The organism is Nesterenkonia aerolata, assembly GCF_031470965.1.
Classification (GTDB): Bacteria; Actinomycetota; Actinomycetes; order Actinomycetales; family Micrococcaceae; genus Nesterenkonia; species Nesterenkonia aerolata.
Genome location: NZ_JAVKGR010000017.1, coordinates 1,149 through 55,167 on the forward strand (window position 1 = coordinate 1,149; position 54,019 = coordinate 55,167).

The 54,019-nt window shown below is 67.7% G+C and carries 41 protein-coding genes, 1 tRNA gene and 2 pseudogenes; 21 read left to right on the forward strand and 23 right to left on the reverse strand.

The features are described from left to right. A pseudogene (locus RIL96_RS11230) lies at positions 1 to 467 on the forward strand (PT domain-containing protein); the annotation flags it as partial. Between the two features lie 234 nt (positions 468 to 701). On the opposite strand, the gene RIL96_RS11235 reads toward RIL96_RS11230, so the two are convergent. Then, on the reverse strand, positions 702 to 1,346 hold the full coding sequence (locus RIL96_RS11235) for a VOC family protein (RefSeq protein WP_310549116.1): 645 nt from the start codon (positions 1,344 to 1,346) through the stop codon (positions 702 to 704). A 189-nt stretch (positions 1,347 to 1,535) separates the two neighbouring features. Here RIL96_RS11235 and RIL96_RS11240 point away from each other — a divergent pair, with 189 nt between their 5' ends. Then, a complete protein-coding gene (locus RIL96_RS11240; RefSeq protein WP_310549117.1) occupies positions 1,536 to 2,423 on the forward strand; it encodes an SURF1 family protein in 888 nt (295 codons plus the stop codon). Further along, complete coding sequence (locus RIL96_RS11245) at positions 2,420 to 2,974, forward strand: DUF3817 domain-containing protein (protein ID WP_310549118.1); 555 nt, start codon at positions 2,420 to 2,422, stop codon at positions 2,972 to 2,974. Before RIL96_RS11240 ends, RIL96_RS11245 begins: the two co-directional genes overlap by 4 nt. Positions 2,975 to 3,288: 314 nt before the next feature. Here the strand turns inward: RIL96_RS11245 and RIL96_RS11250 are convergent, their stop codons facing one another. Beyond that, positions 3,289 to 4,290 (reverse strand): type IV toxin-antitoxin system AbiEi family antitoxin, encoded by a 1,002-nt coding sequence (locus RIL96_RS11250; protein WP_310549119.1) that lies wholly within the window; start codon positions 4,288 to 4,290, stop codon positions 3,289 to 3,291. Positions 4,291 to 4,810: 520 nt separating this feature from the next. Here RIL96_RS11250 and guaA point away from each other — a divergent pair. The 3 genes from guaA to RIL96_RS11265 are packed head-to-tail and all read left to right on the forward strand — an operon-like array spanning position 4,811 to position 10,850. Next, positions 4,811 to 6,403 (forward strand): glutamine-hydrolyzing GMP synthase, encoded by a 1,593-nt coding sequence (guaA, locus tag RIL96_RS11255; protein ID WP_310549120.1) that lies wholly within the window; start codon positions 4,811 to 4,813, stop codon positions 6,401 to 6,403. A 45-nt stretch (positions 6,404 to 6,448) separates the two neighbouring features. After that, a complete protein-coding gene (locus RIL96_RS11260; RefSeq protein ID WP_310549121.1) occupies positions 6,449 to 10,582 on the forward strand; it encodes a DUF4011 domain-containing protein in 4,134 nt (1,377 codons plus the stop codon). Positions 10,583 to 10,607: 25 nt separating this feature from the next. Then, positions 10,608 to 10,850 (forward strand): hypothetical protein, encoded by a 243-nt coding sequence (locus tag RIL96_RS11265; protein WP_310549122.1) that lies wholly within the window; start codon positions 10,608 to 10,610, stop codon positions 10,848 to 10,850. Positions 10,851 to 10,881: 31 nt separating this feature from the next. Here the strand turns inward: RIL96_RS11265 and RIL96_RS11270 are convergent, their stop codons facing one another. After that, positions 10,882 to 11,814: an SDR family oxidoreductase gene (locus RIL96_RS11270; RefSeq protein ID WP_310549123.1), complete on the reverse strand. Its 933-nt coding sequence runs from the start codon at positions 11,812 to 11,814 to the stop codon at positions 10,882 to 10,884. 353 nt (positions 11,815 to 12,167) lie between these two features. Between RIL96_RS11270 and cpaB the strand changes: the two genes are divergently transcribed. Together cpaB and RIL96_RS11280 are read left to right on the forward strand one after the other, a co-directional pair. Beyond that, the gene (gene cpaB, locus RIL96_RS11275; RefSeq protein ID WP_310549124.1) at positions 12,168 to 12,875 is read left to right on the forward strand and encodes a Flp pilus assembly protein CpaB; all 708 of its coding nucleotides are present in this window, start codon (positions 12,168 to 12,170) and stop codon (positions 12,873 to 12,875) included. Positions 12,876 to 12,914: 39 nt separating this feature from the next. Further along, positions 12,915 to 13,115 (forward strand): hypothetical protein, encoded by a 201-nt coding sequence (locus RIL96_RS11280; RefSeq protein WP_310549156.1) that lies wholly within the window; start codon positions 12,915 to 12,917, stop codon positions 13,113 to 13,115. 14 nt (positions 13,116 to 13,129) lie between these two features. Here RIL96_RS11280 and RIL96_RS11285 read toward each other — a convergent pair. The 7 genes and pseudogenes from RIL96_RS11285 to RIL96_RS11315 form a co-directional block, all read right to left on the reverse strand. Next, positions 13,130 to 13,270 (reverse strand): annotated as a pseudogene (locus tag RIL96_RS11285) (FmdB family zinc ribbon protein); the annotation flags it as partial. A gap of 45 nt (positions 13,271 to 13,315) precedes the next feature. Then, positions 13,316 to 14,020, reverse strand: a complete 705-nt coding sequence (locus RIL96_RS11290; RefSeq protein WP_310549125.1) for a 5-formyltetrahydrofolate cyclo-ligase — start codon at positions 14,018 to 14,020, stop codon at positions 13,316 to 13,318. A 33-nt stretch (positions 14,021 to 14,053) separates the two neighbouring features. Continuing rightward, a complete protein-coding gene (locus RIL96_RS11295) occupies positions 14,054 to 16,393 on the reverse strand; it encodes a phosphotransferase (RefSeq protein WP_310549126.1) in 2,340 nt (779 codons plus the stop codon). Next, on the reverse strand, positions 16,390 to 18,444 hold the full coding sequence (locus tag RIL96_RS11300; protein WP_310549127.1) for an ABC transporter ATP-binding protein: 2,055 nt from the start codon (positions 18,442 to 18,444) through the stop codon (positions 16,390 to 16,392). The genes RIL96_RS11295 and RIL96_RS11300 overlap by 4 nt, the downstream gene beginning before the upstream one ends. Further along, positions 18,441 to 19,691: a glycosyltransferase family 4 protein gene (locus RIL96_RS11305; protein ID WP_310549128.1), complete on the reverse strand. Its 1,251-nt coding sequence runs from the start codon at positions 19,689 to 19,691 to the stop codon at positions 18,441 to 18,443. The genes RIL96_RS11300 and RIL96_RS11305 overlap by 4 nt, the downstream gene beginning before the upstream one ends. Continuing rightward, on the reverse strand, positions 19,688 to 20,977 hold the full coding sequence (locus tag RIL96_RS11310; RefSeq protein ID WP_445482786.1) for a glycosyltransferase family 4 protein: 1,290 nt from the start codon (positions 20,975 to 20,977) through the stop codon (positions 19,688 to 19,690). The genes RIL96_RS11305 and RIL96_RS11310 overlap by 4 nt, the downstream gene beginning before the upstream one ends. A gap of 82 nt (positions 20,978 to 21,059) precedes the next feature. Next, the gene (locus RIL96_RS11315) at positions 21,060 to 22,367 is read right to left on the reverse strand and encodes a glycosyltransferase family protein (RefSeq protein WP_310549130.1); all 1,308 of its coding nucleotides are present in this window, start codon (positions 22,365 to 22,367) and stop codon (positions 21,060 to 21,062) included. 187 nt (positions 22,368 to 22,554) lie between these two features. Here RIL96_RS11315 and RIL96_RS11320 point away from each other — a divergent pair, with 187 nt between their 5' ends. Continuing rightward, positions 22,555 to 23,937 (forward strand): NAD-dependent succinate-semialdehyde dehydrogenase, encoded by a 1,383-nt coding sequence (locus RIL96_RS11320; RefSeq protein ID WP_310549131.1) that lies wholly within the window; start codon positions 22,555 to 22,557, stop codon positions 23,935 to 23,937. A gap of 322 nt (positions 23,938 to 24,259) precedes the next feature. Here RIL96_RS11320 and rsmI read toward each other — a convergent pair whose 3' ends face one another. Next, complete coding sequence (gene rsmI / locus RIL96_RS11325; RefSeq protein ID WP_310549132.1) at positions 24,260 to 25,150, reverse strand: 16S rRNA (cytidine(1402)-2'-O)-methyltransferase; 891 nt, start codon at positions 25,148 to 25,150, stop codon at positions 24,260 to 24,262. A gap of 48 nt (positions 25,151 to 25,198) precedes the next feature. Here rsmI and RIL96_RS11330 point away from each other — a divergent pair, with 48 nt between their 5' ends. From RIL96_RS11330 to rsmA, 4 genes are all read left to right on the forward strand, one after another. Further along, entirely contained in the window at positions 25,199 to 26,782 is a 1,584-nt protein-coding gene (locus RIL96_RS11330) for a dolichyl-phosphate-mannose--protein mannosyltransferase (RefSeq protein WP_310549133.1), read from the forward strand. Positions 26,783 to 26,906: 124 nt separating this feature from the next. Next, entirely contained in the window at positions 26,907 to 28,790 is a 1,884-nt protein-coding gene (locus RIL96_RS11335; RefSeq protein ID WP_310549134.1) for an AMP-dependent synthetase/ligase, read from the forward strand. 2 nt (positions 28,791 to 28,792) lie between these two features. Then, positions 28,793 to 29,791, forward strand: a complete 999-nt coding sequence (locus RIL96_RS11340; RefSeq protein ID WP_310549135.1) for a TatD family hydrolase — start codon at positions 28,793 to 28,795, stop codon at positions 29,789 to 29,791. A gap of 5 nt (positions 29,792 to 29,796) precedes the next feature. Then, the gene (gene rsmA / locus RIL96_RS11345) at positions 29,797 to 30,660 is read left to right on the forward strand and encodes a 16S rRNA (adenine(1518)-N(6)/adenine(1519)-N(6))-dimethyltransferase RsmA (protein ID WP_310549155.1); all 864 of its coding nucleotides are present in this window, start codon (positions 29,797 to 29,799) and stop codon (positions 30,658 to 30,660) included. Between the two features lies 1 nt (position 30,661). Here rsmA and RIL96_RS11350 read toward each other — a convergent pair whose 3' ends face one another. Then, complete coding sequence (locus RIL96_RS11350) at positions 30,662 to 31,291, reverse strand: Type 1 glutamine amidotransferase-like domain-containing protein (RefSeq protein WP_310549136.1); 630 nt, start codon at positions 31,289 to 31,291, stop codon at positions 30,662 to 30,664. A gap of 142 nt (positions 31,292 to 31,433) precedes the next feature. Between RIL96_RS11350 and RIL96_RS11355 the strand changes: the two genes are divergently transcribed. Together RIL96_RS11355 and RIL96_RS11360 are read left to right on the forward strand one after the other, a co-directional pair. Further along, positions 31,434 to 32,438 (forward strand): 4-(cytidine 5'-diphospho)-2-C-methyl-D-erythritol kinase, encoded by a 1,005-nt coding sequence (locus RIL96_RS11355; protein WP_310549137.1) that lies wholly within the window; start codon positions 31,434 to 31,436, stop codon positions 32,436 to 32,438. 113 nt (positions 32,439 to 32,551) lie between these two features. Next, positions 32,552 to 34,480, forward strand: coding sequence for an ABC-F family ATP-binding cassette domain-containing protein (locus RIL96_RS11360; protein WP_310549138.1), 1,929 nt, complete (start codon positions 32,552 to 32,554; stop codon positions 34,478 to 34,480). 272 nt (positions 34,481 to 34,752) lie between these two features. Here the strand turns inward: RIL96_RS11360 and RIL96_RS11365 are convergent, their stop codons facing one another. The 6 genes from RIL96_RS11365 to RIL96_RS11390 all read right to left on the reverse strand — a co-directional run bounded on the left by RIL96_RS11365 (position 34,753) and on the right by RIL96_RS11390 (position 40,627). Continuing rightward, positions 34,753 to 35,667, reverse strand: coding sequence for an endonuclease/exonuclease/phosphatase family protein (locus RIL96_RS11365; RefSeq protein WP_310549139.1), 915 nt, complete (start codon positions 35,665 to 35,667; stop codon positions 34,753 to 34,755). Between the two features lie 51 nt (positions 35,668 to 35,718). After that, positions 35,719 to 36,417 (reverse strand): HAD family hydrolase, encoded by a 699-nt coding sequence (locus RIL96_RS11370; protein ID WP_310549140.1) that lies wholly within the window; start codon positions 36,415 to 36,417, stop codon positions 35,719 to 35,721. Next, positions 36,414 to 37,493 (reverse strand): ABC transporter ATP-binding protein, encoded by a 1,080-nt coding sequence (locus RIL96_RS11375; protein WP_310549141.1) that lies wholly within the window; start codon positions 37,491 to 37,493, stop codon positions 36,414 to 36,416. The genes RIL96_RS11370 and RIL96_RS11375 overlap by 4 nt, the downstream gene beginning before the upstream one ends. A gap of 94 nt (positions 37,494 to 37,587) precedes the next feature. Then, a complete protein-coding gene (locus RIL96_RS11380; RefSeq protein WP_310549142.1) occupies positions 37,588 to 38,562 on the reverse strand; it encodes an ABC transporter permease in 975 nt (324 codons plus the stop codon). Then, positions 38,550 to 39,488: an ABC transporter permease gene (locus RIL96_RS11385; protein ID WP_310549143.1), complete on the reverse strand. Its 939-nt coding sequence runs from the start codon at positions 39,486 to 39,488 to the stop codon at positions 38,550 to 38,552. Before RIL96_RS11385 ends, RIL96_RS11380 begins: the two co-directional genes overlap by 13 nt. Then, positions 39,485 to 40,627 (reverse strand): ABC transporter substrate-binding protein, encoded by a 1,143-nt coding sequence (locus RIL96_RS11390; protein WP_310549144.1) that lies wholly within the window; start codon positions 40,625 to 40,627, stop codon positions 39,485 to 39,487. The genes RIL96_RS11385 and RIL96_RS11390 overlap by 4 nt, the downstream gene beginning before the upstream one ends. Positions 40,628 to 40,833: 206 nt before the next feature. On the opposite strand from RIL96_RS11390, the gene RIL96_RS11395 reads away from it, so the two are divergent. Then, complete coding sequence (locus tag RIL96_RS11395; RefSeq protein ID WP_310549145.1) at positions 40,834 to 41,631, forward strand: GntR family transcriptional regulator; 798 nt, start codon at positions 40,834 to 40,836, stop codon at positions 41,629 to 41,631. Positions 41,632 to 41,811: 180 nt separating this feature from the next. Then, entirely contained in the window at positions 41,812 to 43,239 is a 1,428-nt protein-coding gene (locus tag RIL96_RS11400; protein WP_310549146.1) for a serine/threonine-protein kinase, read from the forward strand. A 28-nt stretch (positions 43,240 to 43,267) separates the two neighbouring features. Here RIL96_RS11400 and RIL96_RS11405 read toward each other — a convergent pair whose 3' ends face one another. Next, positions 43,268 to 44,593: a hypothetical protein gene (locus RIL96_RS11405; protein WP_310549147.1), complete on the reverse strand. Its 1,326-nt coding sequence runs from the start codon at positions 44,591 to 44,593 to the stop codon at positions 43,268 to 43,270. Between the two features lie 259 nt (positions 44,594 to 44,852). Here RIL96_RS11405 and RIL96_RS11410 point away from each other — a divergent pair, with 259 nt between their 5' ends. Continuing rightward, on the forward strand, positions 44,853 to 45,377 hold the full coding sequence (locus RIL96_RS11410) for a DNA-binding protein (protein ID WP_310549148.1): 525 nt from the start codon (positions 44,853 to 44,855) through the stop codon (positions 45,375 to 45,377). A 230-nt stretch (positions 45,378 to 45,607) separates the two neighbouring features. Here the strand turns inward: RIL96_RS11410 and RIL96_RS11415 are convergent, their stop codons facing one another. From RIL96_RS11415 to RIL96_RS11430, 4 genes are all read right to left on the reverse strand, one after another. Beyond that, positions 45,608 to 46,633: a DUF6612 family protein gene (locus RIL96_RS11415; RefSeq protein WP_310549149.1), complete on the reverse strand. Its 1,026-nt coding sequence runs from the start codon at positions 46,631 to 46,633 to the stop codon at positions 45,608 to 45,610. Between the two features lie 100 nt (positions 46,634 to 46,733). Further along, entirely contained in the window at positions 46,734 to 47,654 is a 921-nt protein-coding gene (locus RIL96_RS11420; protein WP_310549150.1) for a hypothetical protein, read from the reverse strand. A gap of 261 nt (positions 47,655 to 47,915) precedes the next feature. Further along, a complete protein-coding gene (locus tag RIL96_RS11425; RefSeq protein ID WP_310549151.1) occupies positions 47,916 to 49,979 on the reverse strand; it encodes a vWA domain-containing protein in 2,064 nt (687 codons plus the stop codon). Positions 49,980 to 50,499: 520 nt separating this feature from the next. Then, positions 50,500 to 50,802 carry an antibiotic biosynthesis monooxygenase family protein gene (locus RIL96_RS11430; RefSeq protein ID WP_310549152.1) on the reverse strand — a complete coding sequence of 101 codons (303 nt, stop codon included), beginning with the start codon at positions 50,800 to 50,802 and terminating at the stop codon, positions 50,500 to 50,502. 205 nt (positions 50,803 to 51,007) lie between these two features. Here RIL96_RS11430 and qcrB point away from each other — a divergent pair, with 205 nt between their 5' ends. The 3 genes from qcrB (at position 51,008) to RIL96_RS11445 (ending at position 53,960) form a co-directional block, all read left to right on the forward strand. Further along, on the forward strand, positions 51,008 to 52,630 hold the full coding sequence (gene qcrB, locus RIL96_RS11435) for a cytochrome bc1 complex cytochrome b subunit (RefSeq protein ID WP_445482785.1): 1,623 nt from the start codon (positions 51,008 to 51,010) through the stop codon (positions 52,628 to 52,630). A 154-nt stretch (positions 52,631 to 52,784) separates the two neighbouring features. Further along, a complete protein-coding gene (sigJ, locus tag RIL96_RS11440) occupies positions 52,785 to 53,714 on the forward strand; it encodes an RNA polymerase sigma factor SigJ (protein ID WP_310549154.1) in 930 nt (309 codons plus the stop codon). Between the two features lie 174 nt (positions 53,715 to 53,888). Then, positions 53,889 to 53,960: transfer RNA gene (locus RIL96_RS11445), tRNA-Gln, on the forward strand. The last annotated feature ends 59 nt before the right edge of the window (positions 53,961 to 54,019 follow it).

Sequence of the window (54,019 nt, forward strand, 5' to 3'; positions counted from 1 at the left end):
AGCCGACCGATGAGCCCACGGACGAGCCGACCGATGAGCCCACGGACGAGCCGACCGATGAGCCCACGGACGAGCCGACTCCTTCTGGGGGCACTTCCCCAGGCGACCACTCCGACGACCAGACGCCCTCAGACGAGGAAACCCCCGCAGACGGTGGCTCTGAATCGCCGGACGAGGGCACGTCGACGGGCCAGACGGATTCGCCGGAACCGGGCACTGACCCTGAGACTGGCACCGACGCTCCTGCCGCCGAGCAGCCCCAGGCAGAGGGCCAGGGCGAGTCTGAGGAGCAGCAACCTCAGGACCAGGACTCCCAGGAGGCAGCCCAGCAGGATCAGGACGAGCAGGAAGGCGGGCTGGCCAGCACCGGTGCGCAGAGCGTGCTGCTGGTCCTCGGTTCCCTCCTGTTGATCGGTGCAGGTGCGGTCGCCGTCATCGTGACGCGCCGGAACCGCAGCCACGGCTGAACCTGACCGGACACGGGATCCTCACCGGCTGAGCTGAGGACCCCCTGGAAGACGAAGCAGGGGCGCAACGGAATCATCCGTTGCGCCCCTGCTGTGTCGTGTCGAGAAATCCGCGTCGCTGTTTCAGTCACCGGCGGCGCCGTCAAGGCCGAAAAACCCGTGAACCGTGACTGAAATGTGTCCCTCGATTCCTCCGACCATCGAAGCAGGTCGAAATCCAGGCCGCTCAGCCGCTCAGATCGTCACTTCGCCCCGCGGGGTCCGGAACGTCACGGACATGATGCCCGGAGTGCCCGAGGGCGCCACCCACTCGACGTCGACATCCTCGAACGGGTCAGCATCCGGACACCCCAGCCACTCAGCCACACGGTCCGGCGATCCGGCGATCGACAAGCGCATCAGCTCTGCCTCCGGTGCCATCGCCTGCGACGGGTGCAGCTCCTCAGAGCCCTCATCCCACCGCAGCAGGTACGGCACCTGCGGGTCCGCGATCAGGCCTTTGATGCCGATCTGCTGCCAGGTCAGCTCTGTGCCATCGGGGAACTTGCGATTGCCCACCACGGATTGGCGGCCCAGGCGTTTCTCGAACGGGCTGAGGTCGTCGACGGTGACGCACCAGCCCATCCACCCGCCGCCGATCAGGGACCGGTTACGCACCGCCTGACCGAACGGCGCCTTATCCGCTGAGGGGTGATCCAGCACTTCGACGATCTCCAGGTACTGACGGTTGGTCAGCGGGATGATCGCGTTGCGGGTGCCGAAGCGAGGATGGATCCCACCCTTGACGCGCTCGACCCCCAGCGCATCGACGATCCGGTCGACAGTGGCCTGCATACCGTCAGGTCCAACGGCGTAGGAGACGTGGTCCAAGCGCATCATGGCTCTATAGTGACACCGCCCACGGGGCAGACTCGAATCGAGGCTTCGCCCATGCAGACGCCCATGCAGACGCACGCGCAGATCCGCCGGTCAGCGCGTTCCCGGCGGTTTCGCGCCACCGTCTCAACGACGTCTCAACGAAGCCGTCGTCAGCAGGCGGGGCACCCCAGCGGCGCGTATCCTGGTCGGGTGCTCTCCACCGCTCTGAAGCCGAAATGGATCGCGATGCTCGGCCTCGCGCTGCTGCTGGCCACTGTGTTCGTGGTGCTCAGCGCTTGGCAGTTCGGAGAGTCCCAGACTGAGTCCGTCACCGACCACGAGGTCACCGAGAACCCGGTGCCGTTGACCGAGACCTTCCAGCCCGAGCAGGCCATGAGCGGCTTCGACGCCGATCAGATGGTCACACTCTCCGGGCAGTACGTAGAGGGCACCGAGGTCTATGTCTCTGATCGACTCCAGGACGGTGACCTCGGCTATTGGGTGCTCGGTGCCTTCGCCGTCGACGGTGCCCCCGACGACGAGGTCATCCCGATGGTCCGCGGCTGGGTGGAGGACCCTGAGGAAGCCGGCGAGCTGCCGAGCGGAGAGCTCGAGGTCGAAGGACGGCTGCTGCCCACGGAGGCGCCCGTCTCCGAGGAGCGGACGCAGCGGCTGGTGTTCCCCTCGCTTTCCGCGGCCGAGTTGATGAACTACTGGGATCTGCAGTCCTACTCGGGGTTCGTCGTCGCCTTCGAGATGACCGAGGACGGCGAGGACGTGCTGATCCCCGAAGGCACCGGTCTGCAGGAGATCGGGGTGGACCCGCAGCCTGAGACCAGCGACATCAACTGGCTGAACCTCTTCTACGGCGTGGAGTGGACGGTCTTCGCGGGGTTCGCTTTCTACCTCTGGTGGCGGCTGGTCAAGGATGCGCACGAGCGTGAGCTCGAAGACGCTGAGCTCGACCGCCAATGGGAAGAGCAGTGGAAGCGTGAGCAGGTGGAGAAGCTGCGTGCCGAGCGCGCTGCGGGTGCTGAGCATGCCGGGGGTGCTGGGAGCGCTGAGGGGCACACAGATCATGACCAGGAGGGCCGATGAGCCAGGACGCGAAGAATCCGGACGCGAAGAATCCGGACGCGAAGAACCAGGGATCCGCCGAGCCGACTGAGGAGGAGCTGGCCGCCGTCGGGCCTGCGCCGCAACGGCCCAGGAAGCGGCGTTTCCAGGGCACTGCCCAGCAGATCTCCGGCTCCCTGACGTTCTACAAGGTCTTCGCGTTCATCACCGGCATCATGCTGCTGCTGCTCGTGGCGAAGATGATCATGGACTACGGCTTCGGCCAGGAGATCTACATCGGCGGCACTACTGCCTCCGGTGCAGAGAACACGTTCGGCGTCCATCCCGAGGGCGCGGTCACCGGGGGGCAGGCCGTGTCCTTCTGGGTGGCCGTGGTGCACGGCTGGATCTACGTGATCTACGTGATCGCCGGGTTCCGCCTCTGGTACCTGATGAACTGGCGGTTCTCGCGGCTGGTGATGATCGTGCTCGGCGGTGTGGTGCCGTTCCTGAGCTTCATCGTCGAGCGCAAGATCGCCTCCGAGGTCCACGGGGAGATGCAGGCCAACCCGGAAGCCGTGCGGCGGTACTGACACCCCTCGCGTGGCTCACCCTGGGCCTGCTCCTCTCCACCGAGGGAGAGAATCTGGTCCCCGCGCCCGGCGTGTCGCGGTCATTCTTGCTCCCTCGATGACCGGTGTGGGCACCTCCCCGATCGAGGGAGAGAATCTTGCTGCGCGGATCGGCGTGTCGTGACCACTCTTGCTCCTTCGGCGAGGTTGGTCCCGACAGGGTTGGTCCGATGCCGCACATCGAGGGAGAGAAAGTCGTCCTCGGCACCGGCGCGTCGTGGTGAATTTTTCTCCCTCGATGGCGGCGGGCCGGTGGCAGGGGAGAGCGGGCCTGCTCATCCTTCCCAGCCGCGCGAACGCAGCGCACGTACAGTCTTCCGCACCGCGGGCGCGGCAGCCGAGTGCATGTGGTCTGCGGTGATCACCACCTGCAGCCACCCCTCCTCTTCCGTCGCTTCCTGCCGGCGGACATCCTTGCGGATGCGCAGCGGGTCGGAGTGCGGCGCGCCGTCGTACTGGACAGCCACCTTGTACTGCGGGAATCCCAGGTCGGGGCGGAACAGCACGCGCCCATGATCGTCGACGACGGCGACGTTGACGTCGGGCTCCGGCAGGCCGGCCAGATGGAAGGCATAACGCAGCCGCGTCTCCGGAGGGGAATCCGCCCCGACACGCGCGAAGCCCAAAGCCTCACGAGCCCGTCGCACGCCCCGGGCCGGTCCCTTGCGGCGCAGAGCCTGTTCTAGCTCAGCAGGAGTCGCCAGCGGCACCGAGCGCCCCTCCCATTCCGGCCACGGGTGCCTGATCGCCTGATCAGCCATCACCAGCCCGTCGATCATCGGCAGGTTCGCCGCGCAATCAGCCCAGGTCCGCGCCGGGGAGGTCACCCGCACCCCGTTGACCTCGATGACGTCCTCCTGCGACAGCGCCGACCGGTGCCCGACGACGACGCCGGGCCGGCGCATCTGACCACCCGGGCGTGGTGAGGTGATGTGGAACGGCGGTGCGGGCGGGGCGTCGGAGAGCCCGTGGATGATCGCCGCGGTCTGGTGGGAGACCACATGCGGACCCTCGGCGGTGAGCGCCTGCACCAAGGCCCACTCGGGTGAGGGCGGCCTGAGTCTGAGAATCTTCTCGATCTCCTCGGCGGACTCCGCGCGGGGCAACGGCAGGTACAGGCCATGTGCGAGCCGCAGCGTGGTGCCGACGGCGGCCTCGCGACGCAGCCGAGTCTCTGGGAGGCCGTTCTCCAGCAGGTGGCGGCGTCGTCGTCCGGCGGGGATATGCGGTGGGTGGTCCGTCGCGTGGATGATCTCGGAGGAAAACCGGTTTGGCATGTTCACATCACAGGCCAGCTCTGATCGTTTTCGATACCGCCGGTGTGCGAGCTGTGGAGAGCCCGGGCTTGTCGTCGTCGCGGTGGGGCTGCTGTGGAGGAACCGGATGCGCTTAGGCGAGGGTCATCTGTGCCCGAGACCTCCGTGGCTCGGAGCTGCGTCTCGCGCAGATCCCCGTCATCGAGGGAGAGAAACTGGTCAGCCAGCCCGGCGTGTCGGCACCAGATTCTCTCCCTCGGTGGAGGGGATCCGCGCCCGGCCCATCGAGGGAGAGAACCTTGCTGCGTGGATCGGCGTGTCGTGGCGAATTTTGCTCCCCCGAGAACTGGGAGCCGGGAACTGGGAGTCCGGGAGTCGAGAACTGGGCCTGAGAACTGTGGGTTCGGGAGCTGGGGGTCTGGGGTCCGGGGCAGAGAACCGAGAACCGAAAACTGAGAACTCAAAACCGGGAACCGGGGACCAGAGGCCGCGAATCGCGGGGCGTGGCCACGGTCTCAGGCACCTCATCGGCTCCCTTAGGATGGAATCTGTGACTGAACGCCCTGAAACTGCCGCACAGACTGTGCTCGTCGTCGACTACGGCGCGCAGTACGCCCAGCTCATCGCGCGCCGCGTGCGCGAGGCCCGGGTGTACTCGGAGGTCGTCCCGCACACCCTCTCCGCCGCCGAGATCATCGCACGCCGCCCGGCCGCCGTGATCCTCTCCGGCGGCCCATCCTCGGTCTATGAGCCCGGCGCCCCTGCCGTGGAGTCCGAGCTGTTCGACGCCGGCATCCCCGTGCTCGGCATCTGCTATGGATTCCAGGCCATGGCCCACGCGCTCGGCGGTGAGGTCGCCCGCACCGGGGACCGCGAGTACGGCAAGACCGACGTCACCGCAGAAGGCCCCGTGCGCAGCCTGCTGGAAGGGACCGACGACGTCCAGACCACATGGATGTCCCACTCGGATGCCGTGCGCACCGCCCCAGCTGGTTTCGACGTCCTGGCCTCCTCCGACGGCGCCCCGGTGGCGGCCTTCGCCGACGCCCGCCGGCGTCTCTTCGGGGTCCAGTGGCACCCCGAGGTCAAGCACTCACCGCAGGGCCAGCGGATCATCGAGAACTTCCTCTACGACGGGGCCGGGCTGAGCCCCGAATGGACCACCGGAAACATCGTCGAGGAACAGGTCGCCGCGATCCGTGCGCAGGTCGGCGAGGCCCGTGTCATCTGCGGACTCTCCGGCGGAGTGGACTCAGCCGTCGCCGCGGCACTGGTCCAGCGGGCCGTCGGCGAGCAGCTGACCTGCGTCTTCATCGATCACGGACTGCTGCGCCACGGCGAGGCCGAGCAGGTGGAGCGGGACTTCGTCGCCGCCACCGGGGCGAAGCTCCACGTGGCTGACGAACGGGGCCGGTTCCTCACCGCGCTGGCGGGCATCACTGACCCGGAGGAGAAGCGCAAGGCCATCGGTCGTGAGTTCATCCGCGCCTTCGAAGCCGCTGAGCACGCGGTGCTGGATCAGGCGGCGGCTGAGGGCGCGCGCGTGGAGTTCCTCGTCCAGGGCACGCTCTACCCCGACGTCGTCGAATCCGGCGGCGGAGAGGGCGCGTCGAACATCAAGTCCCATCACAATGTGGGCGGGCTGCCTGAGGACATGGAGTTCAAGCTCGTCGAGCCGCTGCGTTCCCTGTTCAAGGACGAGGTCCGCGCCGTCGGGGCCGAGCTCGGACTGCCCCAGGAGATCGTGGGGCGCCAGCCGTTCCCCGGCCCGGGCCTGGGCATCCGCATCATCGGTGAGGTCACTGAGCACCGGCTGGACATCCTGCGCCGGGCCGACGCGATTGCCCGGGAGGAGCTGACCGCGGCAGGTCTCGACGGCGAGGTCTGGCAGATGCCGGTGGTGCTGCTCGCCGACGTCCACTCAGTGGGTGTGCAGGGCGATGGGCGCACCTACGGGCATCCGGTGGTGCTGCGGCCGGTGAGCTCCGAGGACGCGATGACGGCTGACTGGTCCAGGCTTCCCTACGACCTGCTCGGCCGGATTTCCACCAGGATCACCAATGAGGTCGAGGAGATCAACCGGGTGACTCTCGACGTGACATCGAAGCCGCCGGGAACTATCGAGTGGGAATGATCTAGCATCGTTCCACCGGGACATGACCACGCTGGAAGGGCGAGTGTGAGCACAGAGGAGACGACGTCCGACGGTCGCGCATCCCAAGATGAGACCGCGGGGGAGGGGAACGCCTCGGCCGAGGCCGTTGAGCAGCACGAGAGCGCTGCTGAGCAGCCGGAACCTGAACACGGTGATGCCGCCGAGACCTTGGATTTCGACGCGCACGGACTCGAGGCTGACAGCGCGGGTGCCGAGGCCGCGGAGGCCGACGACGCAGACACTGCAGGCGCAAATTCCGACGATGCAGATACCGACGGCGCCCAGCACACCACCGACCTCTCCGACGTCGACGCCGAATCCCTGGTGACCGCCTGGATCGACTCGCTGGGCGGAGACACCGACAACGATTCCCTGCTCCGGTTCACCCCCTCGGCCCATGCGTCCATCGACCTCACTGAGGCCAACTCCTCCGGGCTGATGCAGCTGATGGCGGGGCGGCGCACCCGGCTGTCGACCATGCTCATCGACGCCACCGCCTTCGAGACCGCGCGCACCGCCGCCCACGGAATCCGTACCAAGATCCGTGAGCTGGCTGAGGAACGCGGCATCGAGGCCGGGCACCTCGCCGTCGGGGTGGCGTCCTGGTCGGAGACCACCGCGGCGGGAGTCGAGCAGTTCACGGCACCGCTGATGCTGGTGCCGGTGAGCCTCCGCCGTCGTGCCGAGTCCCCGGACTTCGAAGTCCAGTTTACTGACACCGCCCGGCTCAACCCCGCCCTGGCCCGCCATATGGCCCAGCGCCACGGCCTGCACCTGGACCCGGAGGAGTTCTACGCCGCCGGGTACGCCACAGCCCGGCTGGATCAGAGCCGGCCCGCTGAGCTGCTGCTGCGCCTCGCCGCCCAGGCCACGGAGACCACGGGGCGCCGCAGCGCCGCCTTGGCCTCACTGCAGGTGTGGCGGCAGGTGTACCTCTCCACCTTCGCCGATTTCGCCGATGCCAGCTCCACAGTTCTCGATACCGGTCATCCGGTGTTGGGTGCCTTGGCTGCGCACACCACGCTGGATCAGTCTGAGGCGGAGGCCGCCCAGCAGGGGCTCATCCCCGTGGATGAGCGTGCCCCGAAGGACGAGAAGCTCGTCCTCGACGCCGATTCGGACCAGCAGGACGTCCTCGACGCCGTGGGGGCCGGGCGCAGCGTCGTCGTCGCCTCCCCTCCGGGCACCGGGCAGACCCAGACGGCGCTGAACGCCGCCGCTGCCCTCGCCTGGGACGGCAAGCAGGTGCTGGTGGTCGCCGAACGCCCCGCCGCGCTGGAGGAGTTCCGCACCCGCCTGGGGCAGGCCCGGCTGAGCACACTGGCGCTGCACGTGCCGGCCTCTTCCACTGCTGAGGACCTGCGCGATCAGCTCGTCCGCTCGGTCAAACGCGCCGAGCGCACTGAACCGCCGCGTCTGGCCTCTCTGCACCAGCGGCTCACGCAGAGCCGACATCAGCTCATCGACCATGTCGCCTCCCTGCATCACGTGCGTGAACGGTGGGACTGCTCGCCGTACCAGGCCATGCAGGCTTTGGCCGCGCTGACCGCGATCAACCCGGCCCCGGCGACGTCGGTGCGGCTCAAACGCTCCGTGTTGGACAACACCGTGGACCGTTCGGCAGTGCAGGTGAAGCTGCGCCGGGCCGCGGAGCTGGGTTCCTTCGACGCCGCTACCCACGCCAGCCCGTGGTACGGCGCCCGGTTGCGCAACCGTCAGGAGACCGATGACGCTATGGAGGTGGTCGGGCGTCTGCGTGATGAGCTGCCCCGGCTGAAGGGGCTGATGGAGACGGCTGTAGCCCTGACCGGGATCCGGATGGGCGGCACCTTCTCCGATTGGCATGCCCAGGTGCTGCTCTTCCAGCGGATCCAGGAGTCGTTGGGTGTGTTCAGCCACGATGTCTACACCAAGCCGGTGGATGATCTCATCGCGGCCACGGCTCCGGGGTGGTGGCGCCGGGAGCAGGGGGTGGAGATGTCCTCGATCGCCCGTTCGCGGCTGCGCCGGGTGGCCAAGGAGTACGTCCGCCCGGGAGCTCACGTCTCTGACCTGCACGGGGCGTTGGCTGAGGTCTCTCAGGAGCGCGAGGAGTGGATGCAGTGGGCCGGCGAGGAGTCACTGCCGTCGGTGCCGAAGAACCTGGATCCTTTGGCTCGGGTGATGGGGGAGGTCCAGGCCCTGGTGGAGGAGCTCATCGAGGGGCTGCGGCTGCCGGACCCTGATGATCCTGATGACCACAGCCTGATGGATATGCCGGTGGAGCAGATGCTCACCACCGTCGAGGCTCTTGCCGATGATGCCGGTTCCCTTGACACGCTCCCGGAGCGGACCCTGCTGGTGGAGCAGCTGAGGGAGCAGGGCTTCCGTGAGCTGCTGGAGGACTTCGCCGCCCGCGGGGTCACCCGTGACCTGATCGATGACGAGCTCGAACTGGCCTGGTGGCAGTCCGCTCTGGAGGCGATGATCTCCGGGGATGACTACCTGGCGATGACCACCGGGGAGAACTTACGCAGCATCGAGGAGGAGTACCGGGCCGCGGATGCTGCGCATATCGAGACCGGGGCCCAGCGGCTGAACCATGCCCTGGCCTCCCGGTGGAAGGCTGCCGTCGAGCGCCACCCGGAGGAGGCCGCCCGGCTGCGGGAGCTGCTGCGTTCCGGGCAGGCCCGGGTGGCGGATCTGCATACGCTGGGCACTGATCTGCTGCAGCCGTTGGCGCCGATCTGGCTGAGTTCCCCGCAGGGGCTCTCCGAGCATGTCCCCGTCGACGCCGAGTATGACGCGGTCATCCTGCTCGAAGCGGAATCACTGGCGGTGGCCGGGGCGCTCGGGGCGATCTCCCGGGCGCGGCAGGTGATCGCCTTCGGTGATCCGGTCTCCGGCTCGCCGAAGCCGCTGCAGGTCTCGGCCTCGTCACCGTCCTCGGCGGCGCGCGCACCGCACCGACTGACCTCGATCCACACCGCCCTGGCCCGGGTGTTGCCGCAGCTGCACCTGCGCCGGGTCTACCGCGGGGTGGACCAGGAGCTGACCGGCCTGCTCTCGGAGGCGCTGTATCAGGGGCAGCTGCGGAGGCTTCCGGATGCCTCACAGCTGACCGGTCAGGGGCGGCGGGTCACAGTGGATCATCTCACCGAGCAGCCGCCGCGGCCCGGGGCCCGTGACCAGGTCGATTCACCCACTGCTGAGGTCAACCGGGTGGTGGACCGGGTCTTCGATCACATTCGTTCGCGCCGGGACCGGTCGCTGGCGGTGATCACCGGTTCTGAGGCGCATGCGGTGCGGGTTGCCGACGCGGTGCGGCAGGGGTTGGCCCATCATGCGTGGGCGCGGCCGTTCTTCGCGGACCAGGAGAGGGAGCCCTTCGTCATCGCCCCGGTGGAGCGGGCGGCGCACATCGTCCGTGACGAGGTGATCCTCTCCCTGGGCTACGGCTTCAGCCTCAAGGGCGAGCCCACCCACCAGTTCGGAGCGCTGTCCGGCGACCGCGGCGAGGAGCTCTTCGCGACGGCGGTGACTCGGGCCCGTGAGCATCTCAGCGTGGTGACCTCGCTGGTCCCGCAGGATCTCGACTTGCGGCGGCTTGAGGCGGGATCGGACCTGTTCATGAAGCTGGTGGATCTGGGGCTCAACGGTGCGGGGAACCCCACCGGTTCAGCCTCGCTGACTGATCCGCTGGTCCTTGATCTGGTGGATCGGATCCGTGCCCGCGGCGGACGGGTGGAAGATGGTTTCCGCGGCACGCTGGACCTGGCGGCCTGCCCGCGACGGATCACCCCCGAGGTGCCGGTGACGCCGCTGGCGATGGTCTCCGACGGGACGGCGCATTATGCGCAGATGCCGGTGCGTGAGCGCTCGCGTCAGATCCCCGAGGCGTTCGCGCGGCATGGCTGGCATCATATGGTGCTGTGGACGATCGAGGTCTTCGCTGATCCGTCCGGCTGCACTGAGGTGGTGGCGGAGAAGGTCGGGCTCGGTGCGGGCCCGGAGTTCGCCGAGCATGGTCGCGTGCCGTTAGCCGGGATGGCCGCTGGTGCGGCGGAGCAGGGGCGCCAGGTGCGTTTCGGCGGTGCGGCCGATGTGGAGGATGAGGATGCGCACCGCCGTTCGAAGCGCTGGCTGACCCCTCGTGAGCGCAGCCGACGTCTGCACTGAGGTCGTTGTGAGGAACGAGGCTGAGGTGACGGATGTGGGCGGCGGGCCGACGCCGTCGCCGGGCGCCGGTTCCGGGCGGCGCGGCCGACGTCGTGTGGTGGCGCCGCCGACCTCGGGGCAGCCCGAGGAGGTCGAGGCGCAGCCCTATGTGCCCGCAGGGTCTCAGGGTGAGCCGACGGGGGAGGGGCCGCATGCGGGCGGCGATCCGGAGGACGATGCGGCCGCCCGCGAACGCTGGTTCCGGGAGCAGCGCCCTCCGCATTGGTGACCCTCGGCGAGTCCAGGGCTTCTCGAGAGCCTCAGGCGTGGAGGTATTGGTCGAAGGTCATCGGTGGTCGGCCGGTCAGCCGGGTGATGTCACTGCGGCGCTCAAGCTCCCCGGCGGCGATCGCCGTGTAGGTGGAGACCCATGCATCGAGCTGCCACTGTTCCACCCCGTAGTTGCTCCGGGAGGCGTAGGCCTCCTCCACGCTCTCCCGCCGGTAGGCCAGGCGCCGGCCGGTCGCCGCAGTGAGCGTCCGGGCGATCTGGGAGAGCGTCAGGGCCTCCGGCCCGGCCAGTTCATAGATCTGCTCCCGGTGATCCTCCGCACGGCGCAGGACGGCGGCAACGGAGGCGGCCACGTCAGTGTGTGAGACCGCTGCCACGCGGCCGTTGCCACCTGGACCGCGGATCACCCCGTCCTGCCCGGCCATCGCCTCCAACAGGGAGAAGTAGAAGTTGTCGCGCAGCAGCGTCCACCGCAGGCCGGAGGCGCGCAGATGCTCCTCGGTGCGGTGATGGGTCCGGGCGAAGGTGAAGGTCGCCCGCGGTGAGGCCCCGGTGAAGGACAGGTACACCACATGGTTGACCTGGGCGTCCGCGACGGCGTCGATGAAGGTCAGATGCTCCTGCAGCCGCTGCGGCGATTCTGCTGCGGAGACCATGAACAATACATCGACCCCGTCCAGTGCGCGGCGGGCGGCCTCGGCGTCGCCGTAGGTGGCGGTGTGCACCTCGGGAGCGCTGCGCTGGTCCGCGGTCAGAGGCTGGTCCGTTTCCTGGTCGGCTTCCGGGGCTGCTTTCGGGTGGGCTTCCGGGGCTGCGGGGAGTCCGGGCAGCTCCGGGAGCCGTGCCGGATCGCGGACGATCAACCGCAGCCGATGGTTCTCAGCGCTGAGCCGCCGGGCGACTCTGCTGCCCACGGCGCCTGTGGCCCCGGTGATTCCGATCAGCCCAGTGTGCTCTGCCATATCCGGTCCTTCCGCGTCAGCGGCAGGTTGAGCCTCCTCCCCAGGGCGGGGAAAGGGCCGCAGAGACCGTGCGCTCTCCACAGGTGCCGCCGTGGGGCGAACTTATCGGGTCAGAAGCCGTCATGCTCAAGATCATGACTCTCACCGCTGACACACCACCGGGATCCGAGGCGCCGACCGACCAGATACCCTTACCCCGCCGTGAGGCGCGAAGGATCCGACGCCAGCATGCTGAGCCTGTCACCCCGACGGCGACGACGGCGGAAGCACCTGATCAGGAGGCTCCACGACGGCAACCCGCGGGACTACCAGCACGGCAACCGGCGCCACGGTCGGTGCCCCAGCAGGCTCAGATGCCCGCACTGAAACGTGGGCGGCACCGTGGAGGACACCGCGGACGACGCCGCGCCGTGCCCCGAGGTCGTCGGCTGGTCGGCTCTCCGCTGCGGCTCTGGGTGCGCAGGCTGCGTCTTCCCCTGCTCGTCGGGATCATGGTCTGCGCCGGGGCGCTCGGCGCCCTCGCGGTGGCGGATGATCCCGAAGAGTTAGTCGACGTGGTGCAGGTGACCTCGGCGGTGCCGGCCGGGGAGGAGCTGAGCGCCGGTACGCTCCAGCTGGTCGAGGTGGACAGAGAATCAGTGGCCGAGGATGCGGTGACCGATGTCGAGGAGCTCAGTGGCCGCCGCTCGGCGGTTCCGTTGGCTGCAGGAGCGGTGGTGGCTGAGTCACATCTGGTGGGGTCCGGACTGTTGGCGCAGCAGCCGGATGGGACCGTGGCGGTGCCGGTACGTGCCGCTGATTCCGCTTTGGTGACCATGCTCAGCCCCGGCCAACGTGTTGATGTGCTGTCCTCCACGGACGGCGCGGGTCGGGAGACTGCCTCAGAGACTCTGGCAGACTCGGCCACGGTGCTTTGGACTCCCACCAGCGAGGACGATTCCTGGCTGGCCTCCTCAGCGGAGTCCGGAGACGTGGTGATCGTCGCGGTGGATCCGGAGACGGCCGAGGACATCGCCCGCGCGGCACATCAGGGCCGCCTGCACCTCAGTCTCGTCGGGTAGGCGCTGTGCCCGCGTGATCCGGGTGCATGACCTCAGCTGGTGGATGACGATCCGCTGGACGAGCCCGCCCCAGACGAGCCCGATGAGGAGCCGGAGGTGCCGGCTGAAGCCTTCGAGGCATCTGAGGAACCCGAAGAGGACTCTGAGGACGTCCCTGATGACGACGAGCCCGAAGAGGCAGAGGAGGACGTCGAGGAGGAGCCGCCGGAACCTGCACCGGACCGGGAATCGTTGCGGTAGAACCCGGAGCCTTTGAAGCTCACGCCGACGGAGCCGAACTTCTTGCGCAGAGAACCGCCGCAGGAGGGGCACACGGTCAGCGAGTCGTCGGTGAAGGACTGGTGCACGTCGAAGGCGTGTCCGCAGTCCTTGCACACATAGGCGTAGGTGGGCATGGCAGTGTCCTCATAGTGTCCGTCACAGGTCTGGGCGTGGCGCCCTCAGGCGCCGATCGATTCTATCCCGTCTTCGGTGAGTATCCGTTCCGCACGCAGATCATGGGCCTCAGCGGAGAACGCCCCGGCAGTCAGCACCTCTTCAGCGTGCACCACCGCCCACAGCGCTGGGGTGATCACCGGTGGAGCAGCCACCAGCGCAGCGGCCAGCCGGTCATAGTACCCGCCGCCCTGCCCCAGCCGGGCGCCCCCGGAATCGACGGCCAGCGCCGGGACCAGCAGCACAGCTGTGGGCTCCTCACCGTGTTGCCGGCCCGAACGGTCAGCATGTTCCTGCAACCTGGCGTGGAGATCCCGGGCCTCACCCACCGGCTCCTGGACCGGAGCATAGGCGCTGGTCTGGAGCGCCGCCTCCGGGTGCCAGTGGACCCAGCCCAGCTCCCGACGCTCCGCGCCACCGAGGATCCGCGGCACCAGCACCGCCCCGCCACGGTGTAGATGCTGGGTCAGCATCGGGCGCAGGTCAGGCTCACCGGGCATGGGCAGATATCCGACCAGCAGCGCCGACGTCGGCACATCAGCCAGTGCGTGCTGGGCCAGCGACCCTGCCCGCTCGGCGCAGACCTCGGGCGTGAGCTGGGCACGCCGGGCACGCAGACGGCGGCGGACCTGCGACTTGGCGGAGTCTGCGGCCGAGCCAGAGGGCCGGCGTGCTGACCACTCGTGTGTGTCATCCGCTGACGTGTTCATCACAGAATCAACTTCATCATAGAAACAGCTCTGTCATGCCCCGGCCGCAGCCAGGTCACGAGCCAGACGGTCCGCGGAGAGCGCATCAGCCGGCCGAAAAGCGTAGACGCAGCGCAGCCTCAGCAGGGCGGAGCGCTTATAGAGCGCCACCACCGCCGCCGGAACCCCCGCCGCGGCGGCAGCCTCATCCACAGCCTGCTCCACGACTCGGGCATAGTCCTGCGGCCACAGTCCCTGCCGCCACCGCCACTGCGCATGCGCCCTGAGATTGCCGAGATCCAGTCCAGCATCAGCCGCGCAGGCGGTATCGACATCGAGCAGCCCCGGCCCCTGATCGGAACAGAACAGCAGCTGCTTATCGTACAGATCCCGATGGCTGGGCACCAGGCGACGGCCCCATTGTGCTTCGAGCTCCTCAGCACAGGCGGCCACCGCCTGCTCGAAGCCCGGTTCTGCCCCGCGCAGCGAGGCCGATCGCTGACTCCACTCACGCAGCACCCGCGCTTCGTCCTCTGCGGTGTGCACAGCCTCAGGTATTCGGGCATCCTGCTGAGCGGCGACCAACGCGGCCAGGGTCTGCTGCCACGCCGTACGCCAGGTCTCGGCGTCGAAGGCATGGGCCTCGTGCAGGCTCCGCCCGGCCAGGGCAGCGAAGGTCACCGAGTCATCCGTGCTGGCCAGCACCTCGGGAGTACGGAACGGGCCGTCGAAGGCGGCAGCCCGCCGGATGCCTTCCAGCACACCCGCCGCCCGGCCGGGCCGGACCACTTTGGTGAACTGAGCCCCGGTCTCGCTTGAATGGCGCACCACGGCGCGTTTGGTGGGCCGGTGCGAGATCACAGTCCCGCGGGAGGCGATCAGCGCCAACCCAGGCAGTTTCGGGTCCGTACCGGCTGCGAAGAGCTCCAGCCCGTCGGGAGTCCACCAGCCGGCTCGCACCGCAGTACCGGCCTCATCGCCGTTCTCGGCCTGCACCTCCACTCCCAGCCGTCCGCGGCTGCCAGGCCACGCCCGACGCACCCGGTACGGTGTTCCGCGCTGTGTCAGGCGTACGGGCGGCAGGGCGACGGTGTTCGCACCGCTGCGCGTCTGAGCCGCGGCCAGCGCTGACTGGGCCAGCGCGGACTCAGCCAGCGTGAGCCGATGCATCACCGCCTGCGCCCACTGCCGGTGCCGATGGCGGAACGGATCGGCGGCAGAGCTGAGATGCGCGTAGGCCTCCCAGGCGGCGATCTCCGCCTCATCTGGGGTCTCGGCGCCAGCAGCGCGGCGGTACTCGGTCATGAAGCCCGACGAGCTCTCCACCCCAGAGCCCTCAGCGCGGGCGCGGCATGCGGCAATCCAGGAGCCCAGGTCCCGGGCGCGGGGGCCGAGCCCGCAGCGGTCCAGATCAATCAGCCGCACCTCACCCGAGCCGTCTGCACGGTGCAGCACCTGATCGGGGGAGAGGTCACCGTGCAGCTCCACCGGTGCGGAACGGTTCATCGAGGAATCCAGCAGCGGCGCCAGAGCCTCGACCAGCCGGCGCACCTTCGGAGCGGCATCGGGAAGAAGTTCGACGACGGCCTGCGCCGCAGCCTCCAGCTCCACAGTCAGCGCGGCCGGAGCGGCATCGCTCAGCCCAGCATCCACCGGCTCAGCACCCACTGGTTTCGCATTCAGCAGCTCAACATCCGCGCCGCCACCCACCGGCACCGCATGCAGCCTGGCGACGGCCGCACCGGCGGCCACGAAGGCCTGCGCATCCTCGACGGACTCCAGATCCGCGCCGCCCCACCGCGGAGAGACGGCTGCCGTGCCGCGGTGTCCCAGGGCGGAGAGCTCCAAGACGGGCACCCCGTGCCGCGCCCAGCGCTGGGCCGCGGCAATCTGCCGCGCCACCGGTGCCGCGCAGACCCGCAGCACCTGCTCGACACCCCCGGAGGACACGACAGCGACCAGCCGACGTCGCGGGTTATAGCGCAGCACCTGCCAGGGGCTGTCGGCATCGACGAACCGTGCCGCTGAACGCAGCTGACGGGCCAAGGCCCGGTCAGACCACGCGGTACCGGAAAGCAGGTATCCACCGTCCACCTGATGTTCGGTCAACGTCTCGCCGACCCGTTGGGCCGCCTGGTGCATCTTGACGTATTTATCCGCATCCCGGGACACCATCACCCAGCCGTGCGCGGCGGTGACCGGATCGCCGGCCTCACGCCAAGCGGCCAGCGCACTGTGTCCGCGCTTGACGCGCAGGTGCGTGACCAGAACATCCCGGCCCAGCAGCGCCGACAGCGCGGCATCGTCCAGCAGCAGGCCAGCGCCCGGCAGCTGCAGGGCAGAGGCCACGCGGGCGTCATCGTCTCCCAGCTCCGGGGTCAGCGGGGCAATCATCCGCTCAGCCCGTCGACGGCGTCCACCTGGGTGGCGGCCCACTGGGCCACGCGGGAGTGCGGATCAGCCAGCAGAGTCTCGGGGTTCCCGTCTTCCAGGATCTGCCCGCCCTCCAGCCAGATCACCCGGTCCATACCGCGCACTGCGGAGAGGTCATGGGTGATCGCCACCGTAGTGCGCCCGCGGGTGAGCTCCTGGATCGATTCCTGCACCAGAGCCTTCGAGGCCGGGTCCAGCCCGGTGGTCGGCTCGTCGAGCACCACGACAGGGGCATTGCGGACCAGCGCACGGGCGATGGCGATGCGCTGGCGCTGCCCGCCCGAGAGCGTGTCCCCGCGCTGGCCCAGGACGGTGTCATACCCCTGCGGGAGGGCTGCGATGAACTCATGGGCCCCGGCACGGCGTGCGGCAGCCTCCACAGCGGCGTCATCGGCGTCGAGACGTCCGTAGCGGATGTTCTCCCGCACCGTGGCGGCGAAGAGCACCGACTCCTGCAGCAGCACCGAGATGTTGCTGCGCAGCTCCTCCAGGCGCACTGCCGTGGTGGCATGGCCGTCCAGCATCACCGCCCCGGCATCGGGATCGGCCAGCCGCAGCAGGTACCCGGTCAGCGTGGACTTCCCCGCTCCGGAGGGGCCCAGCAGTGCGACCCGTTGCCCCGCGGGCACATGCAGGCTCAGATCGGTGAACAGGTCACGGCCATGCCCATCCTTCGCCGTGACCCGGTAGAAGGCCAGCTCACCGGAGACCGCGCCCAACGGTTCAGGGCGCGGCGGATCGGTGATCTCCACCGGCTCATCGAGCAGATCTGCGATGCGCTCGCCGGAGGCCGCGGCTCGGGCGATCCGCCCGGTGTACTTGGCCATATCGCGCAGCGGCTTCATCGCGATCTTCAAGTACATCAAAAACAGCACCATGTCACCGGGGGTCATCGTCCCGCGCATCACCTGCCAGCCGCCGACGAAGAGCACCACCGCAGTCGAGATCCCCACTAGCACATCAGTGGAACGCTCGAGCCGGGCCGCCAGCCGACGCGCCCGGATCCCCGCCTTCAGTGCCTTCTCGTTGCCGGCGGCGAAGCCGGCTGCGGCCGTGTCCTCGAGCCCATAGGCCTGCACCACGCGGATCGCGGCCAGAGCCTCTGCGGCATCTCCCACCAGCTGACCCTCACCCTTGCGGGTGGAGCGTGCCGCAGAGGTGATGTGCGGCGTCGATAGCCTGGAGATCAGCAGGTACAGCCCGGCGGTGGCGAAGACGATCAGCGAAAGCACCGGGTTGAGCACCAGGACCACGACGAAGAGCACCACCAGGGTGAGCACATTGCCCACCAGCGGCAGCCCCGCGGTGACCGCGACCTCCTGGAGCCGGCCCATATCCCCGACCAGCCGCTGCGAGGTGTCCCCGACCGAGGCCTGGGAGTGGTACCGCATGGACAGCCGCTGGATGTGATCGAACACTCGGGTCCGCAGCCGGGCGGCCACTTTCACTCCGGTCTTGGCGAAGGCGATCGTCGAGAGGTAGTTGCACACCGCGCGCCCCCCGACGATGCCCATCAGCAGCAGCGCCCACATGGCCAAAGTGGTGGAGACATCCCCGGTCATCCCCGTGGTCTCGGCGAGCTGGGCGCCCAGGGCCTGGGTCACCGCATCCACGGCGACCTTCACCGGCCAGGGCTCCAGCACTCGGAAGATCACGTCACCGATGAGCGCGAGCAACCCCAGCACGATCAGCAGACTGTGCTCGCGCAGATACGGTCCCACCATGCGCAGGGTCCGGCCCAGCGCCTCCCGGTGGGCGGCGCGGGTGGCCGCGCTCTTCTCCCGACGGCGGGTGGCCTCCTCCGAACTGCGGCGCTCACGCCAGGAGTCACGCAGGGCGTCGGAGATCCCGGAGACCAGGCGGCGTCCCCTGCCGGGACGAGAGGCGGTGCCGGAATCGGGCAGGGTGCCGTGAGCACCGGTCTCAGGCAGCGCACGGTGGGCGGTGATCTCCTCCGTGGCCTGGGCGGCGGCGCGGTCCCGGTGCGCGGAATCGTGCAGCGTGCTGGTCATGCCGGGGTCACCTCCAGGGTGGTGAGAAGTTCAGTCAGGCGAGCGTGCCAGCTGTGCTCGGTCTGTGCGGCGTCGCGGGCGGCACGGCCCAGCCGGGTGCGCAGGGCGGCGTCGTCATCGAGGCGCAGCAGGGTCTCGTGCAGCGCCTCCGGATCCCCCGGCGCCACCGTCAGCCCGCGTGTGCCCTTGCCCAGCAGTGCGGGGAGCTCCCCGACGCCGGAAGCGACCACGGCCAGTCCCGCAGCGAGGTATTCGTAGACCTTCAGCGGAGAGAAATAATGGTCCCCCGGATTCTGTGGGGCCGGATAGGGGGCGACGGCGACGTCGAGGCGGTGCAGCATCTTCGGGATCGACTCAGGGTTCACAGCGCCGTGGAACGTGACGCGATCTTCGATGCCGAGCTCGGCGGTCAGCTCTTCGAGCTCGTTCCGTGCCGGGCCGTCACCGCTGATCTCCACCTGCCAATGCGCCGGTCCGCGGGCGGCTGCATGCAGCAGCGTCTCCGTGCCGTGCCAGGGTTTGAGCGTGCCGACGAATCCGATGACCAGCTCGTCGCGCTTACGCACGGTTGCCGCCGGGCGGATCCGCTCCGTGTTCACCCCGTTGGGCACCACTCGTGCGCGCTCTGCGGCCTCGGGCACCGTGCGGCGGACCCAGTCAGCCACCGGTGCGGAGACGCAGCTGAGCAGATCGGCGGCACCCAGAGTGCGCGCCGTCGTCGCCAGTGCAGTGGTGACATCATGCAGGCTGCGGTGGGCCCGCTGCTCATCGACCAGCGGCGCATTGACCTCCACCACCAAAGGCACGGTGGGGGCGCCGAGGTTGTCATCACTGTGCCCTGCGGCGGCATCGGCCGGCAGCTCATCGTCCCGCAGCGCCTTGCTGAGCCTCGCCCCGGCCTCAGAGAACAGGGCGTAGCGCTCGTAGATCAGGCCGAAGGGCTCCTGATGATGCGTGGTCAGCGCACGATCGCTCAGCCGCTGCGCCGCGATATGCAGACGCTCCTCCCGGTCCCGCGGGTCCGCAGACAGTCCCGGCCCGTCGACCGTTTCGACGACGACCTCAAGGTCCGCGAGGTCTGCCGGGACAGACTCCCGGCCCTTCTTATCTCCGCGGCGGACGCAGTAGACGGTGACCTGGTGACCAGCGGCACGCATCGCTCGGACCATCTCCTGGACATGGACCGAGGCGCCCTTGACGTCGAAGACGCCGATGCCCGGATCGGCGAGCAGATAGGCGATCCTCATCGCAGCGCTCCTTCCGGCACGGGCTGCACGGCCGGGGTGTGTCCCGGGGTATGTCCTGGGGTGTCCTGCCGCTCGGCGGGCGCGGTGCCGCCGGTCAGCTCACGCAGTCGGCGCGCCTGAGCGGTGGAGTCGAAGAGCTCCTCGATGAGCCCGCGGGCCGCTGCGGCCATGCGCTGTCGCGCGGCCGGATTCTGCCGAGCCTGCTCGCCGGCCTCGGCGACGGCGGCGACCAGCGCATCGAGATCTCCGGTGGGCACCAGCCAGCCGGTCTCACCGGTGCGGACCACCTCGCCCACCGCTGTGACATCAGCGGCGACGCAGATGATCCCGCGGGCCATCGCCTCCAGCAGCACTGTGGGCAGACCGTCGGCGTTGCCGTCACCGCCGATCACGAACGGGGCGACGAAGAGATCATGGCTGCCCATGAGCTCCGAGACCTCGGCCTGGGTGCAGGGCCCCAGCAGCCGCACCGCATCCTGGAGTCCGAGGCGGGTGATCTGGGCGGCGAGCTCCTCGGCCAGCGGCCCGTCACCGGCGATGTCGGCGGTGACGTCGAGACCCGCGGCACGCAGCCGGGCGGTGGCCTCGATGACCAGGGAGAACCCCTTCTTCTCCACCAGACGGCCGACCGCCAAGAGCTTCAGGGGTGCTGCGGCGGCAGCGTCTCCGGGCGCGGGAGTGTCCTCGGCGACGAAGGGAAACCGCTCGAGCTCCAGTCCGTTGCGGACCAGGCGGATCTTCCCGGAGGACTCCGGGAACCGGCGGTGCAGATCGTTGAGGTTGTAGCCGCTGATCGTCACCGCGTGATGGGCGTCGGCGAACTTCGCCCGCAGGTCCTCCTCATCGGTGTCCTCGTGGAAGATGTCCTTGGCGTGGGCGGTGAAGGAATAGGGGATCCCGGAGATCGTCGAGGCGAGCCGGGCCACACTTGTGGCCACCGAGGCGAAGTGGGCATGCAGATGGGTGACCCCGTGGGCAGCCGCCGCCTCGGCGACCGCGGCGGCCTGGACGGCGTCGTCGTATCCGAACTCGAGCAGCTGCGGCAGGGCCTCGGCGAGGCCTCGGGCAAGCCGGGGGTCTTCGGCGGCGGTGCGCAGCTGGCTCCAGAGCCGGTTGGCGCTGGTCGGGCGCGGAATGTGCACCACGGGGGCGGCCACGCGGGCGAGTTCGGGGTGGAAGTGGGTGTCAGTGGTCGGGCGCAGCGAGAAGATGACGATCCGCTCGCCCTGGGCCTCACGGGCCAGGATTTCGGAGACCACGAATGTCTCGGAGAAACGCGGGTACATCTTCAGCACGTAGCCGACGACGGGTTCCGGCGCGGCGTCCGGATGGGCCAGAGGTGAGGCGTCGGTGCGGTGCGGCAGCGGCTCAGCGGACATAGCAGGCCTCCAAGGGTGCGGTGCGGGTGGTGCTGATCTCAGCGAGTGCGGCTTTTTCAGCGGATACGGCGGCTGTGAAGTGCCCGGAGGACATGGCGGGCCGGGGGGCGATGAGCTCGGCGGCCAGACGGCCCAGGCGAGTGAGCCCGTCCAAGTCGACGTCGCTGCGCTCGACGCGCCGATCCACTGCTCCGGCGAACCAGGTGCTTAGGTGGGTCGGGCTGATCTCCTCCGCCGGCAGGGTGTCCACTGCACCCACAGCGGCCAGGGCTTCTGCCCGCCGAGGCTGCTCGGCACGCCGTGCGTTGCGGGGCACGACCAGAGCCGGAGTGGAGGTGGCCATGACCTCGGCCACCGAGTTGTAGCCGCCCATGCAGACGACGGCGGACGCCTCAGCCACCAGCGCGGGGACATTGGCCGCGCTGCGCAGCACGACGACGTCCTCACCGGCCTCCCCGATCTCGCCGTGTAACGGACTGTCCTCGGATTCCTGGGGGAGTCCCGCGGCGGCGCGGACGACGGCGACGTCCTCCTGCGGCATCTGCGGGCCGGTGACGATCAGGTGCCGGTGGCCGGCCGGGATCTCAGCTTCTGCGGCCGCACGAGCGAGACGGCCGCCGTCGGACCCGCCGCCGACCATCGTCAGCACATAGGGCCGGTGTCCCGGTGAACCCGGGTCGGAGGGACGGCCGTGCGAAAGGTAACCGGTGGAGCGGCTGCGCGAGGCCAGGGCGGACGGGATCTCACCGGTGGCCAACGGGTCGTAGACGTTCTGGTCGCCGTAGATCCAGAGCGCGTCGTAGTGCGTGGCGACGGCCTCGGCACCGCCGACCGCCTCCCATTCGGCGGCCGCCACCGAGGGGGTGTCCAGGACGTCGCGCATCCCCAGCACAGTGGCGCAGCGGTGATCCTCCCGCAGCAGGCGCAGCGCCTCAGTGAGTTCCCCGCCGACGCCGAAGGGGTGGCGGTCGGCGATGAACAGATCCGGGGAGATGGCCTCCAGGGCGGCAGCCACGGCGGAGGACCGCATCTCGGTGAGCTGGTCGACGTCCATGTGCATCCGGCGCGAGGCATAGCCGGAGGAGGTGCGGGCGTATCCGGGCAGGACCAGCCAGTCCCAGCCCTCCGGAAGCGAGTCGCCGGCGGCGTCGGGATGCCCGGCGATCAGCAGGCCTCCCACCGTCTGGCCGGTCAGTCGCGGCAGGTCGGCGGCCAAGGCATAGGCGACGGCGCGGTTGCGCCGGGCGTGGCCGAGCCCGACGGAGTCGTGCGAGTACAGCGCCACGGTGATGCTCATCGGCTGCCCTCCTCATCGGTCCCGGATTCCCACCGGGCTGACGTGCGGTGTTCACTCAGAGTGTCCTGAGGGTTCATGAGAGGACGATGAGAAGAGCCCTCATCCGGGGTGGTGCACGGGTTTCGCTGGGTGGCCGTGGGCTTGTCGTGCCTTGTCATGGCGGGGCCGACGTCACTAGTTTGAGACTATGACCACATATGCAGTGACGAACCCCGCCACCGGTGAGGTGGAGCGCGAATTCCCGACCGCCACCGACGAGCAGATCGCCCAGGCCCTCGACGCCGCGGGCAAGGCCCTCCAGGGGTGGTCGGCGACGGCACCGTCCCAGCGGGCGCAGCTGCTCAGCCGAGTAGCTGACATCTACGAGCGGCGCGCCGAGGAGCTCGCGGCGATCATCACCCGGGAGATGGGCAAGCCGAAGCAGCAGGCTGCGGCCGAGCTGCAGATCGTCGTCTCGATCTACCGGTACTACGCCGAACACGGTGAGGAGTACCTCGCTGACGAGGAGGTGCCGGTGGCCCGGGGTGGCCGCGCGCTGGTGCGCAACGAGCCCTACGGCGTGCTGCTGGGGATCATGCCCTGGAACTTCCCCTACTACCAGGTGGCCCGGTTCGCCGCGCCGAACCTGATGATCGGCAACACCATCCTGCTCAAGCACGCCCCGCAGTGCCCGGAGTCCGCCGCGGCGATGGAGGAGATCTTCCGTGAGGCGGGCCTGCCCGAGGGCGCCTACGTCAACGTCTATGCCTCGAATGAGCAGGTCGCCGAGCAGATCATCCCCGACCGCCGGGTCCAGGGCGTCTCACTGACCGGTTCGGAGCGGGCCGGGGCCGCCGTCGCGGAGATCGCCGGCAAGCACCTGAAGAAGATCGTCCTGGAGCTGGGCGGCAACGACCCGTTCATCGTGCTCGACCGCGAGGTGGTGCCTCAGGCGGTGAAGCGGGCGCTGGCCTCCCGCATGGGCAACGCCGGTCAGGCCTGCAACGCGGCCAAGCGGATCATCGTGCTCGATGAGTTCTATGACGAGTTCGTGGAGAAGCTGGAGGAGGCCGTGCGCGGGGTGGAGCTCGGCGATCCGAGCTCGGAGGACACGTTCATGGGGCCGATGTCCTCGGAGCGGGCGGCTGAGGATCTGGACGCTCAGGTCCAGGACGCCGTCTCCCACGGGGCGAAGGTCCACTCCGGTGGGCGGCGCGCTGACCGCCCCGGGGCCTGGTACGAGCCGACCATGCTCACCGGCCTCACCCAGGAGATGCGCGCCTACCGGGAGGAGCTCTTCGGACCGGTGGCCATGGTCTACCGGGTGGCCGACGACGACGCCGCCGTCGCCCTGGCCAATGATTCCGACTACGGGCTTTCGGCCTCGGTGCATTCCTCTGACGTGGCCCGTGCCGAGCAGGTGGCCGAGCGCCTGGAGACCGGCATGGTCTACCTCAACGAGGGCTCGGGCACTGCCGCCGAGCTGCCCTTCGGTGGGGTGAAGCGTTCGGGCATCGGCCGTGAGCTGGGCCGTTACGGCATGGAAGAGTTCGTGAATAAGCGCCTGGTGAAGTACGCCAAGGGCTCCTGAGCCCGGCGCCCTCCGTCGAGGGAGAGAATCTGGTCCTGTTTCCCGGCGTGTCGTGACCAGTTTCTCTCCCTCGGTGAGGGGAGCCAGCCGCCGCCGTCGAGGGAGCGAAAGTGTGCGCCCCGCCCGGCGTATCGTCGCGATTCTTGCTCCCTCGATGTCCAGTACGCGCGCCTGCTCCATCGGGGGAGAGAATCTGGTCTCAGAACTCGGCGTGTCGCGGTAATTTTCTCTCCCTCGATGAGGGTTCTGGGGCTGAGACTCAACCGGGCCTCAGGGTCCAACCCCGCCACTGGGGTCGGGACAGTGGGAGACTCGGGGAGACTCAGCCGCGGCGGGCGACGACGGCGGCGTCGTAGAGGGCCCGGGTTGTGGCACCGTGCTCTGCCGCCACAGCTTTGGCCGCGTCTTTGAGCCGTTCACCGGAAGATTCCCGCCGCAGCACCAGCTCCACCAGCTCCTCCTCGCCCAGCGCCTGGGCCGGCTCGGCCCCACCGATCACCAGCACCACTTCACCGCGCACCGGCTCCTCAGCAGCCTCAGCCGCCAGCTCGCCTAAGGTGCCGCGCCGGATCTCCTCGTGTTTCTTGGTCAGCTCGCGGCAGACCGCGGCACGGCGCGAGGCGCCCAGCTCCTCGGCTAACTCAGCCAGAGTCGCTGCCGTGCGGTGCGGGGACTCAAAGAGCACAGTGGTCCACTCCTCATCGCGCAGCCGCGTGATCAGCTGCCGCCGCTGGCCACCGCGCCGCGGCAGAAACCCGGCAAAGGTGAACCGGTCCGTCGCCAGACCGGAGAGCGCCAACGCCGTCACCACGGCTGAAGCCCCCGGTGCCACAGTGGCCTCGACCCCGGCCTCCACCGCCGCGGAGACCAGTCGGAACCCAGGGTCGGACACCGCCGGCATCCCCGCATCGGAGACCACCAGCACCCGCGTTCCGCCCTGCAGCTGCACGACGAGCTCCGCCGCGCGGGAGGCTTCATTATGCTCGTGCAGGCTCACCAGCTGCCCGGCAGGCCGCACTCCCAGCGCCTGGCAGAGCTGCCGCGTGCGGCGGGTGTCCTCACAGGCGATCACCTCGGCGGTGCGCAGCAGCGCGCGCAACCGCTCGGTGGTGTCGGAGAGGTTGCCGATCGGCGTGGCGGCCAACACCAGCGGCACATCCCACAGCCCCGGAGGCATCACCGGGATCTCACCGGTCTGGTTCGTGTCCTCCACAGGTCACCTCGCCCCTCGCCGACACCTTCGGCAAGTAGCATACCCACGATGACCAGCAGCCAGATCCTCGCCGAGACCGGCACGCGAGACGCCCCCGACGCCGAGGCCGCCGCCCGACGCCGGGCGCTTCAGGAACGGCTCCACGCGGTTCCGTTCCGCCCCGGGATCTGGGGATGGCTCGTGCCGATCGCGGTCACCGTCCTCGCCGGTCTGCTCCGCCTGCGTGACCTGGGCTTCCCACATCGGCTGATCTTCGACGAGACCTATTACGCCAAGGACGCCTACGCGATGCTGCTGGCCGGGGTCGAACTCGAGTGGCCCGAGGACGCCGATGAGGCGTTCCTCGCCGGAGACCCGCAGCCGCAGATGACCGGGGACTACGTGGTGCACCCGCCCTTAGGGAAATGGCTCATCGCCGCTGGGATGCGCCTGGTCGGGGAGGACACCGCCGTGGGGTGGCGGATCTCCGCCGCCGTCGCCGGGACACTGGGCGTGCTGCTGGTCGCGCTGATCGCCCAGCGGATGTTCCGCTCCGTGCTGCTCGGCGGTGTGGCCGGCACACTGACAGCAGTGGACGGCCACCACCTGGTGATGAGCCGGGTCGCGCTGCTGGACATCTTCCTCATGGTCTTCGTCCTTGCCGCCTTCGGTGCTCTGCTCGCCGACCGGTACCGCACCAGACGCCAGCTGGCCGCGCGGGCCGCCGCCGTGACGACGACGCGCTGGGGCCCGGTCGTCCTCTTCCGGCCCTGGCTGTTCCTCGCGGCGGTGCTGCTCGGCGCCGCCGTCGCGGTGAAGCTCTCGGGCCTGGCGTTCCTCGCCGTCTTCGGCGTGATGTTCCTCTGCTGGGAGGCACAGGCCCGGCGGGAACTGGGCGTGCGGCCCTGGTTCGCCGCCTCCATGCTCCGCGACGGCGTGTGGGCTGCGGTCACCGTGCTCCCGCTGGCCGCGCTGACCTATCTCGCCTCCTGGACGGGATGGCTGCGCTCAAGCATGGGGTACGGGCGGCACTGGGCTGCGGAGAACCCCGCCGAAGGGGTGGCTTCCCTCGTGCCGGAGTGGCTGCGCTCGCTGTGGCACTACCATGCGATGTCCACAGAGTTTCACCAGGGGCTCGCCTCCGGTCACGACTACGCCTCCACCCCCTGGACCTGGCTGTTCATGGGCCGTCCGGTCTCCTTCCACTACCAGTCCTTCGACGCCGGGGAGGAGGGCTGCACGGTGGAACGCTGCTCCTCGGCGATCCTCGATCTTGCCAATCCGCTGCTCTGGTGGGCCGGCACTGCCGCGCTGGTCACGGTGCTTCTGCTGTGGATCGGCCGCCGGGACTGGCGCTACGGGGCCATCCTGGCCGGCGTCGTCGGCGGATTCGCGGTGTGGCTGCTCTTCCCGGACCGCACGATGTTCTTCTTCTACACGATCGCCTACCACCCGTTCGTGATCCTGGCCGTGGTCGCCGTGCTCGGGCTGCTGCTGCGCGTGGGCGCGGCACCGCGCCGCAATACGGTGCTGGTGCTGGGCTTCGTGCTGCTCGTGGTCGCCGTCTCGGTGTACTTCTGGCCGCTGTGGACCGGTGAGCTCATCGACTATGAGCACTGGCGCGAGCGGATGTGGCTGCCTTCCTGGGTCTGAGCGCGGACCGGCAGCGTGGCGATGGTCTGAGGTCAGACCCCGTGGGTGAGTCCCGTCGGTGAGCCCCGTGGGCGAGTTCACGGGCGAGTTCCGCGGGTGAGCGGGCCGGTTATATAGTGGCCGGGTGACTTCCGCCGCACCTGCTGCCGCACAGCCCACCACAGAGCCGAGCAATGCGCCGATCAAGGCGATCACTGAGGCGACGACCGCGAAGATGGTCAGCCTCGACGACGACGCCAACGTCACCGATGGCCTGCTCCACCTCGTCGCGCAGGACCCGAGCTGCCCGGTCTATGCGGTGCCCAACGGCGCCGGCGGGTGGATCGACGTCAGCGCAGCCCGTTTCCTGGCCCAGGTCCGCTCGGTGGCCCGTGGACTCATCGCTTGCGGTGTGGAGCCCGGTGACCGCGTCGCGGTGATGTCGCCCACCAGCTACCCCTGGGCCGTGGTGGACCAGGCGATCTGGTTCGCCGGGGGCATCTCGGTGCCGATCTATGAGACGAGCTCGGTGAGTCAGGTCGTGCATATCCTCACCGACTCTGCGGCCAGCCTGGCGCTGGCCGGCACGGCGGACATCGCCCAGACCCTGGACTGGGCGGCCTCGGAGGCCGGGGTCCAGGTGCCAGTGCACAGCATCAGGGACGACGCCGCGCTGACGGCGCTGGCCGCATACGGTGCTCAGGTGCCTGAGTCTCAGCTCGAGGATTACCGCACTGCGGCGGGACTCGACGATGTCGCCACCCTGGTCTACACCTCTGGCACCACCGGCACCCCTGCTGGTGCGCGGATCACCCACCGGAACCTGGCTGAGGGTGGGGCGAACATCGTCGAGTTCGCCACCGAGATCATCGGCGGCTCCGGCTCGCGGACTCTGCTGTTCCTGCCGTTGGCCCATGTGCTGGCGCGCGCGGTGCAGCTGATGTGCCTCCATGCCGGGGTCCAGGTGGCACATTCGGCATCCACCGCCACGTTGCTTCAGGACCTCGCCTCATTCCGCCCCACCTGGCTGCTGGGTGTGCCGCGGGTGTTCGAGAAGGTGTACCAGGCCGCCTCAGCCAAGGCGCACGCCCAGGGCAAGGGGCGGATCTTCGAAGCTGCCCGGCGCACCGCCATCGCCTACTCCCAGGCGCTGGATGAGGCGGCTGCCGGCCGCGGGGAGGGGTCCTCACGGCGGTTGCGGGCTCAGCGCGCCGTGTTCTCCCGGGTGGTCTACGCGAAACTGCGGGCCACTCTGGGTGGCAGGGCGCGGTTCATGATCTCCGGGGCGTCCTCGTTGGATGCGGAGATCGCGCATTTCTTCACCGGGGTGGGTGTGCCGGTGAAGGAGGGGTACGGGCTGACGGAGTCCACCGCCCCGGTGACATTGAATCTGCCCGGGTTCACCCGTATCGGTTCGGTGGGTCTGCCGGTGCCGGGGTCCACGGTGCGGATCGCCGAGGACGGCGAGGTGCTGCTGCGCGGCCCCGTGGTCTTCGACGGCTATCACGCCGCGGAGCAGCGCAACCGTGAGGCCTTCGATGAGGAGGGCTTCTTCCGCACTGGAGATCTCGGTGCGCTGGATGAGGACGGCTATCTGCGCATCACCGGGCGCAAGAAGGAGCTGATCGTCACTGCGGGCGGGAAGAACGTCCACCCGACACCGTTGGAGGAGCTGGTCCGCCGTGAGCCGCTGGTCAGTCAGGTGGTGATCGTCGGGGACGGTCAGCCGTTCGTGGGTGCGCTGATCACCCTGGACCCGGAGGCGCTGGCCTCCTGGGCGCGGCTGAACGGCCGTACCGAGATCAGCCTGACCGAGGCCGCCGACGACGAGCAGATCCGCGCGCAGATCCAGCGGTCAGTCGACGAGGCCAATGCGTCTGTCTCCCGGGCGGAGTCGGTGCGGCGCTTCACGATCCTCGATGCGGAGCTCACGGAGGCTTCCGGTCATATGACTGCGTCGATGAAGCTGCGCCGGCATCAGGTGCTGACGGACTTCTCCGATCAGGTTGACGGACTGTATCAGGGGTGAGCATGGAATCACAGCGGCCGTTGATCGTGACGGGGCAGACTCCCGCCCCTTACGTGCCCTGCCCGTCCCCGGAGGCCGCTGAGGCTGCCGAGGGTGGCGAGTTCGACGGTGGGGGAGCCGAGGGGCCCGTGCGGGATTCCCGGGAGGAGCATTCCCGGCGGAAACGCCGTCTGGAGTATCCGCCCGCGCCGGAACCGCTGCCGGTGCCGATGATCGACAATCACGCGCATCTGGACTTCCGGGACGGGATGCTCACCGTGGAGGTGGCTGAGGCGCTGGCTGTAGCTCAGGCGGTCGGTGTCAGTGGAGTGATCGGGGTCGGTTATGACGTCGCCTCCTCGGAGTTCTCCGTGCGCGCCGCCCAAGAGCATCGGGGCATGAAGGCCGCAGTGGCGCTGCACCCCAATGAGGCTCCGCAGCTGGTGGAGCGCGGTGAGTTCGAGGACGCCTTCGCCCGGATCGTCGAGCTCAGCGGCGAGGATCAGGTCGTCGCGGTGGGGGAGAGCGGTATGGACCGTTTCCGCACCGGCGAGGAGGGGATCGCCGCTCAGCGGCAGAGCTTCGCCCGGCACATCGAGCTCGCCGTCGAGCGGTCTCTTGCGCTGCAGATCCATGACCGGGATGCCCATGACGACGTCGTCGCCGTGCTGCGGGAGGCGCCCCGGCTGCCGGAATCCGTCGTCTTCCACTGTTTCTCCGGCGACGCCGAGCTGGCGCGGATCTGCAATGACAACGGCTGGTATATGTCCTTCGCCGGGACGGTGACGTTCAATAATGCCGCAGGCCTGCGGGAGGCGCTGGCGATCGCTGATCCGCAGCTGATCCTGGTGGAGACCGATACCCCGTTCCTCACTCCGCATCCGTATCGGGGGCGGCCGAATGCCCCGTATCTCATCCCGCAGACGCTGCGGTTTATGGCCGAACATCGTGAGACCACGGTGGAATCTCTGGGGCAGCAGGTCATGTACAACACCGTCCAGGCTTATGGGGCCTGGACGTGAGTGCGATGCCCGAGCTGCTCTCGGCGGCTCATATCCGCCAGCTGGCGGCCCGGCTGAACGTGCACCCCACTAAGCAGTGGGGCCAGAACTTCGTGATCGATCCGAACACGATCCGCCGGATCGTCGGTCTTGCGGAACTCAGCGGGCAGGAACATGTCCTCGAGGTGGGGCCGGGCCTGGGATCGTTGACCTTGGGCCTGTTGGACGAGGCCGCGCAGGTCACCGCGGTGGAGATCGACCCGGTCTTGGCGGCCCAGCTGCCGGAGACGGTCTCCGCGTTCCGGGCGGAATCGGCCGCTCAGCTCGCCGTCGTGCAGGCTGACGCCCTCAGGGTCGGTGCCGAAGAGCTGGATGCCCCTGAGGTGTTAGTGGCGAACCTGCCCTATAACGTGGCGGTCCCGGTGGTGCTGCACCTGCTGCAGCAGCTGCCCGAACTCGACCGGGGGTTGGTGATGGTCCAGGAGGAGGTTGCTGACCGTCTGGTCGCCGGCCCGGGGTCCAAGGTCTACGGTGTGCCCTCGGTGAAGGCCGCCTGGGACACCACGATGCGCAAGGCCGGAGTGGTCGGCCGACGGGTGTTCTGGCCCGAGCCGCGGATCTCCTCGGGGCTGGTCCGGTTCGACCGGCGGGCCACCGCCGCGGATCGGCTCGGCCTGGAGGTCTCCCGGGAGGCGGTCTTCGAGGTGATCGATGCGGCCTTCGCCCAACGGCGCAAGACGCTGCGTGCAGCACTGTCCGGCCTCGCCGGCTCCGGAGCCGAGGCCGAACAGGTGCTGCGGCAGGCCGGAGTCTCCCCGCAGGCCCGCGGAGAGACCCTCACCGTGGAGGATTACACGCGCATCACCGCCGTTGTGGCGCAGCGCCCCTAGCTCACGGGGAATCCACCATGTGCCGTGCTCCGTCACGGTAGATCAGGGCGTGATCGTCAGGGAGCAGCACCAGGGGGAAGTCGGCGTCGTAGGTCTCCACGACCTTGCCGATGACGGCGGCCGGATACGGCGCCAGGTTGCCGTCGGCGTGGGGAACGACGACGTCGTCGACAAGGCCCAGGCCGGTGAAGTCCTGCAGCTCCGGCACCTGGCGGGGATCATCCATCAGGCAGATCGGTTCGATGCTGGGACCGGCGACCACCGCCCCGGCGCTGGCGCCCATATAGGGCATCCCGCCCCGCACCGCCTCGAGGAGCACCTGATCTGCTCCCGAGGTGCGCAGTGCGTGCAGCAGCGCGAAAGTGTGCCCGCCGGCGAGGTAGAGGGCATCGACCTCCTCCAGGACGGCCTGGAAGTCAGCAGGACTCATCCGGCTGGTGGTCACGTCACGGAGTTCGTATCCCAGACGGTTGAGCTGGTCCCGCTCATCGGCGACGAACGCCTCACCCGCGAAGGGGGCGGCGGCGTCGTCGATATAGGCGATGCGCACCGGTGCGCCGGTATCGGGCAGGGACTCCTCGAGGAAGGCGGGTACCGCGCTGACACCGAGGGAGAGCAGAAGAATGTCCATGTCAGCACTCTACGCCCGAGGTGTGACATCCGGTGTGGACCGGCCGGAGACTGGGGACACCGGGGGTGGAACAGCCATGTCAGAGCCCCGCGATAGAGTCAGAACCGAGCCGCCGACCCGGGTCATGAAGGAGCACCGCAGGATGAGGGACAGCGAGTTCTTCGGCTACGTCACCGCAGTGGCGCCGGGGAAGGTGAACATGGGCCTGCGTGTGGGGCCGCAGCGTGAGGACGGCTACCACTCGGTGGCGACCCTCTACCTGGCGGTCTCGCTGCATGAGGAGGTCACCGCCTCCCCGAGGGATGATGGCGCGGTGACCGTCACCCTCTCGGAACGTTCGGCCTTCCGGGAGACCGAGTTCCGTGACCGGCGCACCGGGGAGGCCGTCACCGTGCCGGTGCCGGTGGATGAGAACAACCTCGCTCATCGGGCGGCGGTGCTGCTGCGGGAGAAGCTCGGCCACCGCGACGGCGTGGACCTGACCATCACCAAGAACGTGCCGATCGCCGGTGGCATGGGCGGCGGCTCCGCCGATGCGGCGGCGGCTCTGGTGGCTTGTTCGGCGCTGTGGGATGCCGGCTACTCCAAAGAGCAGCTGGCGGAGCTGGGGGCGGAGCTGGGGGCGGATGTGCCCTTCGCGATCTTCGGCGGTGCCGCCGTCGGGCAGGGGGTGGGGGATGAGCTCTCTCCGCTGCTGACCCGCGGTGAGCTGCATGTGGTGGTGGTGCCGGCCACCACGGGACTCTCCACCCCGGAGGTCTATGCGCGGCTGGATGCGCTGCGACAGGAGGCCGGCATCGTCGCCGAGACTCCGGAGCTGGACCAGGACCTCATCCGGGCGGTGTGCACCGGTGATGCCGAGTCTGTGGCGGTGCTGATGGCCAATGACATGCAGGCCCCGGCGGTGTCCATGCTCCCGGTGCTCGACGACATGATGGACGTCGGAATGGTGGAGGGCGCGCTGCAGGGTATGGTTTCCGGTTCCGGGCCGACGGTGATGTTCCTGACCCGCGATGCCGAGTCCGCCGCCGCGCTGGCCGGACGGTTGGAGGAACGGACCTCCGCCTGGGCGATTCCGGTGACGGGCCCGGCGCAGGGGGCGCGTCTGCTCACGCACCGTCCGGGGGAGTCTCCGGTGCGGGGCTGAATCTGCGGGTTGAACCTCTGGGGGTTTGAATCTGCGGAGCTGAACCTGTCAGGGCGTGGGCTGAGGGCCGCACGGTTCGGTGTGCGGGCCGTTCCTGCGATAAGTGTTAACCCATGGCACATCTGCTCGGAGCCGAAGGGCTCTCCATCACCTTCGGAACGCGCACCGTCCTGGACGAGGTCACCCTCGGCATCGACGCCGGTGATCGGATCGGCATCGTCGGGCGCAATGGGGACGGCAAATCCACGCTGATGCGGCTGCTGGCCAAGCGTGCCGAGCCGGACTCCGGCCGGGTGACCTGGCGCAATGACGTCAGCGTCGGGTTCCTGGACCAGTCCGATGTGCTCGACGGTGAGCACAGTGTGCGCCGGGCCGTGGTGGGTGAGGCGGCGGACCATGAGTGGGCCTCAGACCCCAAGATGCGCGACATCGCCGCCGGGCTGCTTGACGGCCTCGACTGGGAACGCCCGGTACGTGCGCTCTCCGGCGGCCAGCGGCGCCGGGTGGCACTGGCGCGGCTGCTGATGTCCGATGATGACGTGCTGATGCTCGATGAGCCCACCAACCACCTCGACGTCGAAGGCGTGGCCTGGCTGGCCGAGCATCTGAAACGGCGGTGGAGGGCCGACGACGGCGCGTTCCTGGTGGTCACCCACGACCGCTGGTTCCTCGATGAGGTCTGCACGCTGACCTGGGAGGTCCATGATGCGACGGTCGATGCCTTCGACGGCGGCTATGCCGCCTACACGCTGGCCCGGGCCGAGCGCGACCGTGCGGCTGCGGTGGAGGAGCAGAAGCGTCAGCAGCTGGTGAAGAAGGAGCTGGCCTGGCTGCGCCGGGGAGCTCCGGCGCGCACATCGAAGCCGAAGTTCCGCATCGATGCGGCCAACGCCCTCATCAACGATGTCCCGGCCCCGCGTGACACGCTGCGGCTGCAGAAGATGGCCACGGCCCGGCTGGGTAAGGATGTGCTCGACCTCGAAGACGTCTCGCTGACCGTTGACGTCGCCGACGTCGAGGCCGAAGTGCGCGATGAGAAGCTCATCTTCGATCACGTCACCTACCGGCTGGCCCCGGGCGAGCGGGTCGGCGTCGTCGGCGTCAACGGTGCCGGGAAATCGACGCTGCTGAAGCTGCTCGACGACCAGATCACCCCGGACTCCGGGCGGGTCAAACGGGGCAAGACGGTGCGTACGGCGATCCTCTCCCAGGAGGTCCATGAGCTGGAGTCCCGTGCCCACCGGCGGGTCCAGGAGGTGATGACGGAGGAGAAGTCGGTCTTCGACGTCGGAGGCCGGGAGATGAGCGCGGGCCAGCTGCTCGAGACTGTGGGGTTCCCGCGTTCGCGGCAGTGGACGCCGGTGGGTGATCTCTCCGGTGGCGAGCGGCGGCGGCTGCAGCTGCTGAAGCTGCTCACCGGGGAGCCGAATGTGCTGATGCTCGATGAGCCGACCAATGACCTCGACACTGACACCCTCGCTGCTGTCGAGGATCTGCTCGACGGCTGGCCGGGCACGCTCATCGTCGTCAGCCATGACCGTTATCTGCTGGAGCGGGTGACCGACCACCAGCTGGCGCTGCTCGGTGATGGCACGTTGCGGAACCTGCCCGGCGGCGTCGAGCAGTATCTGACGATCCGTGCTGGTCGTGAGGCGGCGCCGGGTCCGACGGGGAAGACGTATCATCGCGCTTCCGGTGCTGCGGGTGAGGCTGCGGCCGGAGCTGATCCCGGGCCGGCTGGGTCGGGGAGTGCGGCGCCGGAACGTGCCGGGGGAGTGCCGGCTCAGCCCGCGTCGGCTGCCGGTGGTGGGGCCAGTGAGGCCGAGAAGCGCCAGGCGCGCAAGCAGATGGACCGGGTGGAGAAGCAGATGCAGCGGCTGAGCGAGCGGCAGGCCGCGCTGCACGAGCAGATGGCTGAGGCGGGGCAGGCCGTCGATACTGAACGGCTCACCGCCCTGCAGTCGGAGCTGACCGAGGTCGACACGGAACTGGCCGAGCTGGAAGAGATCTGGCTCGAGGCCGGGGAGCTCGCCGACTCCTGACCTGCGCGGCTGTTCAGTGCCCCGCGTCGGTAGGCGCCACGCCCGCAGGCACCATACCCGCAGGCGCCACACCCTGAGCCGCCTACCGTGAGTCACCCGCCCCGAGCCGAGGCCGCCATCATCGATGGAGAGAAAATGACTGCGACACGCCGGGCGGGTAGACCAGATTCTCTCCCTCGATGAAGGGACCGCCTGAACCACTCATCGAGGGAGCAAAGTTGGTGGCGACACGCCGAGTTCCGGGACCAGATTCTCTCCCTCGAGGGGGTGGGTCAGCTGCGGAGGCGCAGTTGCCCCTGCACCAGTTGCCCCTGCACCAGTTGGACCTGCACCGCGAGGTGGTCCGAGGCGAAGGAGTTCTCCTCGTGTTCAGGGATATGCCGAGCAGTGCCGCCGTACTCCCGGAATCCGGCATCCTGCAGTGCGTCGTGATCGTCCGCCGCACCGCCGAGATGCTCAGCCGCACGGACCTCAAAGCCGTTGACGAACACGAAATCGATCCGGTCCCTCGGCTCATCACTGAGCGTGTGGATCTGCGACCACGTCAGCCCCGGTGACAGCACAGGATCCGGGTGCACGCTGCGGAACGCGTCGACGAAGCCAGCCTCCAGCATGCGCGCAGTCGCCGGCCACTGCGCGGCCGGACGCATCCCCCCGTTCCAATCCTGCGGGGAGGGAACATTGAAGTCCCCGGCGACGACGACGGCGGTCCCCTCGGGCAGCTCGGCCAGACGCTCGGCCGTGACCTCGAGGATCTTCTCCGCCTGCTCGTCCCGAAGCCGTTCACCCTCCTGCGCGAACACCGCCTCGGCCCCGCGCGGGAGTTCGTCGGCCCGGTACGGTCCGTAATCGGTGTGCTCCAAATGCACCGACCAGACCAGCACCGGAGCCTCGGGGGTCCACACCACCGCGGCTGTGGCGTAGGGTGCGGTGTCAGTGCTCAGCAGCTGCACCGGCCACCGGCTGAGGATCGCATTGTCGAAGTCCTGCTGAGCCACACTCAGTCCGAGCCGGCGCCCCAGCCGGGCGGCGGCATCACCCCAGCACTCCTGCAGGCACACCACGTCGGGACGTTCGGCCGCCAGCAGCTCGGCCTGCCGGTCGGCGCCTTCGTGCATCTTCTCTCCGCCGTACCAGAGGTTCCAGCTGAGCAGTCGCAGGGTTCTGGGCTGCTGCGAGTCGGTCATCTCGTCACCTCATCTTCACTCGTGACCTCGACGGCATCTTCTGCCGAATCGTCAGGCGGCATCATCAGCGCTGACCTCGGTCAGGCTCGCCAGGCGGTGCGGCCCACGCAGCGAGACGTCGGCACGCTCATTGACCCCGCACACCATCATGCCCGCCGACTCCGCCGCCGCGGAACCGGCTGGGGAATCCTCGAAAGCCGCACAGTCCTGCGGCGCGATCTGCAACCGCTCAGCCGCGGCCAAGTAGAGGTCCGGCGCCGGCTTGCCGTGGGGGACATCTTCGACAGTGCACACCGCACTCAGCCGCGGAAGGATCCCCAAGGCGCCCAGCATCGATTCCACATCCACCCGGCGTCCGTTGCTGGCTACGGCAACGGGCAGTCGGCAGGCCAACTCGGTGACCAGCTCCACCGCCCCGGGCATCGGCTCCACGCCCTCATGCAGCAGGGAGGAGTAGGTCGTGTTCAGCTCAGCGGTCAGGCGCGCCAGTCCGACGTCCTCGCGGGACCCCCCACCGTCCCCGGTCTGGGAACTCAGCAGCTGCCGAGCGGTGTCATGAGCGGTGAGCCCAGCGAACCGCTCCAGATCACCGCAGTCCAGCCCGCGGCGCAGATGCCATTGCTCCAGCATGCTCAGCCACACCGATTCCGAGTCCACGAGCACCCCGTCGCAGTCGAAGACCACCGCACGGACCCCTCGGATATCGGCTCCTGAACGCAGGTGCAGCACCACATCACCGGGGCCGCTCATGCAGCGGTCTCTGCTGCGGCGCGCGCCGGGACCACCAGCGCCGGGGCGTCGGTCAGATGCGGCGCCACCGTCGTACCGGGCACCAACTGACGGGCCTGGGAAGCGAAGACAGAGGCGATCAGCTCCGCGTTCCCGCCCTCGTCAGCCCCTCCGTCCACCTGCCGTGCCGCGCGGATGATCGTGCGCTCACCGGTGAAGACCTGGGACACCACGGTGTAGGCGCCATCCTGCTGTGGACGCAGGTCCAGATCCTCCGGGCGGACGAAGATCCGATCTGCGTCAGAGTCAGCGCCGTCGGACCGGACCTCTGTGACCGGCCCTCGGGTGAACCCACGCGGCACCGTCAGCTCACTGATGCTGCCGACGAACCGAGCGACGAACTCCGTCGCCGGGCGCTGATAGACCGTCTGCGGTGCGTCGAGCTGCTCGATCACCCCGCCGTTGAGCACGGCCACACGGTCAGCCACAGCCAGGGCCTCCTCCTGATCGTGGGTGACGAACAGTGTGGTGATCCCCAGCTGCTGCTGCAGCCGCCGGATCTCATCGCGGATCTGGGAGCGCACGATGGCGTCCAGCGCCGAGAGTGGTTCATCGAGCAGCAGCACCGAGGGCTCCACCGCCAAGGCCCGGGCCAGGGCCACACGCTGCTGCTGACCGCCGGAGAGCTGGTGGGGGAAACGGTCGGCCAGATGCGCCAGCCCGCACATCTCCAGCAGCTCCCCAGCCCGCCGTGCCCGGTATTCGCGCCGCACCCGCCGGATGCGCAGACCGTACTCCACGTTGTCCTGCACGCTGAGATTCGGGAACAGGCTGTAGGCCTGGAAGACCATGCCGATCTCCCGGCGGTTCGGTGAGACGGCAGTGACGTCCTCACCGGAGATGAGCACCCGTCCGGCAGTCGGCTTCTCGAATCCGGCGAGGATGCGCAGTGCCGTGGTCTTCCCGCAGCCCGAGGGCCCGAGCACGGTGACCAGCTCCCCGGCGCTGAGCTCGAGGTGCAGGTCATCCAGCACCGTGGTGGGGCCGAAGGACTTGGTGACATGGTCGAAGACGACGCTGTTGCTGCGTGCAGTCATCGGTGATTCCTCACTGTGGTGGTCGGAAGCTGGAGATGCTGGAGGTGCCGGAGATCCTGGAGGTGGCCGGCGTCGGACGCGTACTCACTGCATCTCATGCGGGCTCCTGGGTCTTCGCCGCCCCGCGGGAGGCCGAGAGCGTGGCGATGAGCATCAACGCCCAGGTCACCAGGTTCAGAAGCACGGCGATGGCGATCGAGGCGCGGAAGTCGGTGGAGGAGACGGTGTAGAGCCACACCGGCACGGTCTGCTGGTTCAGCGTGGCGGCCACGGTGAACTCCCCGAAGCACAGGGCGGTGGCGAAGAACACCGAGAACAGCACCGAACCGCGCACATTGGGCAGCACGACCCGCCAGATGGTCCCCCAGATCGAAGAGCCCAGGATGGAAGAGCCCTCCACCATCGCTTTCAGCGGGATGGTGCGCAGCCCGGCGTCGACGGAGCGGAAGGTGAACGGCAGGCACAGCACCACGTAGGTGCCCACCAGGATCAGCGGCAGATCCGAGCTCTGCAGCGCCTGGCTGATCTGGTTCGGCACGGAGCCGCGGCCCTGCTGGGCGCCCCAGCGCAGCAGGGCCACCAGCCCGGCGGCCAAAGCGATAGGCGGGACCACCAGCGGCAGAGTGCACAGGATCTCCAATACGGTGCGCAGCCGTGGGGCCCACAGATGGATGGCGACGACGGCGGGCACCAGCACCGCCACCAGGGTGACGATGGTGACCAGGGAGATCAGCAGAGTCCTGGTCATCGCGCGGATCAGGCTGGCGTCCTCGGTGAGCACCGAGTAGGCGCCCAGTGAGAAGGTTCCGCCGGGGAAGGTGGCGTAGATGATCGAGCAGAGCACCGGCACCGTCACGTAGACGGCGACGGCGATGACCGGCAGCCAGCGGCCCTGACCCAAGGCACGGGAGAGGGAGAAGCCGGGGCGCTGGCTGGGGCTCGGGGCGCTCTGCCCGGTGTCCGGGATGTCCCCAGCGTCTTCGGGCTGTCCAGGCTGACCAGCCTGCCCGGCCTGCCCGGCCTGTCCAGCCTGCTCGGACTCGGATGAGGTCGTGTTCACTGCAGCCACTTCGCGCTCCTTCTCTGCAGTCGGCTGAACAGGAACAGGGTGGCCACCGCGATGACGACCATCGTCACGCCTAGGGCCATCGCCGTGGACTCACCGCCGCCACCGGTCCCGGAGCTCAGCTGCGAGGCGATGGTCAGCGGAATCAGCTGGAACCCGCCCGAGCCCATCAGCACCGCCGCGGAGGCGTGGGTGGCATAGGCCGAACCGAAGAGCAGGATCCATCCGCCGATCAGCGACGGCAGGGCTACCGGCAGTCCCACCCGGCGCCAGAACGTCCACGCGGAGCCGCCGAGCGCGGTGTTCGCCTCCGTCCACTCCTTGCGCAGCCCGACGAAGGTCGGCAGGGTGACCATGATCATCGTGGGGATCAGGAAGTACTGGTACATCACGACCAGGCCCTGCCAGGAGTAGAGCGTGAACCCGGTGTCACCGAGGTTGAGCATCACGTAGACCAGCCCGGTATTCCCCAGCGTCACGATGAAGGAGAAGGCCAGCGGGGCGCCGCCGTCGTTGGCCAGCACGGAGGAGAACACCGCGACCACAGAGTCCAGACGCTTCGAGCGGATCTGGGAGATGCACAGTGCGGTGACGGCTCCGACGACGGCGGCGATCAGCGATCCCACCAGGGAGACCAGCACCGAGTTCGTCAGCGCCCGGGCGTGGGCGCCTGCGAGGCCGGAGAAGTTCTCCACGCCGAGAGTGGAGCCGCCGTCGCCGTCGTCCACGGTGAACGCGATCATCGTCATACCGAACAGCGGCAGCAGGAAGAACAGCGTGATGATCAGTCCCAGCGGGGCGATGGCCAAAGCTGCCGGAGACCGCAGGGCGCGGCCGACCCCGCCCCACCGGCGGCGGCTCAGCAGCGGAGCCGAACCGCCGCCGGAGGAGGGGGCTCGCGCAGTCAGCGCAGCGGGCTGCTGGGTCACTGCAGCGCCTCGGACCACTCAGCTTCTACGACCTCCTGGTTGGCCTCGCGCTGGTCCAGGTCCGGCATCTCAGCCTCGATGGCCTCGGTGCCGCCGGGCAGCGCGTCCAGGGCCTCCTGGTTCACAGTGTCCTGATCGATCATCGCCTCGAGGCGGACCGGGGTCACGTACCCCTCCAGCAGCAGGTTCTGGCCTTCGTCGGAGAACAGGAACTCGTAGAACAGCCGTGCCACCGCCGGATGCGGGGCATCCTCATTGATGGAGGCGGCGTAGAAGGAGGAGACCGCGCCGTCCTCGGGGATGGTGATCTCCAGGTCGATGTCGGCGTCCTCGGCGAGGTCATCGGCGATCGGCTGGAGGTTGAAGTCCCACTCGATGATGATGGGCGTCTCACCGGTCTCGATCGTGCCGGCGGAGGCCTCGACGGGCAGGAAGTTGCCGACCTCGTCGAGCTCGTCGAAGAATTCGATGCCGGGGCTGATGTCATCCAGGCTGCCCCCGTTGGCCAGGGCGGCGGCGTGGACGATCATGAAGCCGGTCTCCCCGGTGGTGGGGTCCGAGGGGATGGCGACCTGCCCGGAGTAGTCACCGGTGAGCAGGTCCTCGAAGGAGGTGGGGCAGTCGTCGATGCGGGAGGTGTCACAGCCGATGGCCATCGTGCCGCCGAGGTGGTTGATCCAGGTGCCGTTCTCGCCGATGTACTCCTCGTCGATGTCATCGATGGTCTCGGGAGCGTATTCGGCCAGCAGCTCGTCCTCGTCGGCGTCCTGGGCGAAGCTCATCCCGGTGTCCAGGTAGTCCAGGGAGTCGTCCTGGCCCTGACGGTTGACCACGGCATTGATGAGGTCCTGAGAGGCGCCGGTGGAGGTGTCGTTGTTGATCTCGATGTCGTACTTCTCGGAGAAGGCCTCCAGCAGTCCGCCGTAGTTGGCCCAGTCGTCGTAGAGGCCCATGGCGTTGAACTGGCCCTCTTCCTGGGCGTCTTCGATGAGCTGGTCCATGCCGCCGCCGTCTTCGACGGAGGTGGCCTCGCGCCAGTTCTGGGAGGCGTCGGATTCACCGTCGCCGCCGCAGGCGGTCACGGTCAGGGCGAGCGCGGTCAGGGTGCCGGCCGTCAGGGTCAGGCGGGTGCTGTTCACGGTCTGGGTCCTTCGCAGTTGAGGGGCGAGTGGTCTGGCTCATGCAGACAACACCTATCCTCACTAGTGAACTACTGTTGGTCAAGCGTCAGATCACTAGTGAAGGTGAAGTTTCGGTGAACAGCTGTGGCCGCGGTGCCTGGGCTCGACTGCGACGTCGGCGGGTGTCGGCTAAGGTGAGCGGAACTGAGGAGAACGGAGGACCGATGACTGAGCAGGGGGTCGAGCAGCAGGCCGAGGAGGCGCCGTCGACCAGGGGTTTCGCGTTCGCGCAGATCGCTCAGGCGCTGCGCGAGGACATCGCCTCCGGGCAGTTCGCCGTCGGGGAGTCGATTCCCTCCGAGCGGCTGCTCAGTCAGCGTTTCGACGTCTCGCCGGGGACTGTGCGCGTGGCTCTGAACGAGCTGCTCAGCGAGGGCATCATCGACGGTTCCCGAGGGCGGCCGAAGAAGGTGGTGCGCCTGCCGAAGCGGCAGTCGCCGTTCAGTGAGTTCCACTCCTTCGCCCAGTGGGCGCTGCGCGAAGGCCGTGACCCGGGCGGGTTGGTGCTGGAGAGCCGGTGGAAGATCGCCTCGGAGCTCGACGTCGCGCTGCTGCAGGTGCCTGCCGGCCGGCGCATCCTCAGCATCACGCGGCTGCGCACCCTCGACGGTGAGAACGTCATGCTGGAGCGCACGCACTACCCGGAGTGGCTCGGCGAGATCATCGAATCCCTGCCCGACGACGCGCGCTCGGTGACCGCCGTGCTGGCGGAGCGGTTCGATGTCCGGTTCGCCCACGCTGAGCATATGTTCGGTGCGGAGAACGCCGCGGCTGCCGATGCCGCGCAGCTGGGCGTTGCCGAGGGCACCGCGCTGCTGACTCACCGCCGAGTCTCCCGCGACGCCGCCGGCCGTGAGCTGGAGTGGTCCACGGACCGGTACATCGCAGGGAAGATCATGCTCTCTGTGGGGAACTCCTGGCACTCCAACCCGCTGCAGTGGGCGCTGCCGGAGAGCCCCTGAGTGCCGCGGAGTGAGCGCCCGAGCGGTCTGAGCCTGCCGGGTGGTCAGGTGGGCCCGTGCCACCCCGTCATCGAAGGAGAGAAATTTGCCGCGACATGCCGATCTGGGGCACGAGTTTCTCTCCCTCGATGAGGTGGCGGGGTGCCCGGCTCGGAGCGGCCCCGGCTAGACTGAGCCACCGTGGGTGATGTCTTCGCAGGGCGCTATGAGCTCGTCGACCCGCTCGGTGAGGGCGGAGTCGGCACCGTGTGGCGTGCCTGGGACCGACGACGGCGGCACTACTGCGCGGTGAAGGTGCTGCGGCAGGTCGATGCCGCCTCACTGCTGCGGTTCATCCGCGAACAGAGCCTGCGCCTGGAACACCCGCACGTCCTCACCCCCACCGGCTGGGCGGGGGAGGACGACAAGGTCCTCTTCGCGATGCCGATGGTCCGGGGAGGCTCAGTGGCCACGCTGGTCGGGGATTTCGGCCCATTGCCGGCACCGCTGACCGCCGTGCTGCTGGACCAGCTGCTCAGCGCATTGGAGTCTATCCATTCCGAAGGAGTGGTCCACCGCGACGTCAAGCCCGCGAACCTGCTGCTCGACGCCACAGGCGCGGCCGCTCCGCATCTGTGGCTGGGAGATTTCGGTATCGCCGCCGGGGTCGATGAGCCCCGGCTCACCCAGGGGCCCTATGCGCTCGGTACGCCCGGGTACCTCGCCCCGGAGGTCCGTCAGCATGGCTGGCATCCGGACCCTCGTGCAGATCTGTTCTCCGCGGGAATGAGCGCTGTGGAGATGCTCACCGGCACAGCCCCGGAGGCGGAGCTCGACGTCGACGAGGCGCTGCGCACCGCCCCACGGGCTGAACCCGTACCTGATGAGCTGCACCGGCTCGTGACGGCGTTGGCGGAGCCCAGCCTCAGCGCGCGGATCGGTTCGGCAGCTGAGGCGAGACGGCAGCTGGCGGCGACGGGACTGCTCACTGCGCCCTCAGAGCAGTGGCCGGGCCAGAGGCCAGGGGATGTGGAGGCCGAGGAGTACGCCTTCGGGGAAGTTGAGTTCTTCGATCACATCCCGGAGCTGCCCGAGGGCTGGACCGACCACGGTCCCGCTGAGCGGGGAGCACCCGAACAGGGATCGCCTGAGCAAGGATCATCTGAGCAGAGTCCGGCAGGTCAGGAGCCGGCAGGTCAGGAGCCGGCAGGCCAGGAATCGGCGGGTCAGGCGTCAGCCGATCAAGGTCCAGCAGGTGCACCGCAGGGTTCGCCGACCGAGAACCGCTCGGTCCAGGCGTCGCCGACGTCGTACCTGCCCGCCGCGCAGGGTTCTTACCGCGACACTTCCAGCCCCCACACCCCGATGCCGCACCCCCTGCCCCGGTACGGGCCGCCACCGGCGGCGCCGCCAGTGTCATCTCCACCGCCGGCCTCTGCCCCGGTGCCCCTGTCGTCGTCGCCACCGTCTCCGTCGTCAGCGTCTGCGCAGAGCTCCGCCGTCTCCTCGGTCTCTGGGGGAGGGGCTTCTGCGGCGGGGGTCTCACGGCCGGTGCTTGTGGGTCTTGCCGTGCTCTGCACTCTGGCGGGTCTGAGCCTGCTGGCCGTGATGGTCTGGCTCATCCTCTGACCCAGCCCGTGCCACAGAGCCCCGCCGATCAGGGATTCGGACGCCGCCGGGCCAGGAAGAACAGCACGCCACCGGTGACCACCAGCACAGCGCCCAGCGTGCCGATGAGCGCGATGACGGCTGGGTGCTGCGTGAACTCACCGACCCGGTTGGAGCCCGGCCCAGCCTCCGCCCCCGGCTGCTCCGGCACTGCCGGTTCCTCATCGTCCGGGTACTGCGGGGCGCCCTCCCCGGCCTCACCGAAGGTGTCCAGCGTCAGCAGGGTTTCGACCTCCAGGTCCTCGTGGTCCGCCGCGGTGGGAAGGCTGAGCACCAGGTAATGCTCTCCGGCCACGGAGCTGCCGGAGGGGGTGGTCTCCTCGCGCTGGTTCCACTGGACCTCGGCGGTGGAGACCTGGGTGTCGGTGGGGAAACTGGTGCTCAGGTACCCGGCCCTTGAGTCCAGCCGCCCATACAGCGGGTCCAGCACGGCCAGGTGGATGCGCTCCAGAGCCTGCCAGGCGTCGTAGTCCTCCTCGGTCGGCTCGGAGACGTAGGCCTCGGCCTGGAGGCGCTGCCCCCAGTCCAGGGGTACGCGGAAGACCCGTGTCTGCCCGGGGGAGAGCGTGACTCGGTAGGTCTGCGCCGGATTGAGTGCTGTGGCATCGGCGAAGGAGGCCCCGCCGGAGATCGTCTCAGCATCAGCGGTGTCCCGGCCGATGTCTGTCCACTCCGGAGCCTCCGGCTCAGCGGCCGGCAGGTCATCGAGGTTCTCCGGGAGCGGTTCGTCGAAGACGACGATCTCCAGCGGCCGTCCTGCCGACTGACTCTGACTGTTCTGCGCGCCGGGCTGCAGCTCCACGGTGAGGACGAGCTCTTCGGCCTCCTTGCAGGACTCCGAGGACTCGCCGGGCTCGGTCACCAGGTGTGCTGAGGAGATTGAACCAGCGGTGGTGGTGGCGCTGGGCGAGAAGCTGGTGGAGCCGCAGGATGCGCCGTCCCAGGTGCTCAGCCCGGCCCGGATCAGATCGGCGTCCTCGTCGGCGTCGGGGGAGTAGCGGGTCAGCAGCCCCACATGAAGCGAGGAATCGGCATGTTCACGCGGAATGCGGTAGTGCAGTGTGCCTTCGATCAGTGCGTCCAGGTACCGGCCGTCGACGGCGAGTTCGGCGGCGTCGCCGGGTGTGGAGCCTCCGCTGACGTCGTCACCGGAGAAAGAGAACCCGTCAGGGTCTGCGCCGTCGGCCGTGGGCGATTCCTCGGTGTCCTCCGGAGTCTCGGCTGCGACAGCCGGTGCGGCGGTGCTCGGCAGGGCCAGCGCGGCGCCGAGCATCAGTGCCGTCCACCCTGTGCGCCCCTGACGTCTCCGCCTCATCCTCGTGCCTTTCCTGCGCGGTGTGCCCCGCGCATGGTCCTTACTGGAAGCAGTCTAGCGTCCGGCGTCGTTCGGCCGAACGGCGGCACCTGATCGGGGTCGGTCGGGGTCGGTCGGGGTCGGTCGGCATCGTGGAGTGACTCCGGTAGAATTCGCGGGAGTGAATCGCGGATGCGAATCGAGCGGATGCTGCCCTGTCAGACGGCTCCGTGGAGATTCCCCTCGTCCTTTGCAGTCCAGAACACCCCCAGGAGGAACGATGTCGGTGGAGGAGAACATCGCGGCCCAGCGCCGCGCCTACGGTGAGCCGCTGTCCGAGATCTTCGGGCGGTTCCGCACCGCATTCGGTCTCAACCAGGCGGGACTGGCCGGTGTCCTGGGACTCTCGGCGCCGATGCTCTCTCAGCTCAACAGCGGTCAGCGGGTGAAGATCGGCAATCCTGCGGTGCTCCAGCGTGTCCAGTCCCTCAGCGAACTGGCTGAGCAGGTGGCCGAGGGTGCGGTGGATCAGCATGAGGTGGCCTCCCGCCTCGAGGAGATCCGTAACACCAGCGGACAGTTCACCCGCAGCACCTCCACGGCGTTGAGCTCCGGCGGTGACGATGCCGTCGTCCTCGGTGTACGCAACCTGCTCCGTGCCGTCTCCTCCGGTGCCGAGCTCAGCCGCGCCGCCGATCAGCTGGAGGCTGAGCATCCGGCGCTGGCTGAAGTGCTGCGTCTCTATGGCACCGGGCCGATGGGCCCAGCCTCTGCGCACTACGCCCGGCATCGCGATCTGTTCTGACCCGCCTGACCTGGCCTGCCTGACCTGCTCTGGCCTGCCTGATCCGCTCTGACCCGCGTGGAGTCAGTCTGGCAAGACAGAAGATCCCGTACAGATAAAAGACTGCGGGTGGGGAGTGCCCCGTTCATCGCGCTCCCCACCCGCAGCCAGCCTGTTCTCCGCCGCCTCGGCTCGGGCCCTGCGTTCAGGATCCCAGTGCAGTCAGGTCCACGGCCTGTGCAGAACCTGGCTCAGGCGTGAGAGGCCCAGGGGTCGTCCTCAAGCCGGTCCCGGGAGTCCCCGCCGAGACCTTCCCGGGGGTCCTCCTCGCCGTCCTGCTCCTCGCCAGCCTCGTCGTCCTCGTCACCCTTGTCCTCCGCGGTCTCATCGCGCTCTGAGCTGCCGGGGATGCCCAGGCCTTCCTCGAGCTCTTCCTCCTCGATACCTTCGTCTTCGAACCAGTCATCGGTCTGGCCGTTGCGCTCGGCGGTGTCAAGCACCCAGCTGGGAATCTCGATGGGGTCGATCTCGTCGAACTCCGAGTACTCCGCGGAGATGGACATCGCATCGGAGCCCCAGACGGTGTCCGATTCCACGCTGAAGTCGAAGGTGGTCATGTGCATGGTCTCGGCGTCGAAGACCGCCTCCACCTCGACGGAGGTATCCGCCTGACGGTAGCCGTCCCAGCTCATGCTGAAGGTCTCCGCGAAGGCGTCGAACACCTCCCGATCATTTCCGGAGTAGCGCACGGTGACCTGTGGGGAGTTCCCGGTGCCGGTCTGGGAGATGTCGAGGTCGTCTTCGATGCTCTCCAGGTCAGCCAGGACGCTGCGGTAGCTGCTGCCCTCGCCCTCGGAGGCGAGGTCGCCGGTGGGCAGCTCGTACCAACCCAGGGCGTTGTTGTTGCCGAAGGCACGCTCGCCGTCGGCGTAGAACTGGAAGGATTCGTATTCGCCGTCGCCGGTAGCGGACATGTAGTAGTGGCCGTCGCTGAAGTCCGTGGCACCCTTGCCGGTCATGGTGGCCTGGTAGTGGTGGCTGCGGTATTCAGCGTCGATGTCGAGGTCCATGGAGAGATCGCTGTGCAGGCTCTCCAACTCCTCACCGGCCTCGACCGCCTCGGCCAGGATGCTGTCCTCGGTGGTGTGCTCCTCGGTGGTGTGCTCCTCGGTGGCCGAATCGTCAGTGATCGGTGGGGCGTCCTTGGCCAGGGCCGCGGGGCTGCAGATGGCGGCGCCGAGCAGGGTGGCGGTGGACAGGGCAGTGATGGTGGTCATCCGTCGCATGGTGATGCTCCTGAGGTCGTTTCTGGTGTGTAGGTATTTGTTGAAGTGCTTGTTGAGGTGCTGCGGGTCATGCTGTCTAAGGGGTCTCGGCTCATGGACCGGTGGTTTCGCCGTTGGCTTCGTCGCGCACCTCCTGGGGGATCTCAATGGGCCCGATCTCGTTGAATTCGGAGTACGCGAGCTCGACGCCGAGTAGTGGTGTCGCGTCAGTGGACGGCTCGACGGAGGGTTCCGTCGACGGCTCGGCAGAGGAGTCAGCGAAGGGCGATTCCTCGTCGCCCGGTGTTCCCATGACGCTCGGTGAGTGCAGTTCCCAGGAGAAGCTGAGGTCGGTCAGGTACATGGTCTCGGTGTCGACCTCAGCCTCGAGGGTCATCGTGGTCTGCTCGGGGGAGGTGCCGTCCAGGCTCAGGTTGAAAGGAGTCTTGAGGGCGTCGAAGACTCCGGAATCGTGGCCGGAGTAGGTGATGGTGGCGGTGTCGTCCTCGTGGCTGATCTCGATCTCGCTGTCGAGCTCATCGTCGCCGTCGAGTGCGCCCAGCTCTCCCAGCGCGGTGACCACGTTGCTGTAGGAGGTGTCCTCTCCGCCGCCGGCATCTCCGTAGGTCTCGTACCAGCCGCGGCCGTTCTCGTTGGAGTAGAGGCCGGTGTCATCGAAGTAGATCTCGATGTCGGAGGTGGTGCGGGACTCAGTGCCAGATTCGGCACCAGACTCGGTGACGGTGTAGTGGCCGTCAGAGAAGTCTGCTGCGCCCTCGCCGATCAGGGTGACCCCGGACTGGGTGGTTCCCGAGCCGGTGGTGAAGGTGATCTCTGAGGCCAGATCTTCGATCTGCTCGGCGGAGTCTTCCACTGCGGTGAGCAGTTCTTCGGCTGTCTCGTGGCTCGACTGCGGCTCCGTGCTCGGCGCGGTCTCGGTGGCGTTGGCGAGGAACCCGGTGCACCCGCTGGTGCCGAGCAGAGCGGCGGTGGCTGCTGTGGTGAGCATCAGGGTGGTGGTGCGGCGTCGCATGGTCTGTGATCCTTACTCGTCGTCGGGGAGTGGATGCCCTTCAGTAACTTAGCAATTGCAAATCTAGTGATTTGCGATCGGGAACGCAACCCATGGCGGAAAATTTTTTCACACGCCCACCCGACGGGGCTCGCGACCAGCCCCGCACAGCGCAAAGCCCACATGCCCTGGAGCAGCGGAATCGCTGGTCCAGGGCATGTGGGCAGATATGACAGGGCCTGCGGCGGCCCTCGGGTGCTTCTCTATCTCAGAAGCAGCGCCTCAGTCTTCCTCAGTGCTCTGCAGATCAGGGAAGAGGAGCTCCTCCCCTGAAGGACGCTGAGGCTCACCCTCACCGGCTTCACCGAAGGTGTCCACAGTCAGGGCGAACGGTATGGCGAAGGAATCGCCGTCTTCAGACTCATCGGCGGCCAGCACGAGGTAGTAGTGGCCGTCGAGGGAGGTGTTGGCCACCTCGCTGGTGACATTATTGGCATCTCGGTTGTTCCACCGCACCTCCGGGGTCGTCACCTGGTATTCGACCGACGAGGTGCTCGGGAAGTACCCGACGTTCGAACCGATCACGCCACGCAGTGGAGACATCGCGGTCAGCCCGATCGAGCCGACGCTTCCCACGCGCTCACGCAGCTCACCCTGGGGCTCCTCGAAGTAGGCTTCGGCCTGCAGCCGCTCGCCCCATTGCACCGGGACTTGGAAGACCAGGGTCTCCCCGGGCAGGATGTCTCCGTCGTAGGTGATGCCGGGTTCGAGCGGGGTCGCATCATTGAACGACGAGCCGCCCACCACCGGTTCCGCACCATCCGTCTCGCGGTCCATATCCTGCCAGGGCTCGGTCCTGAAGTCGGTTTCTTCGGGGAGGTCCTGGGCGTTCTCAGCCTCCGGCTCCTCAGCGATCAGCAGCTCGAAGGCCTGGCCGACACTGTCGAGCTCGCTGTTCATCTCATCGTAGAACTCGACGACGAGGATCAGCTCCTCGTCATCGGTGCAGGGGTCCTCATCAAGTGAGGAGTCGGGGACGGTGACGGCCTGCGCGGTACGCAGGAAGTTACGGGTGGAGTAGGACTCGCCCAGCATCCGGCCCTCGCTGCAGCGCTCGCCGTCCTCGGTCTCTAAGCGTATGCGTGCGAAGTCCGAGTTCTCGGGGTCGTTCTTCGTGGTCAGCCCCACGTGCAGGGAAGAACGGTCCATCTCGCGCGGAATCCGGTAGTGCAGGGGCTCTGCGGTGAATTCATCCACGTACTGTGACCCGGCCTGAAGCGTCGGTGCATCGGAGGCGTCCTCTGCGCCGTTGACGTGATCGCCGGAGAGCGTGAACGGCTGGAAGGCGCGCTGCGAGACCCGCTCCAGGGCGCGGTCCAAGGAGTCGGCGTCTGCGGCGTCGTAGTACTCGCCGTCTCCTGCCGCGGCGATGCACTGCAGTTCGGCGCGTGCCTCATCCTCGACTTCGTAGCCCACCGTGTGGATCGTCAGGTCTATCCCTTGGGACGCCAGGGTCTCGGCGACTTCGCAGGGGTCCGGTTCGCAGTTGGATTCACCGTCGGAGACCAGCACGATCGTGCGCCGGCCCTCCTGGCCGAGATCCTCTCCGGCCTGCTCCAGCGCGTGGCCCAGCGGGGTGCGCCCGCCCACCGCCTCATAGGAGTCGATGGCCTCGCCCAGGGCATCCCCGTTGCCGCTCTCGATCGGGACGACGAGCTCAGAGTCCTCGCAGGCGCCCTGGCCTTCGGGGTCGGTGACCTCAGAGGAGAAGATGCGCAGTCCGACCTCATCCTGCTCTCCCAGGCCCTCGACCACGCTGTGCAGCGCCTCGCGGGCGGCCTCGATGCGGGTGGTGCCTCCGGCGTCGGATTCCTCCATGGAGCCGGAGGCGTCCATGACCATCAGCAGCTGGGAATCCTCCAGATCGGCCGAGGCCTGCTGTCCCTCGGGGGAGTCAGCGTTGTCTGTGGTGTCAGGTTCCTCGTTGCCAGGGTCCTCGTTGTCGGGGTCCTCGGCATCCTCGGTGTCGTCTTCGGTGTCATCGGCATCGGAGTCTTCGTCGTCGCTCGATTCAGCCTCGTCGTCCGGTTCGTTGTCCTTGGAGGCTTCTTCCTCCTCGGTGTTGCTGTCGTCTTCACCGTCGCTGTGACCGTCGTCGTCCCCGTCGTCCGACTGCTCGGCGGCCTCCTGCTGCGCCTGGTCCTCGTCGGACTCCGTGCCGTCGTCGCTGTCCTGCGGAAGGCAGCCTGCGGTGAAGGCTGTCAGCGTGGCGATGAGTCCGAGCGCGAGCGCTCGATGCCGCGGTGCAGCGGGCCGCTCAGGGTGTTCAAGGATGCTCCGGTCCATAGTGTGCTCCTTCGCAGTGCTGGGCCCGTGCATGCGGCACGTGGTTCACCAAGTGTTTGCATGCGCAACTCTAAGCGGATTGCAATAGCAAGCACAAGGGGTGTCGGGCCCGCACCGCTGTGCCAGCCGCGAGCCTGTGCGTCGACTTGAGCGACGGGGCCATCCCGAGAGTGTGGGGCAACACACGGTTCTTCTGCGGCCTTGCGTGGAGGCGTATTCGTGACGCTCTCTGCACTCGGTACGTATGTTCCGGAGATTCTCTGTCAGGTTGTTCTGATCTTGTTGTTCGGCCCTTTCTCTGAATGACCTGGGGCCATGGGTCCGGGAGCGAGGAGCTGGCCGCTGTCGATCGACTCCTCCACGAGGTCTGCCGCGGTGACTCGGCGTAGATGATCTGTGTACCGAAGCCGGTCGGGGTCCCGGCGGAATGCGCGACCGACTGGACCCCACTACCGGCCGCAGGAGTTCCCTCTAAGGTCGGGGTCGTAGGTCCAAATCCTGTCAGCCCGACCGAGGGGATTCATCCGGTCAACTCCCCGACGAGCGTGTAAAGCCCTGGCGTAGCCTGCGCCAAGGAGGCTGTGCGTGCGGCATAGTCGGCCGCGGCGGGATCAGCCTGTGTGGCCTTGACGGCCGCACCACTTTCCCAGCGCGCAATATTGATGACTCTGTTTTTCTCGAGGCTGGCCAACAGTGTGACCGAGATGAAACCGGGCCGCTTAGAAATGACCTTTTCGGTGCCCTCGATCAGGAGATCGATGACTTCCTGCTGCTTGCCGGGATTGACATCGATGACATTGACGAACGTGACGGGTCCGGACATGGTCTGTCTCTCCTTCGTTCTGCGTTGATGACCCGCCCCATGGTCGGGGTGGATCGGAGCATTCGCTCTGCAAGAGAGACGACGTCGCACTGTGGAGTGTCAGATGGCCCCTACCAGCTCTGTGCGATCTGACGATTTATGGAGGTGCTTCGTCACCACTTCGGACGCAGACAGCGGCCTAGCAGTGCCGTAGAGGGGACGAGGAGTGGCGTTGAACCAATCGAGACAGAGATGCGCGCAGGAAACTGGGCGGTTGACGCGATGGCTGGACGAGCGCATGAGCATTGCGCAGGTCGCTCAGTCGTTACGTCGTAGTGCGGTTCCTGATCACTGGTCATTGTTCTTCGGGCAGATCGCCGTAGCTAGTTTCGTCATCTGTTCACTCTCCGGAATCTTCGTGATGTTCTTCTACGAGCCTTCGACAGCTCCGGTGACCTATGAGGGTTCCTACGCAGGGCTCCGGGGAATCGAGATGTCACGTGCGCTGGAGTCGACAGTGCATCTCTCGTTCGAGGTTCGTGGTGGACTGTTGATGCGGCAACTGCATCATTGGAGTGCATCCGTCATGATCGCAGCAGTCATGATGCATCTACTCCGGATCTTCTTCACCGGAGCGTTTCGTAAACCTCGGGAGCTGACGTGGTTGTTGTGGTTCGGCATTCTCCTGGTAGCAATGAGTGCTGGATTGGCCGGTCACATCCTCCCCGACGACTCGCTCTCAGGAACAAGTCTTTTGGTCATGGATGGTCTGCTTAAAGGTATCCCTATCATCGGTACATGGCTCTCATCTATGGTGTTCCAGGGACGTTTCCCGACCGGTGTCATCGACACGTTCTATCCGCTGCACACGATAATCCTACCTGCGATCATCGTCGTGTTTATGATTGCGATCGGACTGTTGAATCTGCGGTACAGGTCGGCCCATTTCCGAGGCCCTGGCCGTACTGAGAGCAACATCGTCGGACGGCCGTTTACCGTGACGCTGGTCAAGAGCTTCGGTTTGTTCTGCATCGTGTTCGGCGTGTTGTTCGTCATGGCGGCGGTGGCCCAGGTGAACCCGGTATGGACGTATGGGTCAGCGGACCCTTCTGTCGCTTCCGCTGGAGGCGCAGCGTTGTGGTACTTAGCCTTCCTCGACGGCGCACAACGGCTCGTCCCGCCCGGTTGGGAGTTTGTGCTGTTCGATCATTCCTGGACTCCTGCGATCGTCGTCCCGCTCGCAGTGGGCGGCCTATTCTTCCTGACGGCGATGATCTATCCGTTCATCGAGCGTTGGATCACGGGTGATGACGCTGAACATCAACGGCTCGTCCGGCCTCGCACTACTCCTACTCGTACAGGGATCGGCGTGGCAGGAATGGTGTTCTACGGAGTACTGTGGATCGCCGCCGGGAGTGATGTGATGGCATTCTATTTCTCGCTGAGCAACGAGAATCTGATACTCATCTTACAAATTTTCCTGATTTTGGGGCCTGTTCTCGGGTTCACGTTGACCAAGCGCATCTGCCTCAGCTTGCAGTTCAAAGATCGCGACATTGCCATGAATGGTTTCGAGACCGGCAGAATCCTGTGCTCTCCCGATGGAGAATTCACCGAAGTCCACCGCTCTGCTGACGCTTACCAGCTGTGGACACTGACTGACTATGAGTACTACGAGCCGTTCATTCCTCGGCCCGACGAACGCGGGCGTATCGGATTGAAGGACCGCCTTCGTGCCCGGCTTTCGCGCTGGTTCTTCGAAGACCGGGTCGTTCCACCACGCGTGAGTGAGGTGGCTGATCCTCCTGCCGATATATCTGCCTCAACGAAGCAGGACGAGCAGGAGTAACCGGATGTGAAGCCTTCGATACGCCATAGTTGCTGTCCCTCGATACTTCGTGCGGACTCACACTGAGGGGGACTGTCTCGTCATCTGCTGTATGAGAGATGCTGCGAGAGAGGGACGAGGCAACGGGAGCGGGCGAGCGCAGGCAGGAGGAATGGTGAGCGATCATATGATGTCGAGCGAAGCTGAACCGCCACAGTTGACTGACGCAATCAGAGAGCGAAGCGTCTTATTGGGTCTCAGCTATCGGCTCCTTGGTTCTATTGCCGATGCCGAAGACGCCGTGCAAGAGACCTATATTCGCTGGTACCGCCTGACCGAGCAGCAACGCCGAGATGTCAACCACCCCCGCGCGTGGCTGATCAAGACTGCCAGCCGGATTGGTCTTGACATGCTGAAGTCGGCACGGGTGCGCCGCGAGCACTACGTCGGTGAGTGGCTGCCCGAACCTCTCCCCGCGGCAGACCGATGGAGCAGCCAACACGCAGAACTCATGACCGACCCTATTGAGAGGGTGACCTTAGATGACTCTGTCTCGATGGCTGTTCTCGTGGTGCTGGAGGCGATGACTCCAGCTGAACGTGTCGCATTCATCCTGCACGACGTGTTCCAGTACACCTTCCCTGAGGTTTCCGAAATCCTCGGACGCACACCAGCGGCATGCCGCCAACTTGCTTCTTCTGCGAGGCGTCGTGTCCGCGATGAACAGCGGAGCCCCGTACCAGCATCTGCACATCTGGCCGCAGTCCAGTCCTTCAAGGCCGCATGGCAGACCGGCGACCTTGCTGCCCTGATCCAGGTGCTTGATTCGGATGCGACCGCGATTACCGACGGGGGAGGGCTCGTATCGGCTGCTCACGAAGCCCTCCATGGCTCGGAAGCTATCGCACGTTTCCTCATCGACGTTCATGAGCGACAACCTGACCTGACTCTTGACGAAACCCTTGTGGGTGGAGAACCCGGCGTCATTGCTACGGACGCCGACAATCGCACTTTGGCGGTGCTGGCCGTTTCTGTGTCCACCCCTGGCACGATCAGCCGGGTCTGGGCTATCCGCAACCCTGAGAAGCTTGGGGCCTGGGCCTAGCCTTGACCCTCATGGCACTCGGCGTGAGGCACAACGGATCAGGGCTTCGGGAAAAGGGCGTGCTGCGAAGCGTGCTGAGGACGTACCGCCTGCCCATCGACCACGTGATGTGAAGTCGAGGTGCAAGACGTGCGAAGATGAGCGCCGTAGCTCCCGCGCGCCGCGCAGGAGCGCTCCGCCCTGGTGTAATGGCAGCACGCCGGCCTTTGGAGCCGTGCAGTATAGGTTCGAATCCTATGGGCGGAACTCTTGTGATGTCCCCCGTCATCGTTCACACGATGACGGGGGACATTTCTCTTTTCTGA

Bases quoted from the DNA above. Each gene is read 5' to 3' on its own strand.
- RIL96_RS11250 (WP_310549119.1), bottom strand. From the start codon at position 4,290: ATGCCAAACCGGTTTTCCTCCGAGATCATCCACGCGACGGACCACCCA.
- RIL96_RS11320 (WP_310549131.1), top strand. From the start codon at position 22,555: ATGACCACATATGCAGTGACGAACCCCGCCACCGGTGAGGTGGAGCGC.
- RIL96_RS11410 (WP_310549148.1), top strand. From the start codon at position 44,853: ATGTCGGTGGAGGAGAACATCGCGGCCCAGCGCCGCGCCTACGGTGAG.
- RIL96_RS11375 (WP_310549141.1), bottom strand. From the start codon at position 37,493: ATGACTGCACGCAGCAACAGCGTCGTCTTCGACCATGTCACCAAGTCC.
- RIL96_RS11350 (WP_310549136.1), bottom strand. From the start codon at position 31,291: ATGGACATTCTTCTGCTCTCCCTCGGTGTCAGCGCGGTACCCGCCTTC.
- RIL96_RS11405 (WP_310549147.1), bottom strand. From the start codon at position 44,593: ATGAGGCGGAGACGTCAGGGGCGCACAGGGTGGACGGCACTGATGCTC.
- cpaB (WP_310549124.1), top strand. From the start codon at position 12,168: ATGCCCGCACTGAAACGTGGGCGGCACCGTGGAGGACACCGCGGACGA.
- guaA (WP_310549120.1), top strand. From the start codon at position 4,811: ATGGAATCTGTGACTGAACGCCCTGAAACTGCCGCACAGACTGTGCTC.
- RIL96_RS11315 (WP_310549130.1), bottom strand. From the start codon at position 22,367: ATGAGCATCACCGTGGCGCTGTACTCGCACGACTCCGTCGGGCTCGGC.
- RIL96_RS11330 (WP_310549133.1), top strand. From the start codon at position 25,199: ATGACCAGCAGCCAGATCCTCGCCGAGACCGGCACGCGAGACGCCCCC.
- RIL96_RS11295 (WP_310549126.1), bottom strand. From the start codon at position 16,393: ATGATTGCCCCGCTGACCCCGGAGCTGGGAGACGATGACGCCCGCGTG.
- rsmA (WP_310549155.1), top strand. From the start codon at position 29,797: ATGCCCGAGCTGCTCTCGGCGGCTCATATCCGCCAGCTGGCGGCCCGG.
- RIL96_RS11420 (WP_310549150.1), bottom strand. From the start codon at position 47,654: ATGCGACGCCGCACCACCACCCTGATGCTCACCACAGCAGCCACCGCC.
- RIL96_RS11270 (WP_310549123.1), bottom strand. From the start codon at position 11,814: ATGGCAGAGCACACTGGGCTGATCGGAATCACCGGGGCCACAGGCGCC.
- RIL96_RS11310 (WP_445482786.1), bottom strand. From the start codon at position 20,977: ATGTACCCGCGTTTCTCCGAGACATTCGTGGTCTCCGAAATCCTGGCC.
- RIL96_RS11370 (WP_310549140.1), bottom strand. From the start codon at position 36,417: ATGAGCGGCCCCGGTGATGTGGTGCTGCACCTGCGTTCAGGAGCCGAT.
- RIL96_RS11290 (WP_310549125.1), bottom strand. From the start codon at position 14,020: ATGAACACGTCAGCGGATGACACACACGAGTGGTCAGCACGCCGGCCC.
- RIL96_RS11415 (WP_310549149.1), bottom strand. From the start codon at position 46,633: ATGACCACCATCACTGCCCTGTCCACCGCCACCCTGCTCGGCGCCGCC.
- RIL96_RS11395 (WP_310549145.1), top strand. From the start codon at position 40,834: ATGACTGAGCAGGGGGTCGAGCAGCAGGCCGAGGAGGCGCCGTCGACC.
- RIL96_RS11360 (WP_310549138.1), top strand. From the start codon at position 32,552: ATGGCACATCTGCTCGGAGCCGAAGGGCTCTCCATCACCTTCGGAACG.
- RIL96_RS11305 (WP_310549128.1), bottom strand. From the start codon at position 19,691: ATGAGGATCGCCTATCTGCTCGCCGATCCGGGCATCGGCGTCTTCGAC.
- RIL96_RS11365 (WP_310549139.1), bottom strand. From the start codon at position 35,667: ATGACCGACTCGCAGCAGCCCAGAACCCTGCGACTGCTCAGCTGGAAC.
- RIL96_RS11245 (WP_310549118.1), top strand. From the start codon at position 2,420: ATGAGCCAGGACGCGAAGAATCCGGACGCGAAGAATCCGGACGCGAAG.
- RIL96_RS11355 (WP_310549137.1), top strand. From the start codon at position 31,434: ATGAGGGACAGCGAGTTCTTCGGCTACGTCACCGCAGTGGCGCCGGGG.
- RIL96_RS11340 (WP_310549135.1), top strand. From the start codon at position 28,793: ATGGAATCACAGCGGCCGTTGATCGTGACGGGGCAGACTCCCGCCCCT.
- RIL96_RS11235 (WP_310549116.1), bottom strand. From the start codon at position 1,346: ATGATGCGCTTGGACCACGTCTCCTACGCCGTTGGACCTGACGGTATG.
- RIL96_RS11300 (WP_310549127.1), bottom strand. From the start codon at position 18,444: ATGACCAGCACGCTGCACGATTCCGCGCACCGGGACCGCGCCGCCGCC.
- RIL96_RS11430 (WP_310549152.1), bottom strand. From the start codon at position 50,802: ATGTCCGGACCCGTCACGTTCGTCAATGTCATCGATGTCAATCCCGGC.
- RIL96_RS11425 (WP_310549151.1), bottom strand. From the start codon at position 49,979: ATGGACCGGAGCATCCTTGAACACCCTGAGCGGCCCGCTGCACCGCGG.